Source organism: Pelomonas sp. SE-A7 (genome assembly GCF_030345705.1).
Lineage (GTDB): Bacteria > Pseudomonadota > Gammaproteobacteria > Burkholderiales > Burkholderiaceae_C > JAUASW01.
The window spans coordinates 452,604-510,274 of the sequence record NZ_JAUASW010000002.1; the positions used below are offsets into that span (position 1 = coordinate 452,604).

The window sequence follows — 57,671 nt, forward strand, 5'->3', positions numbered from 1 at the left end:
CGACGGGTTCGTGGGCCAGGTGGCCGGCCACCAGGGTGTAGCGCACCTGGGCCGGCAGCTCGAAGCCGGTGATGGCATAGGCGAACGGCGTGTGCTTGCCCTGGCTCAGCAGCCGCTCGGGCGTGACCGCCCACGAGGCCTCAGGATCGAACACGCAGATGTCGGCCACGCCGCCTTCGACCAGGCGGCCGGCGCTGTCGGCCAGCGAGCCCAGCGAAGCGCCCAGCACCTTGACCGGTGCGGCCGTGATCACCGACAGCGACTTGGCCAGCGTGAGGCCTTCGTCCTTGCCCCAGCGCAGCGCCAGGCTCAGGAGCAGCTCCAGGCCGGTGGCGCCGGGCGTGGCCTCGGCGAACGGCAGGTGCTTCTCGTCGGAAGTGACCGGGTTGTGGTCGCTGACCAGCGCATCCAGCGTGCCGTCGGCCAGGCCGGCGCGCAGCGCGGCGCGGTCGCGGCCCTGGCGCAGGGGCGGGCTGACCCGGAAGGCCGGGTCGAAGTAGCCAATGTCCACGTCGCTGAGGTGCAGGGAGTTGACCGACACGTCGGCCGTTACCGGCAAGCCCTCGAACTTGGCCGCCCGCACCAGCTCGACGCCGGCGCTGCTGGAGATGCGGCACAGGTGGACCCGCGCACCGGTGGCCCGCATCAGCTCGAAGATGGTGTGCAGGGCCACGGTCTCGGCCGTCACCGGCACGCCGGACAGGCCCAGGCGCGTGGCCACCGGGCCGCTGGCGGCCACGCCGCCCGACAGCCAGGGGTCCAGCGGATGCAGCCAGACCGAATAGCCGTAGGTGGCGGCGTACTGCAGGGCGCGCAGCAGGAACTGGGTGTTGCGGATCGGCCGCTCGGCCTGCGAGAAGCCCACGCAGCCGGCCTCGGTCAGCTCGGCCATCTCGGTCAGCTGCTCGCCGTCCAGGTTGCGGGTCAGAGCGCCCAGCGGGAACAGCCGGCAGCGGCTCAGCTTGCGGGCACGCAGCTTGAGCATCTCCACCAGGCCGGGCTCGTCCAGCGCCGGGTCGGTATCGGGCGGGCAGACAAGGCTGGTCACGCCACCGGCCGCGGCCGCGGCCAGTTCGCTTTCCAGCATGCCCTCGTGCTCGTAGCCCGGCTCGCGCAGCCGCGCTGCCAGGTCCACCAGGCCGGGAGCGACCACGAGGCCGTCGGCGGCGATGACGCGCTCGGCCTCGAAGTCCTTGACCTCGCCCAGGCCGACGATGCGGCCGGCCGCGATGGCCAGGTCGCCGACCTGGTCCAGGCCCGAGGCCGGGTCGACCAAACGACCGTTCTTGATGAGGATCTTCATGCTTCGTTCCCTGCCAGGATGGACATCACCGCCATGCGCACGGCGATCCCGAAGGTCACCTGCGGCAGGATCACGCTCTGCGAACCATCGGCCACCTGCGAGTCGATCTCGACGCCGCGGTTGATCGGCCCCGGGTGCATCACGATGGCGTCCGGCTTGGCCAGGGCCAGCTTCTCCGGCGTGAGGCCGAAGTTCTTGAAGAACTCGCCGGCGCTGGGCAGCATGGCGCCGTTCATGCGCTCGTTCTGCAGCCGCAGCATGATGATCACGTCGGCGTCCTTCACGCCCTCGGCCATGTCGTGGCAGACGCGCACGCCCATGTCCTTGAGGTCGCCCGGCACCAGGGTCTTGGGACCGACAGCGCGGATCTCGGGCACGCCCAGGATGCTCAGCGCATGGATGTCGGAACGGGCCACGCGCGAGTGCACGATGTCGCCGACGATGGCCACGGTCAGATTGGTGAAGTCCTTCTTGAAGTGCCGGATCGTGTACATGTCCAGCAGGCCCTGCGTCGGATGCGCATGGCGCCCGTCGCCGGCATTGACCACGTGCACATGCGGTGCGCAATGCTGGGCGATCAGGTAGGGCGCGCCGCTCTCGCTGTGTCGCACCACGAACATGTCGGCATGCATGGCCGAGAGGTTGGCCACGGTGTCGAGCAGGGTCTCGCCCTTGGCGGTGCTGGACCTGGCGATGTCCAGATTGATCACGTCGGCCGAGAGGCGCTTGGCCGCGATCTCGAAGGTGGTGCGGGTGCGGGTGCTGTTCTCGAAGAACAGGTTGAACACCGACTTGCCGCGCAGCAGCGGCACCTTCTTGACGTCGCGGTCGTTGACCGAGAGAAAGGTGCCGGCCGTGTCCAGGATCTGGTGGATCACCGCCGCCGGCAGGCCCTCGGTGGACAGCAGGTGGATCAGCTCGCCATGCTTGTTGAGCTGCGGATTTCTTTTACTCAGCACCAGAGCCTCCCTCGGTGATGTCGAACGTGAAGGCGCCGTCGGCGGTCTTGGCCAGGCGCAGGCGCTGGGCCGATGCCAGGGTCACGCGGGCGGCCGAGAAGGCCGGCTCTATGGGCAGCTGGCGGCCGCCGCGGTCCACCAGCACGGCCAGGCCCACGCTGGCCGGACGGCCGAAATCGAACAGCTCGTTGATCACGGCCCGCGTCGTGCGGCCGGTGTAGAGCACGTCGTCGACCAGCAGGATGTGGCGGCCATCGACCTCGAAGGGCAGGCGCGTGTGGTCGGCGCTCGCGCTCATGCCCTTGGTGCCGAAATCGTCACGGTGCAGCGAGCTGGAAATCACGCCCGAGTCGCTCAAGTTGAGATCGGCAGCCAAGCGCTCGGCCAGCCAGGCGCCGCCGGACCAGATGCCCACCAGGGCAGTGTCCGGTTGAAGCAGCTTCTGCACGCCCTTCTTTAGGTCGGCGTAGAGCGCTTCGGCATCAAGAAGCAGGGTGGTCATCAGGGATGCTCTCTCAGGAATTGTTCGAGGATCAGGGCCGCGGCGGCCGAGTCGAGGTCGCTCGCACCCTGGGATTCGGCCTCGACGCTGGTATAGCGCTCGTCCACCTCGTAGACCGCCAGGCGGAAGCGGCCCTTGAGCTGGCGGCCGAAACGGCGCGCCCGCTGGGTGATCTCATGCTCGGCGCCATCGGGGTGGAAGGGTACGCCTATCACCAGGGCATCGGGCTGCCATTCGCGGATCAGTTTCTCGATCGCGACGAAGCGGGCATCGCCCTCGACATGGATGCTCTTGAGCGGCTGGGCACCCCCGCTGAAGCGGCTGCCCGTGGCCACGCCGACACGCTTGATGCCGAAATCGAAAGCCAGCAGGGAATTGGGGGTCGACGGGGCCATGGCGGAGCTAGAGCTCATGCGTGCCCCGCCTCCTGGCTCAGCATGCGCGGGTCAATGCCCAGCAGGCCCAGGGCGCGCTCGTAGCGCTCCTCGATGGGCGTGTCGAAGATGATCTCGGGCGTGGCATCGACAGTGAGCCAGCCGTTGCGGCCGAGTTCCTCTTCCAGCTGGCCGGCGGCCCAGCCGCTGTAGCCCAGGGTGATCAGCAGCTTCTTGGGGCCGGCGCCGTTGGACAGCGCCTCCAGCACGTCGCGGCTGGTGGTCATCTCCAGGCCGCCGGGCACGGCCAGCGTGGCGTTGTAGTGGCCGCCCTCCTCGTCCAGCGGCTCATGCAGCACGAAGCCGCGCTCGGTCTGCACCGGGCCGCCGTAGAACACCGGACGGGCCGCCAGCTCCTCGCGGTCGAGGCTCAGGTCCACCTTGGCGAACAGATGGCCCAGGGTCAGGGAGATAGGCTTGTTGATCACCAGGCCCAGGGCACCCTTCTCGTTGTGCTCGCAGAGATAGACCACGGTGCCGGCGAACGCATCGTCGGCCATGCCGGGCATGGCGATCAGGAACTGGTTGGTGAGGTCTATGCGTTCTTGGGCCATGGGCCGGCATTTTATTCGTGCGCGACACTGGCCCCATGGAAAAGCGATATTCCCGCGCCCTGGCCTGGTTCCGCCGCGACCTGCGGCTGGACGACCAGGCCGCGCTGTACCAGGCGCTGAAGTCGGCCGACCAGGTGTTCTGCGGCTTCATCCTGGACCGGGACATCCTCGACGCCCTGCCCCGCACCGACCGCCGCGTGGCCTTCATCCTGGAATCTCTGAAAGAGCTGGACCAGGCCCTGCGCCGCCACGGCGGCGGTCTGATCGTGCGCTACGGGGCCGCTGCCGATGAGATCCCCCGCCTGGCTGCCGAGCTGGGCGTGCAGGCCGTGTTCTGCAACCACGACGACGAGCCGGCGGCGCTGGCCCGCGACACGCTGGTCGCCGAGCGACTGACCAGCTTCGGCACGCAGCTGTACAGCTACAAGGACCATGTGGTCTTCGAGCGCCGCGAAGTGATGACGGCCAGCGGCGGGCCCTATGGCGTGTTCACGCCCTACAAGAACGCCTGGCTGAGGAAGCTCGAGCCCTTCTACCTGAAGGCCTATCCGATCGAGCGCTATCTGGAGGCCCTGGCCGCCAGCTCGCTGGCCCAGGGCGTGCCTGGCCTGGAGGCGATCGGATTCGAACCCACGCCCCTGCCGGCCCATCTGGGCACCGGCATGAGCGGTGCGGCCAGCCTGCTGGACGATTTCCTGGACCGCATGGACCGCTACGACCAGGCCCGCGACTTTCCGGCGCTCAAGGGGCCCAGCTACCTCAGCGTGCACCTGCGCTTCGGCACGGTGTCGATACGCCGCCTGGCGCGGCTCGCCCATGAGCGCCTGCAGGCCGGCGACCGCGGCGCTGAAGTCTGGCTGTCGGAGCTGATCTGGCGCGACTTCTATCACCAGGTCATGCATCACCATCCGCATGCGATGACGGCTGCCTTCCGCCCGGAGTACGACGCCATCCAGTGGGAACAGGGCGAGCACGCCGACCGCCTGTTCAATGCCTGGTGTGAAGGCGCGACCGGCTATCCGCTGGTCGATGCCGCCATGCGCCAGCTGAACCGGACTGGCTACATGCACAACCGGCTGCGCATGGTGACGGCCAGCTTTCTCTGCAAGGACCTGGGCCTGGACTGGCGCCGCGGCGAGGCCTATTTCGCCCGGCAGCTGCTGGACTTCGACCTGGCCGCCAACAACGGCGGTTGGCAATGGGCCAGCAGCAGCGGCTGCGATGCCCAGCCCTATTTCCGCATCTTCAATCCACTCAGCCAGAGCGAGAAGTTCGATGCCGACGGCCGCTTCATCCGCCGCTACCTGCCGCAGCTCTCAGGGCTTTCCAACAAGGCGATCCATGCGCCCTGGCTGGCTTCGCCGCTGGAGCTGGAGGCAGCCGGCGTGCGACTGGGCGACAACTACCCAAGTCCCGTCGTCGACCACGCCCTGGCGCGCGAGCGCACGCTGGCGCGCTATGCCGTGGTGAAAAGCCGGGCCCTGCCCTAGGCCAGCTCTTCCTGCAGCGCGCCGAAGGCCGTGGCCTCGGCCAGCGTCAAGAGGCCGCGGGCCGAGACCGCGTCGGCCGGGAACAGGGCCATGCCCAGGCCCAGCGGCAGCTGGTAGCGGCGGCCGTCATGCTCGTAGGGCGCGGCCATCAGCTCGCCCAGCTGCAGGGCAAAGGCCGCGGCATGACCGGGGCCGTCGAGCCGTGTCAGGACCAGGGTAAAGCTGTTCTCGCCGCGCCGGGCCACGATGTCGGCATCGCCGCTGACATGGCGCAGCCGCAGCGCGGCTTCGCGGATCAGGGACTCGGCCAGCACCTGCCCATGCAGGGCGACCAGCTTGTCCAGGCCTTCCATGCGCAGCACGTAGACCGCCAGGTCCTCGCCGTCGCGCTGGGCCTGGCGCACGCTCTGGTCCAGCCGCTCGAACAGGGCCGTGCCGTCGAAAAGGCCGGTCAGGCCGTCGCGCAGCAGGCTGCTGGGATGGCCTTCCGTGCCGCCCCCCATGTCCTGCTCGACCAGCTCGGCCAGGTCGTCGAACAAGGTCTCCAGGCCGCTGGCCTTGTCGTAGAAGGCGTCGGCACCCGCCTGCAGGCAGGCCTGGCGGTAAGCCTCCAGCGCCTGGCTGGTCAGCACGGCGATGCGGCCGCGGAAGCCGCTCTGGCGCAGCGCCCCCAGCACCTGCAGGCCCGAGCCGCTGGCCAGCGACAGGTCCAGCAGCACCAGGTCGGGATGGGTCCATTCGATCAGGGCCAGGGCCTGGGCCTCATGGGCGGCTTCGCCGACCACGCGCATGCCGCTCATGCTGTCCAGGCGGCGCACCAGCAGGCGGCGGATGGACGGTGAATCTTCGACCAGAAAGATGTTCATCATTGACTCCCTGTTTTGGAAGCCATGGTCCTCGCTGGTGCGGCCGGCCGACAGCGGGCGATGCCGCCAATTCGCGTAGGTGGATTGCCTACAGCGGCCGGGTCAGGCCGTGCTGGACGCAGTACTTGGTCAGCTCGGTGTTGTTCTTCCAGCCGGCCTTCTCGAAGATGCGCGCCCGGTAGCTGCCCACGGTCTTCACCGACAGGTGCATGGTCTCGGCGATCTCGGCCGGCGTGTGGCCGGCGGCGATCAGCAGCATCACGCGATGTTCCTGGCTGGACAGCTTCTCATGCGACAGGGCCTTGGGCGCCTTGCCGCTGAGCAGGTCCAGCAAATGGTCGGCCATGGTGGCGCTGACATAGCGCCCGCCCTCCTTCAGCCGGCGCAGCGCCGCGCCGAGCTCCTCGGCCGCCCGGTCCTTGGCCAGATAGCCCGAGGCGCCCATCTGCAGCAGTCGCGCGGCATAGGCCGCTTCGGCGTTGAGGCTGAGCACCAGCAGCGGCACGCCCGGCAAGGCACGCAGCATGCGGCTGGCGCCCTCCAGGCCGTCGGCATCGGGCAGGGACAGGTCCAGCACCACCAGGTCGGGCCGCGCCGCCGCCACACAGCCCAGGGCGGCGGCGATGCTGGCGGCCTCGTCGATCTGCGCGTCCGGCCAGTCCGCCAGGATCAGCTGGCGCACGCCTATGCGCATGATGGGATGGTCATCGACGACCAGCAGCCTCATGACGCCGCCCCCCCGTCGTCGCGCGTCAGGGGCAGGCAGACCCAGACCCGGCTGCCGCCCCCGGGCGCCGGGCCGAACTCGAAGCGGCCGCCGGCCAGCTGGGCTCGCTCGCGCATATTGCGCAAGCCCGAGGCATCGGGCCGCACCGAACCCGGGCCGCGGCCGTTGTCGATCAGCTCCATCTCGTAGCCCTCGGCGACCTGCCGACCGCGCAGCGTCAGCAGCGTGGCCTGGGCATGGCGCAGCACATTGGTGAAGCCTTCCTGCAGGATGCGGAACAGCTGGCTCGCCTGTTCGGTCGACAGCGCCGCCACATCCTGCAAGTCCAGGTGCACGGCCGGGCCGCCCTGCCTTTCCAGGGTCTGCAGATGGTGGCGCAGCGCCGCCTCCAGGCCCAGGTCGTCCAGCAGCGGCGGCCGCAGGCTGGCGCTGATCTGGCGGGCCGAGCGTATGGCCTCGTCGGCCTGGGCCTGCATCTCGTCGAGCAAGGACTCGGGATGCGGATGCAGCTTCTTGCGCAGCGCAATCACCAGCATCTTCAGCGCCGTGCCGACCTGGCCAATCTGGTCATGCACCTCGCGGGCCAGGCGCCGGCGCTCGTCCTCGATGCCGCGGTCCAGTTCGCCGGCAAAGCCCTGGATGCGACGCAGGGCCTCGCTCAGGGCCGCGGTGCGCTCGCCGACCATGCTCTCCAGCCTGCCGTTGACCTCACGCAGCGCCTGCTCGGCGGCATCGCGATGGCGGCGCTCCCACCACAGCAAGGCCAGGGCAATGCCCAGCAGCAGGGCACCGGCCGCGGGCAGCAGGCGGACCCGCTCGCGGCTTTGCTGCTGCAGATCACGGGCCTCCCGCTCGGCCAGGGCGATGTGCCGCTGCTGCTCCTGCTGCAGCAGCCGGACCTGCCGCCGGATCTCGTCCATCAGCTGCTTGCCGGCGACATAGGTGTCCATGTCCTTGAGCACGGCGTCGCCACGGCGCTCGCGCTCGGCAATGTTGGTGACGATCTGCTGCTGGCGCTGGGCGATCAACTCGTCGAGCCGCTTCTGGCCGACCCCGCTGCCCGACTCGTCCAGTTGCTGCCGCAGGCCCGGCAGCATGCTGCGCAGCTCGCGGCTGGCGGCCTCGTAGGGTTGCAGGAACACATACTGGCCGGTGATGATGAAGCCGCGCTGGCCGGTCTCCAGGTCGACCAGCAGGGTCAGCAGGCGCTGCAGCTGAGCCTGGGTCTGCAGTGCATGGGCGCGCTGCTCGCTGCGTTCGACCAGCTCGCCCACGCTCTGGTGCGCCAGCACCGCCGCGCCGACGAAAGCCAGCGAGGCCACGGACAACAGCAACTGGGCCAACCAGGAAATGCGCATGGGCAGAAGGCGAGTCCAAGCATGCGTGCGACGCGTTCAGGCATGACACCAGGGCGCGACGCCGCGCCAAGCCCAACGATTTCTCCAGCGGGGCTACGCCCTCTGCGGATCCAGGGCCAAGGCTAGGGGTCAGCCCCCGGCCAGGCAACACCGGGGCCGTGAACTAGTGCGCATATCGCTCACGGGCGCCTGAAACTGTCGCGTTATTGCCAGCGGGCCAGCAGGGGCTTCCAGCGCTGGTGCCAGCTCTGCAGGCCTTCCTCGCGACCCTCGAAGACGCTGCTGAGGAAGGCCAGGGTCAGCTCGCGTGTGGCGGCCTTGACTTGCGGATTGAGCGTCACGCCGCCGGTGCCGGCGCGGTCGGTGAAGATGCTGTGCGAGCCGCCAGTGAACACCGCGAGGCGCTTGCGCTGGCCGCCGGTGGCCTCGAACACGGACAGCCGGTCGCCCGCCTCGCTGTGATAGCCCGGCACGTTGATCACGTCCTCGGTGGCCGTCACATGCAGCGTGGGCACGCGCACCGGCGCCAGGATGGGCTCTGGCGCGCCCTGGCCGTAGAACGGCGGGGCCGAGATGATGATGGCCGCGCGTATGCGTTCATCCTGCAGGCCGGCCGGTGCATCCGGTGGCCGCGCCCCGGCCAGCAGCAAGGAGGTGGTGGCGCCATAGGAATGGCCGGCCGCAACTATCCGCTGCCGGTCTATGTGCGCGCCCTGCTCCGCCGCGAGCAGCCGGTCCAGGGCAAAACGCATGTCGCGCACCCGGTCCAGCGCCTCGCTCTCCTTGGCCGCGTCCTGCAGACGGCCTATCAGGCTGAAGACGTTGCCGGTCCAGATGCGCCGGTCGCTGCCAACATGCTGGACATGCAGGCTGGCATAGCCCTGCGAGGCCCAGTAGCGCCCCAGATAGCTGTAGCCCTGGCGCGAGCCGCCCAGGCCATGCGAGAACACGACCAGGGGCACGGCGGCCGACGCCGCCTGGGCCGGCCAGTACAGCCGCACCGGCACCTCGCGCTGGCGGCTCTTGTCCTGCCAGTCGAAGTCCAGCACTTGGTAGTCGGCGGCTTCGGCCGGCTGCGCGGAAGCGGCCTGCTGCGGCAGGTCCAGCGGCGCCTGGGCCTGCAGGGCGCCGGCCAGGCTGAGCAAGGGAAGCAACAACCAGAAGCGCCGCCTCATCTCAATCTCCTGCCGCCATCTGCACCGGCTCCTTGGCCTTGAAGCGCCGCGGCCTGAGCAGCTGGACCAGATCATCCACGTAGGTGAACACCAGCGGTATCACCAGCAGGCTCAGGAAGGTCGAGGTGATCAGGCCGCCGATCACGACGATGGCCATGGGTGCGCGGAAGCTGGGGTCCGTGCCCATGCCCAGGGCGATGGGCAGCATGCCGGCGCCCATGGCGATGGTGGTCATCACGATCGGACGGGCGCGCTTGCGGCAGGCATCGACGATGGCCTCGAAGCGCGGCAGGCCGTGGTCGCGGCGGGCCAGGATCACGTAGTCCACCAGCAGGATGGAGTTCTTGGTCGCAATGCCCATCAGCATGATCAGGCCGATCATCGACGGCATCGACAGCGCCGTCTGCGTGACGAACAGGGCGAGGAAGGCGCCCGGGATGGACAGCACCAGGGCCGCCAGGATGGTCACCGGCTGCACGAAGTCGTGGAACAGCAGCACCAGCACGATGTAGATGCACAGCACGCCGGTCAGCATGGCCAGGCCGAAGCTGGCGAACAGCTCGCCCATGGCCTCGGCGTCGCCCACCGTGGTCTGCATCACGCCGGGCGGCAGGCTCTTCAAGCTGGGCAGGGCCAGCGCATGCCGCTCCACATCGCCCAGCGGCTGGCCGTTCAGCTCGATCTCGAAGTTGATGTTGCGCAGCCGGTCGTAGCGGTCGATCTGGGCCGGACCGCTGTCCATGCGCAGCTCGGCCACTTGCGAAAGCGGCACCGGACCCTTGCTGCCCGGCACCGGCAGGCGGCCCAGCAGTTCCAGGTCGGCCCGCGCCTCGGTCGGCAGGCGCACGACGATGGGCACCTGGCGCTGGCTGAGGTTGAGCTTGGGCAGCAGCTGGTCGTAGTCGCCGGCCGTGGCCACGCGCAGCGTGTCCGCAATCGCGGCGGCGCTGACGCCCAGGTCCGCCGCACGCGCGAAGTCGGGGCGGATGACCAGCTCGGGCCGGGTCAGCGTCGAAGTCGAGGTAACCGCGCCAATGCCGGGGATGCTGCGCAGCTCGCGCTCGACCTTCTGCGCATGCTCGGCCAGCACGCGACCGTCCTCGCCGGCCAGCACCAGCACGTACTTCTCGGCCGAGGCACCGAAGCCGACCTTGACGCGGGCGCCGGGCAGCACTTCCAGCTGCTGGCGCAATTCGGCCTCGATCTTCTGCTTGGACAGGCCGGGCCTGTCCTTGCGCGGCGTCAGGTTCAGGGTCAAGGTCGCCTTGCGGACATCGCCACCGCCGCTGATCATGAACGGATCGGCACCGGCATTGCCGCCGCCAATGGCCGTGTAGATCAGCTTCACATGCTTGTTGGCGGCGACGATCTCATGCGCCAGACGGGTCAGCGCCTCGGTCTGCCTGAACGTCGCCCCCGGCGGCAAGGTGACGGTCACCTGGGTCTGCGAGAGGTCGTCCGGCGGCACGAAGCCGGTCGGCAGCAGGCCGGCCAGGAACAGCGAGCCGACCGAGAACACCGTGGCGCCTATCAGGGTCTTGATGCGGTGCTGCAGGCACCAGCGGGCCCAGCCGGTGTAGATCAGCAGCCAGCGCGGCTCCTGGTGCGGCTTCTTGGGCGGCTTCAGGAGGTAGGCCGCCATCATCGGCGTCAGCATGCGCGCCACGACCAGCGAGAAGAACACGGCGATGGCCGCGGTCCAGCCGAACTGCACGAAGAACTTGCCGGGAATGCCGCCCATGAAGGCGGTGGGCAGGAAGACCGCGATCAGGGTGAAGGTGGTGGCGATCACCGCCAGGCCGATCTCGTCGGCCGCCTCCATGGCCGCCTGGTACGGCGTCTTGCCCATGGCCAGGTGGCGCATGATGTTCTCGATCTCGACGATGGCATCGTCCACCAGCACGCCCACCACCAGGGACAGCGACAGCAGGGTCACGATGTTGACCGAGAAGCCCAGCAGGTACATGGCCGCAAAGGTCGGCAGTATGGACAGCGGCAGGGCCGTGGCCGCCACGATGGTGGCGCGCCAGTCGCGCAGGAAGATGAACACCACCACGACGGCCAGCAGGGCACCCTCGTACAGCAGGGTCATCGAGCCCTCATAGTTCTCGAGCACCGGATCCACGAAGTTGAAGGCCTCGTCGAACTTCACCTCGGGATGAGCGCTGCGCAGCGTCTCCAGCGCGGCACGCACGCCGGCCGCCACCTCGACCTCGCCCGCACCCTTGGTGCGGGTGATCTCGAAGCCGACCACGGACTTGCCGTTCAGCCAGGCAGCCGAGCGCTGCTCGCCGACGGTGTCGGTCACCTTCGCGATCTGGCCCAGGCGCAGGCGCCGGCCGTCGGACAGGGTGATGTCCATGGCCGCCAGCTCCTCGGCGCTCTGCACCGTGGCCAGCGTGCGCACCGACTGCTCGGCCCCGCCCACGTCGGCGCGGCCGCCCGAGGCTTCCTGCTGGATCTGGCGCAGCTGGCGCGACACATCGGCCGCGCTGGCATTGAGGGCCAGCAGCTGGGCCGGGTCGAGCTCTATGCGCACCTCGCGCGTGACACCGCCGACGCGGCTGACCGCACCGACGCCGCGCACCGCCAGCATGCGCTTGGCCACCTGGTTGTCGACGAACCAGGACAGGGCCTCGTCGTCCATGCGCGAGCTCGCCACCGTATAGGTGAGGATGGGCGCGCCGCTGAGGTTCATCTTGGTGATGACCGGATCGCGCAGGTCGCTGGGCAGGTCGGAGCGTATGCGCTGCACCGCGTCGCGCACATCGTCCAGTGCTTCCTGGGTGCGCTTCTCGAGCCGGAACTCGACGGTCACGATGGCCGTGCCGTCCTGCACGATGGTGTAGATGTGCTTGACGTCCTGCAGCGTGGCGACCTGGTTCTCGATCTTGCGGGCCACCTGCGATTCCAGCTGCGCCGGCGAGGCGCCCGGCAGGGCCGCGGTGACCGTGATCGTGGGCAGGTCGATGTCCGGGAAGTTCTGGATCTTCATCGCCTTGAAGCCCAGCAGGCCGGCCAGGCTCAGCATGATGAAGAGCAGGATGGCCGGGATCGGATGGCGTATCGACGCCGAGGAGACATTGATCATGTCCTTGTCCTCCCGGCTCAGCGCTTGGCGGCGGCCGGCGCGGCCACGACCTTGAGCAGGTCGCCATCGCTCAGGAAGCCCACGCCGCTGGCCACCACCTTGGCATCGGCCAGCAGCCCGCCGGCGATCTCGACCCGCTCGCCGTTGCGGCGGCCCAGCTGCACCTTGGTCTGCTGGGCCTTCATGTCGCTGCCGACGCGGTAGACATAGGCGAAGCCGTCGCGCAGCTGGACAGCCGCAGTGGGCAGGCTCAGCGCGCCGCTGCGGCCAAGCTGGAATTCGCCACGGGCGAAGCTGCCGGCCCGCAGGCCCTTGTCGGCCGGCAGGTCCACGTAGGCGATGCCCATACGGGTCTGCGGATCGACCGCCGGCGCCAGCATGCGCAGCTTGCCGGTGATCACGCCGCCGGGCGCCTGCAGCTGCACAGTGAGGCCGGGCTGCAGGCGGATCAGTTCGGCCGCAGGCACCTCGGCGCGCCATTCCAGGCGGCCCTTGCGGATCAGGCGGAACAGCTCCTGGCCGGGCTGGGCCACGGCGCCCAGGGCGGCGGTGCGGGCCGAGATCAGGCCGTCGTCCGGCGCCACGATGCGGGTCTGGGCCAGGCGCAGCTCATCGGCCTGAACCCGGGCCTGGGCCGCCTCGACGCGGGCCTGCGCCGACAGGGCCGCGCCCTGGAATTGCTCATGCTGCTGGGCGCTGAGGGCGCCGCTGCCGCTGTCCTTCAATTGGCGGGCGCGGTCGGCATCGGCCGTGGCCAGCGAAGCCGCGGCACGGGCCTCGGCCAGCGCGGCGCGGCTTTGCGCCAGGTCGGCATTGAGGGTGTCGCTGTTCAGGCGGGCCAGCAGCTGGCCGCGCTTGACCGCGTCGCCCACGTTGACCAGCACCTCGGCCAGGCGCAGGCCCGCCAGCTCGGCGCCGATCTGCGCCTCCTGCCAGGCGGCCACGCTGCCGTTGGCGGCCAAGGTCTGCGACCAGTCGCCGCGCTCGGGCGCGACCAGGCTGACGGTCAGCGCCGGCCGGGCCTTGGCGCTGCTACTGGCAGCGGAAGCGGGCGCGTCAGCGGCCATCGTGTTGATGGCGGCGACAGCAGCGGCCAGGGCCAGCAGGCCGGGCAGCAGCTTGGAAGAAGAAATCTTGTTCGTCATGAGGGTGTGCATGTCTTCGTTGTTTCGTCGTCGTGCGCTTCAGCGTGCGGCCTCGGCGCTGCTGCTCCAGCCACCTCCGGCGGCCTTGTAGAGCGCGATCCAGGCGCCGATGCGCTCGCGCTGCACCTGCAGCTCGGCTGCTTGAGCGGCCAGGGCCAGGCGGCGCGCCTCCTCCAGTTCGGCCGCGCCGGCCAGGCCGCCGCGCCAGCGCTGCTCGGTGGCAGTCAGCGAGGCGGCGTAGTTCTCAGCGCTGCGCTTGGCGTGGCTTTCGCGGGCCTGGCTGGCCTCCAGCCGTACCAGGCTTTCCTCGACCTCACGCACCGCATTCAGCACGGTGGCGCGGTAGCCGGCCTGGGCCGCATCGAAGGCCGCACGGGCGGCTTCGGCCTGGGCCTTGCGGGCTCCGCCGTCCAGCAGCGGCAGCGTGAGCACCGGGCCGAGCGACCAGCCATTGCCCTCACCACTGGAACCACCGACCTTCAACTCGGCACGGCTGATGCTGCCGGCCAGCTGCAGCTGCGGATAACGAGCCGCCTGCGCGGCACCGGCCTCGGCCCAGGCTGCGCGCAGTTGCGCCGCGGCCGAAGCCAGGTCGGGCCGCTGGGCCAGGGTCTGGGCCGGCACGGCGTTCAGCGCAAATCGCTGAGGCTCGGGCAGCCTGGCGCGCCGGGGCTCAAGCCGGCCGCGCAGGGCCGACTCCTCACCGAGGCCCAGGGCCACCAGCTGCTTGACCAGGACCTGGCATTCGGCCTGCTGGGCCAGGCTGCGGCTCTGGCCTTCGGCCGCAGCAGCCTGGAACAGCGCATGGCTGCCGGCCGCCTCGAAACCGACCTTGAACCGTTCGGACGACAGCTTCGCCAGCCGGTCGCCCGATTGCGCATCCAGCTCGGCCAGGCGCTGCTGCTGCTCACAGGCGCGCAGCCCCAGATAGGTCTGGGCCACTTCGGCGGCTAGGCTGATCCTGACCGCGGCGGCGTCGAAGCCGCCCGCCTCGGCACGGGCCTGGGCAGCCGCATCCTGCTGGCGGGCGCGGGCGAACAGGTCGATCTCCCAGCGGGCGTCGACGCCGGCCAGGTTGAGGGTCTGCAGCGGCTGGCCCGGCGGCGGCACCGGCTTGCTGCGCTGGCTCGAGAGGCTGGCGCCGACCTGCGGCGAGCTGGCACTGATGCCGGCCAGGGCGCGGGCCTGGGCCAGTCGCGCCAGGGCCTGCTGCAGGCCGGGGTTGGCGGCCTGGGCTTCGGCAATCAGCTGGGCCAGCAGGGGGTCGTCGAAGCGTGCCCACCAGTCGGCGGATGCACCCGGTCCGGCCGGCAGGCTGGCCTGCCAGGCGGCGGGCGGCTGCTGCGGTGGCTGCGACGGCTGCACCGTGGCGCAGGCGGCCAGGGCCAGCGTGGTGACGGCCAGGCCGGCGTTCTTGATGAACCATGTCATCGCTTCGTTCCTCCCTTGGATTCCTTGGTCTTGGCTTCGGCGGCGCGCAGGCCGCGTTCGTGTTCGATCATGGCCAGGCCGTAGCCGACCAGGCGGTCCAGCACTCGCAGATAGCTGCCGCGCCCGCTCAAGAGGCCGGGCGCCAGGGCCTGCATGTGCTCGGCCGACATCCAGTAGTCGTAGACCAGGGCCACCAGGGCGAAGACCAGCTGGTGGATCTGCTCGTCGACCTCGGCCGCACCGACGCGCACGGCCAGCATGGTGGCCAGGGCCTGGTGCTGGGGCACGATGTACTGGGCACAGGCCTCGTCGAAGGCAGCCGTGGCCTCGCCGCTCATCTCGCGGCCGTAGATGCGCATCAGCTCGGCCAGGCCGGCGTCGTCACTGACCAAGGGCGCCAGGAAGGCTTCGTAATAGCCTCGCAGCCATTGCTCCAGCGGCTCCTGCACGTCGGGCCGGGGCAGGCTGTCCATCAGCTCGGCCAGCGGCTGGACCAGCACCTCGCGGTACAGGCCGGCCTTGTCGCCGAAGTAGTAGGAGATCAGGCCGATGTTGGCCTCGGCCGCCAGGCAGATCTCGCGGGTGCTGGCCTTGGCAAAGCCCTTGGCCGCAAAGGCGCGCCGGGCCTCGGTCAGCAGGCGCTGCCGGGTATCCGGTTGATCGGCGGATGGGGAAGACATGCCGGCATCCTAGCCGGCTTAATCAATCGTTTGATTAACCCCTGAATTTGCTCGGGATTGACCCGAGTCAGAACAGCTCTACCGCGCTTTGTTTGGTCGATTCCTGGAACCGCCCCTGCTCGACCAGTTGCGCATAGCTCTGCACCTGATTGCGGCCATTGCCCTTGGCAAAGTAGACCGCTCGGTCGGCCCGCTCGAAGGCGGCAGCCGGCGAGTCGCCGGCCCTTACCTCGGTGAAGCCAATGCTGACCGAGATGTGGCCGACCTGCGGGAAGGCGAACTGCTCGGCGTTGTGACGCAGCCGCTCGAAGGCATGCTCGGCATCCAGCTCACCATCGCAGCGCATCAGCACGACGAACTCCTCGCCGCCGAAGCGGTACAGCAGGTCGTGGAAGCGGAAGCTGTTGCGCATCAGGCGCGACAGCAGCAGCAGCACCTCGTCGCCTATCAGGTGGCCGAAGCCGTCGTTGACCTTCTTGAAATGGTCGATGTCGATCACGCCCAGCCAGGCGCTGGGACGGGCGCCGGCATGGCGACGGTCGTCCTCGGTGTGCGCCTGCTCGGAGTGCTGGGCAGACAGCTCACCCAGGGTCTTGAGAAAGCTCTCGTCGAAGGTCTTGCGGTTGAGCAGGCCGGTCAGCGTGTCGCGCTCGCTGTAGTCCAGCAGGCCCTGGAAGTTGTGATAGATCCGCAGGATGCTGGTGACCGTCCGCTGCTCGCTGACCTTCAGCGGCGCCAGCGACTCCAGCTCCATCACGCCCAGCACCTCGCGCTCGGTGGCCAGCGGGAACAGGGTCAGCCAGTGCTCGCCGCGGCGGGTCTGCAGCACGCCGCGGTGGCTCATGCATTCAAGGCGCAGCGGATATTCACCGGCCAGCGGCAGCGACTCGGGCTCGGCCCACAGGGAATCGGCACTGGCCACCAGCTCGCCGGCCTTGAGCCGGGCGCGGGTCAGCCAGCGTTCCTGGCCGGGCTCGCCCACGCAGCGGTAGATGGCTGCCGACAGCGGCTCCAGCAGATCACGCAGGGCCGAGACCAGGGTGACGTCCATGACGTCGCGGTCCCTGAAACGGGTCATCTCGGCGAGATGGTCAACAACTTCGGACATGGCTTGAACCTGGGGCTCCCGTCAGGGGAGCCCGGGGTCTTCCTCCCTGGGCTGGGTTGGTGCCGGAACCGTTCTCTCGATGAGGATGCCCAGGCAATCAGGCAGTGTAGCGGCCGATCAGCTCCAGCAGCTGCTCTTCGTCATAGGGCTTGCCCAGATAGTGGTCGACTCCCAATTCCTGCGCATAGTCGCGATGCTTCTGCGCAATCCGCGAGGTGATCATGATCACCGGCAGCTTGGCCAGCCGCTCCTCGTTCCGCAGGTTGCGGACCAGGTCGAAGCCGTCCATGCGCGGCATCTCGATGTCGGACAGCACGACCGAAGGCAGCTCGTCGCCGGCCAGCTTCTCCAGCGCCTCCAGGCCGTCCTTGGCCAGCTCGACACGATAGCCCTCGCGCTCCAGCAGACGCTGGGTGACGCGGCGCACGGTCAGCGAATCGTCAACCACCAGCACCAGCGGCGCCAGCGTCTCCTCCACGACCGCCGTTGGCGCGGCGTGCTCCGGCAGCTGGCGAGCCAGCTCCTGGGCCGCGTGGCCGTAGCGGTTGGCCAGGGCCACCGGGTTGTAGATCAGGGCCACCTCGCCCGAGGCCAGCAGGCTGATGCCGGCCAGGCCGGGCACGCTGCGCAGCTGCGGGCCCAGGTTCTTGATCACCACTTCCTGCTTGCCCAGCACCTCGTCCACATGAAGGGCCAGGCGCTGGTGGGCGCTGTGGACCACCACGATGGACGCATGCTTGCCATGCAGGTGGCCGCGGGCGCCATGGCCCATCAGGCCGCCCAGCCAGTACATGGGCAGGGTTTCGTTGCCCAGTTCGATCTGGCCGCTGGCATAGGCCTGCTCGACCTTGTCCAGGTCCACGCGACGCAGGCCTTCCATCAGCACGGCCGGCACCGACACCGTGTCCTCGCCATGGCGCAGCAGCACGATCTGGCTGACCGCCGTGGTCAGAGGCAGGCGCACATCGAAATGCGCGCCCTGGCCCGGCGTGGACGTGATGTCCACATAGCCGCCCAGGGTGTTGACCTCGGCGCGCACCACGTCCATGCCTATGCCGCGGCCCGACAGCTCGGTCACCGACGCGGCGGTGGAGAAGCCGGGCGCGAAGATCAGCTCCATCAGCTCCTGTTCGCTGACCGCCTGGTCGGCCTGGATCAGGCCCTGCTGCAGGCCGCGCTCACGGATGCGGGGCAGGTTCAGGCCGGCGCCGTCGTCGGCGAAGTCGACCAGGATCTCGTTGCCTTCCTGGCGCACGCTGACACGCAGCGTGCCGGTGGAATCCTTGCCGGCTGCGGCACGCGCCTCGGGCATTTCGATGCCGTGGCTGACGCTGTTGCGCAGCAGATGCTCGAAGGGGCCGACCATGCGCTCCAGCACCGAACGGTCCAGTTCGGTGTGGCCGCCGACGATCTCCAGCCGCGCCTGCTTGCCGGCATCGCGCGCCGCCTGGCGGACCACGCGGTGCAGGCGCTCGGCCAGGCTGTCGAACTCGACCAGGCGGGTGCGCAGCAGGTCGTCCTGCAGCTCGCGGGTCAGGCGCGATTGGGCCGCCAGCTCGTCTTCGCCCAGCTGCACGTTTTTCTGCAGGCTGCGCTGGACCGTGGCCACGTCGTTGACCGCTTCGGCCATCATCCGGGTCAGTTCCTGGAAGCGGGTGTAGCGGTCGAATTCCAGCGGATCGAAGTCGCGGCTGGCGACCCGGGCCGCTTCCTGGCGCGATTCGATCTGGGCCTCGGCCTGCACTTCCAGCTCGCGCAGCCGGCCGCGCAGCCGCTCGAGGTTGTCCTCGAGGTCCAGCAGGCCGGACTTCATCTGCGACAGCTCGGACTCCATGCGGGCGCGGCGGATGCTGACCTCGCCGGCCTGGGCGGCCATGCGCTCCAGCACCGGTCCGCGCACCCGCACCAGCGCTTGCGCCTGGGCCATGGCCTCGATGCCGGCCTCGACCTCGGCCTCGGGCAGGCCCGACCAGTCGATGGCCGCAGAACCCGGGGCATCGGCCGCGGCTTCGAGGACCGCCGGTGCGGTCTCGCCCACGACAGGCTCGGGCGCCGGAGGCGGAGCCGAAGGAGGAGAAGACGGTGGCGGAGCCACCACGGCCACGGGCGCAGGCGCCGCAAGGCGGGCCAGCAGCTGCTCGAAGCCATGCTCCAGCGCGTCGCCGCGGTGCTGCAGCTCCTGCACGTCGGCGGCTGTGATGCCGCCGCGCGAGAGCAGATGCTCGACCGCCGATTCCATCAGGTGGGCCTGCTCGCCCAATTGCATGGCGCCGCACAGGCGGGCGCCGCCCTTGAAGGTGTGCAGCGCGCGCATGGTGGCGCCGGCGCGGCCGGCGTCGCCCGGATGGCTCAGCCAGTCGCGCATGCCGGCATGCAGCTGGCGCAGCAGGTCCTGGGCCTCTTCCTCGAAGATAGGGAACAGCTCGGGATCGATCTGGTCGGACTCGCCGAGCGGGAACTCCTCGACCATGGGCACGGCCACGGTGGCCACCGGCTCGACCGGGGCCGCAGCGACAGCCGGCGCGTCGCCCTCGTCGTCGTCAAGCAGTTCGTCGGCCACGCCGTTCTGGCGCACGTCGGCCGGCTGGTAGGCATTCAGGGCCTGCAGCAGCTCCGCATCGGCGGGCTTGAGGAAGCCGGCGGCGAACTGGTGCAGCAGGCGGCGGATTTCTTCGGCGCTGCGCACGAAGGCGCTGGCCACTTCTCCCTCCACCTTGCCCGCATGCTGCGACCGGCCCAGCGCATGTTCCAGCGCCCGCGCCAGGTGGGACAGCTCGTCGTAGCCCACGGTGGCGGCATTGCCAGCCAGCTTGTGCGACAGCGCTTCGGTGTCCTGCGGCGGCGGACCTGCCATCAGCACGGCCCATTCGGCCAGCTCGGTCGAGAGCCTGCGCGATGCCTCGTCGGCCTCGTTCAGGAAGATGTTGAACAGCGTGATGCTGATGCGCAGCGGGCCGATGACCTTGACGCTGTCTTCCTCATCCTCGGCCGCGGCCTCCGCCACGGCACTCGGCTCGGGCCCGGCCGGTGGCGGCACCAGGGCCAGCGTGCGTTCCGGGATCGGCTCGGTTGCGACCACCGGCTCGGCCAGGTCCGGCGCCGGCAATGCATCGGGCAGCTCGGAAAGGTCCAGCAACTCGGTGACGGCCGCGGCTGCGGGCTCCATCGTCGCCACGACGACCTCGGGCTCGGCGGGCGTCACCACCTCGCCCAACTGCAGATCCAGCGCAAAGTCGGGCAAGGGCTCGGCTTCGGGCTTGGGCGGCTGGGCCTCCACCGGCGCAGCGGCGCTCAGCAGATCCAGCTCGACGGCTTCGCCTTCGGCCAGCGCGGGTTCGGGTGCCGGCTCGGCAACCGGTTCGGGCGCCAGGTCCAGCACCACCATGTCCAGGGCCAGGTCGGGCCCCGGTTCCAGCAGCAGGTCCGGTTCCAGCTTGGGTGCCAGATCGGGCAGCGCCTCCATGGGCAGGGTCTGGCCCCACTGGCTGTCGGTGATGGGGGCGGTCTCGGTGACCAGGGGCGGCTCTGCCGGCACCACGACCTCGATCTCCTCGATGGCCTCCACCGCCTCGACCGGCTCGACCGGCTCGCCCACGTCGATCACCTCCGGCAGGGCCGGCATCTCGATGACCTCGACCTCGGGAACCTCGATGAGCTCGACGACTTCGATGCCCTCGGGCACGTCGACCGGCTCGGGCAGCAGCTCGGCCACCGGCTCGGCAACGGCCTCGACGATCACTTCCTCGATCACCGGCGCTGCCGCGGCGGCGCCCGGCGCGGCTATGCCAAGCAGGCGACCTTCCAGACGCAGCGCGTCAGCCGCGACACGCACGGCCGCATGAGCATGGCCGCGGGATTCGCCTGCCTGGATCGCCTCGGCCCAGCCGGCGAAATAGTCCAGCGCCTCGCGGCTGAAGGCCTGGAGTGCGTGGTCGGCCGGCTTCTCGTCGGTCAGCCACTGGTTGTAGAGCTGCTCGCAGGCCCAGCCCGCCTCGCCGAAGTTGGCCAGGCCGACCATGCGCGAACTGCCCTTGAGCGTGTGGAAGGCGCGGCGCACCGTGGTGAGTTGCTCGCGGTCCTGCGGCTCCTTTTCCAGCTTGGCCAGGGCGCGGCGGGCCGTGCCCACCACCTCGCTCGCTTCTTCCAGGAAGATGCCCAGCATCTCCTCGTCCATCGGTTCGTCGATGAACTGGGCGGGCGCGGCCGGTGGCGTGGGAGCCGGCGGCGGCGCCACGACTTGCGGTGCCGGCGCCACGCCCTCGGGGGCCGGGAAGTCCAGCACGATTTCCGGCGTCTCGAAACGCGGCAGGATCTCGGTGGTCTCGCCGGTGATCGTCAGCTCGGGCAGCGAGACCGAGGGCGCCACGTCGCTGGACCGACCCATCACGGGGGCCAGCACACCGCTTTCCTCGTCGAAGCCGAACATGCGCTTGGCCAGCTGCGGCTGCACGCTCAGCATGTCGATCAGGAAGCCCAGCGCGCCCAGGTTGTTGGCAATGCCTTCGAAGCGGGCGCGCGCGGCCGGCGAGGCGGCATCGACCTCGGTATTGGCCAGCTCGTCGACCACATCGCGCATGCGCAGGCAGCATTGCGCTGCCTGGTCCAGGCCCAGCACCTTGAGCACGCCACGCATGGAGCCCAGCAGGCCCGGCACCGGGATCAGCAGCTCGCGCTGCGCCGGGTCGCGGAAATAGTCGTCGACCCGCTTCTCCACGTCTGACAGGCTGTGGCGCAGCTCGTGCACCACGCTGCCCAGGGTCTGGCGGTCGGAGACGCGGCGGTACAGCTCCTCCATCCAGGCTTCCAGCGGCTGGGGCGCGTCGCCATGGGCCACGGCCTCGATGCGGCTGGCCAGGCGCTTGACGCGCGCGGCCTGGTCGGGCGAATCGAAGGCAGCATCATCCAGCGCCGCCTCCAAATAAAGAATCGCCGTGGCGATTTCCATCGCCAGCGCCGGCGTGGGCGGCTTGCCCGAACGCAGGGTGGCCACGACGGCGCGCTGCAGCGTCTCGCCCAGCACCTCGCCGCTGGGGAACAGCCGGCCCAGAGAATCCGAGACGGCGGCGAACTGCTCATCCAGGCCGGCCAGCCGGTGGCTCTCGCCCTCGGCCGTGACCGACCAGCTCTCCTTGGCCACGCCGACTCGGCGACGTGCCTGCGCCACCCAGGCCGGGTCGATACGACCCAGGCTTTCGTCCTCGTAGTCACCGAGGATCTCATCGCCGAGCTGGTAGGCCTGGCGTACGGCCTGCAGGCGCGGCGCCTGGCCGGCCTCGGGTGCCCTGGCCATGGCGCAGAAGAACAGCAGATCACGCGCCAGCTGGGCAGACTGCGCGTCGGGCGCCATGCCACTGCTGGCCTGGCGCAGCTGCGCCAGCAGGCGCGAGCCCAGGCGCTTGACGTAGGCATCCTGGCCCAACAGCCCCAGGGACTCGGCCTCGAACATCGCGGCCGCGACCATCCACAGTCCGCGGGGCTCGCGCGCACCGGCGCCAGCGGCCAGGCCGGCGCAGAGCTCGCTCAGCTGGCCAGCATTGCCAGCGCTGGGCTGACGCATGTGCTTGAGCAGCGCCGCCTCGAAGTTGGGACGCGCAATCGCCGCGCCCACCGGCGGCGCGTCGGCGCGCAGATCGCGCCAGTCCCAGTCGAACTGCCAGAGATCGGCCGGGTGGATGCGCTCCACATTGTTGAAGTCCTGCAACGCACGGTAGGACGGGAACAGCGACAGCGACGAAGGCTTGCCACCGGCCAGCATCTTGGCGATCAGCGAGAGCAGTGCGAAGTTGGCGCGCTCGATCGTCTCGACCGCCATCAAGTCGACCGCAATCGGATTGGCCGCCAGGAACGAAACCGCCTTCTCGGCAGCGCGCAACATGGTGGCGCCGGCCGGCAGGCCGACCAGGGTCAGCACGCCGGCCACCTGGTGCAGCTGGGCCGCCGCATGGGTCAGCGACTGGCTGGGCGTGGCCTTGGCGTCGAAGCCGACGGTGGAGATCCGGGTGTCGCCATCGCGCAGCAGGCGGCGCAGGCTCTTGTGCACCCCCTCCAGCGAGCGGCGCAACTCCTCCTGCACCCAGGCCAGAGGACTCAGGTCGGCCGGAAATTCTGATTCGCGCGCGAGGTCCATGCCTTGCCTTTATTCGCGTTGTGTTCTGTGCAGTGCGGCGATCAGCCGACCTTGAAACGGGACACCGACTGGCGCAGCGCCTCGGCGGATCGGGACAGCTCATGCACCATCGATGCCGTCGAGCGCGTGCCTTCGCCGGTCTGCTCGGTCACCGCAAAGATGTGCTGGATGTTCTCGGCCACCTCGTTGGCCGAACGGGCCTCGCCCTGAGCCTGGCTCGAGATCTGGGCGATCAGCTCGTCCAGACGGCGCGACACGTTGTCGATGTCTTCCAGTGCATTACCGGCCGCGTCGGACAGCTTGGTACCTTCCACCACACCGACCGTGGACCGCTCCATGGCGGCCACCGCATCGTGGGTGTCGGTCTGAATGGTCTTGACCAGGGCAGCGATTCGCCGCGTGGCGTCGCCCGAGCGTTCGGCCAGACGCTGCACTTCCTCCGCCACCACCGAGAAGCCGCGGCCGGCTTCACCGGCGGACGCGGCCTGGATGGCGGCGTTCAGGGCCAGCACGTTGGTCTGCTCGGTAATGTCCGAGATCAGCTCGGTGATCTCGCCGATTTCCTGCGAGCTCTCGCCCAGGCGCTTAATGCGCTTGGAGGTTTCCTGGATGTGGTCGCGGATCTGGTTCATACCGGCGATGTTGTTCTGCATCGCCTGCAGGCCCTGCTCGGCGGCTTCACGCGACTGGCGTGCCACCTGGGACACGTGCTGGGCCTGGCCCGACACGTCGTTGATTCGGCCCGCCATCTGCAGCACGGCCTCGCCGGTGGCGCGGATCTCGTGCAGCTGTTCGGTCGAGGCGGCCAGCAGCTCGGTCGAGGTCTGGTCCACCTGGCTGGTGGTCTCGGTCACGCGGGCGGCCGTGCCCTGCACCTGGGTCACCAGGTTGCGCAGCTCTTCCACCGTGTAGTTCACCGAGTCGGCGATGGCACCGGTGATGTCTTCCGTCACCGTGGCCTGCTGCGTCAGGTCGCCTTCAGCGACCGCCTGCAGTTCGTTCATCAAGCGAAGAATGGCGGCCTGGTTGGCGTCGTTGACGCGCTTGGCCTCCTGCTCCTGGGCCTCGGCCTCGCGCTTCTGCTCCTCGGCCATGGCGGCACGGGCCTTCTGGTCGGCGATGTAGAGGCGCAGAAAACCGAGGGCACCGACCACCAGGGCGGTCAGCGAACCCAGCAAGAGGGCCAGGTGCCACAGCTTGACGCCGCCGCTGGACTCGATCTGCTGGGCGATGCCGTCCAGGCCTTTGCGCAGCGGTTCGCTGTCGGCCAGGATGGCGGTCTGCGCATCGCGCGCCGACACCAGGCCCTGCAGGTTGGACAGGATGGCCGCGGCCTGCACTCGCGTGTCTTCGTACTGCTTCAGCAACGTGTTCAAGCGCTCCTTCAGCTGGCCGTCGCGGGCGCCGGGCAGGCGCAGCGAGGGGCTGCCCTGGATCAGGCCCTGGGTGATCTCGCGGAACGAGTTCAAGTCCTTGCCAAGCAGGAACACGGCCTCGGGGCTGACACCCTCAGGCGTCAGGAATTCGTTGGCGCTCTTGCCGATGCGCTGGGTCAGCATCACCAGCTGGCCGACGGCCGAGATCTCGGCCGGCGAGGCACCCGCCTGCAGGGCCTGCGAGGCGGCGGCCTCGGCACTTTCCAGCAGGTCGGAGGACTGGCGGTTGATCGCGCGCAGCGCCGTGCCCACCTGGGTCAGCACCTTCTCCTGGTCGATCACCAGGCGGCCGCTCTTCTCGGCGCGGGTGACCAGGGGCTTGAGCTTTTCGAGGTCCAGCTGGACCGAGTAGGGCGCGGCGGAAATATCGCCCTCGCCGTTCTGCAGGCCGTTGACCACGCTGCTGATGGTCTGCACCGACTCGCGCAGCTCGGCGAAGGCGCCGGGACTGCCGATGATGGCCGACGAAACGGCCTTGGCCAGGCGTTGCGACTGCATCATGGCCTGGCCGGTGGCGCGCACCTGGGTGGCCGTGCGGTTGCCGCTGACCACGATGGCCGTCACGCCGGCCGTCGTGCCTATCAGGCCCAGGGCCACGGCCGCGGTCAGGATGCGCTGGCGCCGGCTGTTGTCCTGCTTGGGGCGCTCGGCCGGATCGGCCATGGTTGAGTCCACGGCCGAGGTGGTGGCAAAGGTGCCGGTCTCGTTGAACTCCGGCGGCAGCTGCTGCTCGGACGGCACGGCCTCCGAGATGATCGACGACTCGGAGCGGGACCCACTGTCCAGCGGCATCGCACCCGAGGGGCTGAGCGTGTGCAGCTCATCGCCCTGGTCGGCCTGCTGGTCGGCCTTGCCGAGGTTCTTGATCTTGTCCAGAAAGCTCATCACACCCTCTTGTTCAGCTTGGCGACTCGTTTCCCGAGCCGCCGTTCAGACCACGATTCGTACGAAGCGCTCGTTTCTTGCCAGCGCCTCCAGATCCAGCACCTGCCAGCGCCGCCCTTCGGCGTCGCGCATCAGGGCACCGGCATAGCGCGGACGCTGGGCCGGCAGCTCGCCGCCGTCCGGCTGCAGCTGCTCGTTGCCGCGCAGGCCCAGCAGGCGGTCCACCTGCAGGGCGCAATTCATGTGCAGGTCGGGGTTCAGTGTCACCAGGCGGCTGCCGCTGCCGGCCTGGCCGGCGGGCCTGAGACCCAGGAAGGCCGCCAGGTCGACGATGGTGAACAGCCCGCCGCGCAGATTGGCCACGCCGGCCAGCCAGGGCTCGGAATAGGCCACCTGCTTGAGCGGCACCGGCGTGAAGATCTCGGCCGCTTGGCCCAGCGAGAACAGCAGACCCACGCCCGCCACCTCGACGGCCAGCCAGCTGGCGGCGGTCGCCTGCTCGCGCGCCGCCTGCATGCGCTCGGCGAGCCGGTGCTGGAGTTCCCTCAGCGCTTCCTTGTTCGCCACGGTGCTCAGCCCAGGGCCTTGATCTTGGCGAGGAGTTCCTCCGCCTTGACCGGCTTGACCACGTAATCACGGGCGCCCTGGCGGGTGGCCCAGACCCTGTCTGTCTCCTGGTTCTTGCTGGTGCACATGATCACCGGCACATCGGCGAAGCGCTCGTCGCGGGTGATGGAACGGGTCAGCTGGAAGCCGTTCTGGCCGGGCATCACCACGTCCATCAGGATCAGGTCGGGCTTGTCCTCGGCGAGCCGGGCCATGGCTTCCTCGCCGTTCTCGGCGGTGCGCACGCTGAAGCCGCGCTTGAGCAGCATCTCGCTCAGGTGGTGCAGCTCGGTCTTGGAATCGTCGACGAGCAGAATCTTCTGGATGGGCATCGGGCTCTCCTCGGTCCTGCGGCGCGGCTCAGGCCGCAGGGCGGTGCTGCTGCACGGCCTGCAGCAGCTGGTCTTTGGTGAAGGGCTTGGTCAGGTAGTCCTGAGAGCCCACCATGCGGCCGCGCGCCTTGTCGAACAGGCCGTCCTTGCTGGACAGCATGATCACGGGCACGGTCGCGAAATGGGGGTTGCGCTTGATGATGGCGCAGGTCTGGTAGCCGTCCAGGCGCGGCATCAGGATGTCGCAGAACACCAGGTCGGGGTGGTAGTCGCTCAGCTTGGACAAGGCGTCAAAGCCGTCTTCGGCCAGCACGACCTCGTGGCCACCTTGCTTGAGAAAGATCTCGGCGCTGCGGCGAATCGTGTTGCTGTCGTCGATGACCAGCACTTTCACGCTGGCCGGCGCGCCTTCGGGAGCAGAGACATCCAAACTCGTTCTCCTCGACATGCTGCGGGCCGCGGCCCGGGAATGGGGCTCAGAATCGCCGCTCGGCGATCAGATGCGCACCATCTCGAAGTCTTCCTTGCGGGCGCCGCATTCGGGACAGGTCCAGTTCATGTCCACGTCGGCCCAGGCGGTACCCGGAGCAATGCCATGTTCGGGATCGCCGGCCGCCTCGTCATAGATCCAGCCGCAGATCAGGCACATCCAGGTACTCGGTTCGCTCACGATGGGTTCGTCACTCAGATCACTACAATGCCAAAGATTGTAGCCACGCCCATCCGGCCTCTTATAGAGAGAGAAAGCCCGCATGTGACGAGCTGTGAGGCCGTGCATTTTTACCGGCAGGCGTGGCGTTTTCGCCGCTTGCGGCCAGCTGCACTACAGTCAGGCAAAACCAGCGCCGCACCATGAGCAAATCCGAGATCCCCGCCGGCGCCGAAATCGCGCCGCAGGACGAGCAGGAACCGCAATCGCCGGCCTGCGTGATGTCCTTCAACGCCAGCGAACCCAGCGGAGCCAGCGGCCTCGCCGGCGACATCGCCACCATAGCTGCCATGGGCGCGCATTGCCTGCCCGTGGTCACGGCCGTGCTGCTGCGCGACACGGCCGAGGTGTTCGACCAGCATGTACTGGACAGCGACACCGTGGTCGAGCAGGCCCGCAGCATCCTCGAGGACGTGACCATCACGGCCTGGAAGGTCGGCTTCCTGGGCAGCGCCGAGGGCGTCAGCGCCGTGGCCGAGGTGCTCAGCGACTACCCCGACGTGCCCCTGGTGGCCTACATGCCCTCCATTTCCTGGCTGGACGAGGAACAGCAGCAGAGCTACCTGGACGCGTTCCGCGAGCTGGTGCTGCCGCAAACCTCGATCCTGGTCGGCAACCACAAGACCCTCAGCGACTTCCTGCTGCCCGACTGGGACAGCGAGCGCCCGGCCTCGGCCCGGGAGCTGGCCGTGGCGGCCGGCCAGCATGGCACGGCCGTGGTGCTGGTGACCGGCATCAGCCTGCCCAACCAGTTCATCGACAACGTGCTGGCCAGCCCGCAGGGGCCGATCACCGGCGAGAAATTCGAGCGCTTCGAGACCAGCTTCATTGGCGCTGGCGACACCCTGTCGGCCTCGCTGGCCTCGCTGCTGGCCGTGGGCGTCGAAGCCCATGAGGCGGTGGCCGAGGCCCTGGCCTTCCTGGATCAGTCGCTGGACGCCGGCTTCCGGCCCGGCATGGGCAATGTCGTGCCGGATCGCTTCTTCTGGGCCCTGCCGCCCGAGGGCGAGGACGCCGAGCAGCTGGCGGCCGAGAACCCGCTGGCCTTTGCGGCCGCCGAGACCGACGATGAAGAAGAAGAGGACGAGGCACCGGCCGAAGCACCGGCCCGCAGCCCTCGTCGAATGCACTAGAAGATCCCCTCCCCATGAGCAACCAGAGCCTGTTTGAACGCGCCCAGCGCGTCATCCCCGGCGGCGTCAACTCGCCGGTGCGCGCCTTTCGCGCCGTCGGCGGCACGCCGCGTTTCATCACCCGTGGCGAAGGCGCCTACATCGTCGATGCCGAGGGCAAGCGCTACATAGACTACATAGGCTCCTGGGGTCCGATGATCCTGGGCCACGGCCATCCGGCCGTGCTGGAAGCCGTGCTGTCGGCCGCCCGCGAGGGCTTCAGCTATGGCGCGCCGACCGAGCGCGAAATCGAGCTGGCCGAGGAAATCATCAAGCTGGTGCCCAGCATCGAGCAGGTGCGCCTGGTCAGCTCGGGCACCGAGGCGACCATGAGCGCGATCCGTCTGGCGCGCGGTGCCACCGGCCGCAGCAAGTTCATCAAGTTCGAGGGCTGCTACCACGGCCACACCGACTCGCTGCTGGTCAAGGCCGGCTCGGGCCTGGCCACCTTCGGCCACCCGACCAGCGCCGGCGTGCCGGCCGAAGTGGCCCAGCACACACTGGTGCTCGAGTACAACAACTTGCAGCAACTGGAAGAGGCCTTCCAGCTGCACGGCAGGGAACTGGCCTGCGTGATCATCGAGCCGATTGCCGGCAACATGAACTTCGTGCGCGCCGCCCTGCCCTTCATGAAGCGGCTGCGCGAGCTGTGCACCGAGCACGGCGCCCTGCTGGTGTTCGACGAGGTGATGACCGGCTTCCGCGTCGGCCTGCATTCGGCCCAGGGCCACTACGCCTCGCTGCTGCCCGGCTTCAAGCCCGATGTCTCGGTGTTCGGCAAGGTGATAGGCGGCGGCATGCCGCTGGCGGCCTTCGGCGCGAGCCGCGAGATCATGGCCAATCTGGCGCCGCTGGGCGGCGTCTACCAGGCCGGCACGCTGAGCGGCAACCCGGTCGCCACCGCCTGCGGCCTGGCCACGCTGCGCGAGATCCAGAAGCCCGGCTTCTTCGAATCGCTGTCCAGCAAGACGCAAACCCTGGTCGACGGCCTCAGGCAGGTGGCCGCGGACAACGGCGTGCCCTTCAGCGCCGACTGCCAGGGCGGCATGTTCGGCTTCTTCCTGATGGACCCGCTGCCGCAGAACTACCAGACGGTGATGACGACGGACAAGGAGCGCTTCAACCGCTTCTTCCACGCCATGCTGGACGCCGGCGTCTACCTGGCCCCGGCGCTGTACGAGGCGGGCTTCGTCTCGTCTGCCCACAGCGAGGCCGACATCGCCGCCACGCTGGCCGCCGCCCGCCAGGCCCTGAAGTGACCACCGCGCTGGACAACCGCCGCTTCGCCGCGGTGGTGTTCGACATGGACGGCCTGCTGCTCGATTCCGAGCGGCCCATCCGCGAGGTCTGGCTGCGCCTGGCCGCGGCCGACGGCATCGCCATGAGCGAGGCCGACTATGCCCTGACCGTGGGCCGCAACCGCCAGGACACGATACAGCTGGTGACCCAGCGCTTCGGCTCGGTGGCCGCGGCCGAGGCCATGTTCGAACGCGTCGACGCCGAGCTGGCGAAGCGCGAGGAACGCTTCGAGCTGATGCCCGGCGCCCTGGCCCTGCTGCAGGCCCTGGCCGAGCGCCGCGTGCCGCTGGCCCTGGCCTCCTCGACCCACCACGCCAAGGTGCTGGAGCGGCTCCGCGCCGCCGGCCTGATCGACTTCTTCGCGGCCATCCACGGCGGCGACCAGGTGCTGCGCGGCAAGCCGCATCCCGACCTGTTCCTGCTGGCGGCCCAGAGCCTGGGCCTGGCGCCCGAGAGCTGCCTGGTCTTCGAAGACTCGGCCTATGGCGCCCAGGGCGCGCTGGCCGCCGGCATGGGCGTGGGCCTGGTGCCCGACCTGAAGCAGCCTGATGCCGAGATCGCCGCACAATGCCTGGTGCTGGGCTCGCTGGACCAAGCCCTGCCCCGACTCCCTGCCTGGTTCGACTGACTGACATGCATATCCATATCCTCGGCATCTGCGGCACCTTCATGGGCGGCCTCGCCGCGCTGGCCCGCGAGGCCGGCCACCGCGTCACCGGCTGCGATGCCAACGTCTACCCGCCCATGTCCACCCAGCTGGAGCAGCTGGGCATAGAGCTGATCACCGGCTTCGGCGCCGAGCAGCTGGAGCTCAAGCCCGACCTGTTCGTGATCGGCAATGTGGTGACCCGCTCCAGCGAAGGCCGCTTCCCGCTGATGGAAGCCATCCTGGACCGCGGCCTGCCCTACACCAGCGGCCCGCAGTGGCTGGCCCAGAACCTCCTGCAGGGCCGCCATGTGCTGGCCGTGGCCGGCACCCATGGCAAGACCACGACCACCTCGATGCTGGCCTGGATCCTCGAACACGCCGGCCTGCAGCCGGGCTTCCTGGTCGGCGGCGTGCCGGAGAACTTCGGCGTCTCCGCAAGGCTCGGCGCTGGCGCGCCTTTCGTGATCGAAGCGGATGAGTACGACACTGCCTTCTTCGACAAGCGCAGCAAGTTCGTCCACTACCGGCCGCGCACCGCCATCCTGAACAACCTCGAGTTCGACCACGCCGACATCTTTGCCGACCTGGCCGCCATCGAGACCCAGTTCCACCACCTGGTCCGCACCGTGCCGGCGAGCGGCCGCATCGTCGTCAATGCCCGCGAGGAGTCGCTGCAGCGCGTGCTGAACCGCGGCTGCTGGAGCGAAGTGCAGCGCTTCGGCGCCCGCAAGGAAGAGCCCGGCGCCCTGCGTGCCCGCGGCGAGCCCCAGGCCTTCGACGTGCTGCGCGGCAGCCTGAAGGTCGCGCGGGTCGAATGGGAACTGGCCGGCGAGCACAACCAGCTGAACGCGCTGGCCGCCATTGCCGCGGCCGAGCACCTGGGCGTCACGCCCGAGCAGTCGGCCGCCGCGCTGCGCGAGTTCCGCAACGTCAAGCGCCGACTGGAGCTGCGCGGCGAGGCCGCGGGCGTCAAGGTCTACGACGACTTCGCCCATCACCCCACGGCCATACGCACCACGGTCAACGGCCTGCGCCGCCGCATCGAGCCGGCCGAGCGCATCCTGGCCGTGTTCGAGCCCCGCTCCAACACCATGAAGCTGGGCACGATGAAGGCGCAGCTGCCCTGGGCCCTGGAAGAGGCCGACCTGAGTTTCTGCAACCAGGATGGCCTGACTTGGGACGCCACCGAAGCCCTGCTGCCGTTGGGCGCGCAAGGCCTGGTCGGCGCCAATGCCGATGCCCTGGTGGCCATGGTCGTCAAGGCTGCCAAGCCCGGCGACCACATCCTGTGCATGAGCAATGGCGGCTTCGGTGGCATCCACCAGAAGCTGCTCGACGCGCTGAGCAAGAAAGGCTGAGCCCGCCATGATCCGTAGCAAACGAGTCGGCCTGCGCCACGCCACCGAAGCCGACCTGCCCTTGCTGATCCAGGCCTCGGCCGACCCGGCCGCGCGGGGCGACTTCCTGCCGGACCGCATGCGCAGCCCGGGCGATGTGGCCAAGCAGTTCGCCGAGAACGGCTTCTCGTCGGACGAGTACGAGATGCTGGTGATCTGTGATGAGCAAGGTCGCGTCATCGGCAACGTGGTGCATTTCCGCGCCCGCAGCCGCTACACCACGGCCCGCGAGATCGGTTGGACCATCTTCGATCCCGCGCTGCGCGGCCAGGGCTATGCCAGCGAGGCGGCCGGCCTGCTGGTCGACTACCTGTTCAACAACTTCCAGCAGGTCTACCGGCTGGAATGCACGGTCTCCGTGCTCAACCAGCCTTCGCGCGGCGTGGCCGAGAAGATCGGCTTCAAGCACGAGGCCCTGGCCCGCGGACTTCTGTACGTGAAGGGCCAGCCGGTGGATGCGCATACCTTCGGGCTGATCAGGCCGGATTGGGAAGCCAGGCGCGGCGGGTGAGGCGGTAGAGCACCTGGCGGTCTGCGGAGGCTGTGCGGGCTCAGCCGTGGCCAGGCTTGCCGGCGGGCCCGGAGGCGGCGGTCGGCCCAAGGGCCGACTCCCTTGCGATGCTCGGAGCCCGGGACGGGCGCGAAACTCACTACGCTCCCTTCGGTGCGCTCCGTTCAGACAGTCGCGCCCAGTCAGTTGAACGAGGCGCGCAAGCGCGCGTCCCGGACTCCTGTGCTTCTCAGCACCGCCAAAGGGCCCGCCGGCAAGCCAGGCCACAGCCGAGCGAACCGAAGTGGTCAGCTGAGACGCGCATGCCACGACGGTGCCAGAGGCCCGGCCCTGCCCACTCGGCGGCGCATGCGGGCAGCCGAGAGCGCAGCAGCCCGGGTCGGCGCGCGAATGCGCGCTTCAACTTCTGACTTGGCGCACCTTGTCTGAACGGAGCGCACCGAAGGGAGCGAAGTGAGTTGTGCGCCACGACCCGGGCTGCGAGCACCGAGGGCAGTCGGCCCTTGGGCCGACCTGCACGCCTGCGCCGCCGAGTGGGCAGGGCCGGGCCTCCCCGACGAACCATGAGCGCAAACAAAAAAGGCCCGCCGAAGCGGGCCTTCACATTTCCAACACCGAAAGATCAGCTGCGGCTCATCGTCGCCCGCAGTGCTTCCGTCAGGCCATTCAGGCTCTCGGCCAGATGGGCGCGGCTCTCGACCGACAGGCCGCCCTTGGCCACCGCCGCCCGCAGATCGCTCTGCAGTTGCGTGGCATGCAGGCGCATCAGGCTCAAGGCGTCCGGCGGCAGCGTGGCCGAGCCGCGCGTCAGCAGGGTCTGCACGCGGCGCAGATGCTCGCGCTGCAGGTTGCGGCGCATGCGCTCGATCTCGGCACCGCTCTTGAGCTCGGACCAGACCGAGTTCTGCAGCGTGCTGTAGACCTCGCTCAGCGAGATCAGTCCGCGGCGCTTGGCTTCGGGCACATAGCCGGGCAGGTCCAGCAGGCGCGTGGCCGTGTTGGCGGTCAGCAGACGGTCCATGGCGCCGGCCTGGATGCGGGCCACGGCAGCCGGGATGTTCAGCGGCACGCCGCGGTCACCCTCGTTGTAGTCCAGCGTCAGCGAGGACAGGAACTCGGGGCGGAACTTGAACGAATCCACGCTGAACAGGCTGCTGCCCAGGAACTGCAGGGCTTCGCGCTGCTTGGCCGGATCGACCGGCGTGAAGCTGGCGCGGCCGGTGCTGCCGGGCAGGTCGCGCACGGCGTGCATGCCGCCGACATACTTGCCCACCAGGTCCGCTGCGCGGGCCAGTTGCGAGAAGCCGGACATCAGCGAACGGCGCTGGCGCAGCGGGTCGTCGCCGGCCTGCGGCTTGCGGTCCTGCACGCGCGCCCACAGCTCCTGCGAGAGCTTGAAGCGCTTCTTGTAGTAGGCCAGCGGGTCGTCGCCCAGGTCGAAGCGGTTGGCCAGCGGATCCATGCCGTCGTACATGCCGAAGCCGCCGGCGTCCTGGTCGTCGGCATAGGCCAGCTGCGGCTCGGTGCTGCGGCCGGCAATCTTGGCCAGCTCGGCGGCTTCCTGGGCCTTGTCGATGGGCTTGTAGGCGTACTCGATGGCCCAGTAGTCGTAGGGACCCAGCGTGTGCGGGTTGTAGGCGGCCTGGCCTTCGCCCTTGAGCGCGAGGTTGACGGCGTTGTAGTCCATCACCGAACCCGAGATCGGGTTCTTGTCGGTCCAGGCCTTGTCCTTCAGCTGCGCCTGCGTGACCGTGGTCGAGGCCTTGAAGTTGTGCTTGAGGCCCAGCGTGTGGCCGACCTCATGCATGATCGTGTCCTTGATCACGGCCTGCACATAGGCCTCGGCCTCGGGGCTGTCCGGGGCGATCTCGCCTCGGGATTCCAGCACGTCCAGTGCAAAGCTCATGTCGGCGGCGGCCTCATGGGCATAACTGCAGTGGGCATGGTCGTGGCGGCCCAGCGGGCCGTTCGCCATTTCCTGCGCGGGGCGGCCGATGTCCTCGACGAAGGTCCGGCGCGAGCCGCGCGAGAACACGTCGCTCATGCCGATGTCGGCATCGAGGATTTCGCCGGTGCGCGGGTCGACATTGCTCGGGCCAATGGCGAAGCCCACGTCGGCGCCGACGAACCAGCGGATCGAGGCGTGGCCGGCGTCCATGTTGTCCCAGTCGGCGTCGTCCGGCTGCTGCTTGGCGAGCACGGCGTTCTTGAAGCCGATCTTCTCGAAGGCCTTGTTCCACTCCAGGATGCCGGCCTCGACCGAGGCGCGGTAGCGGGTCGGGATGTTCTTGTCCATCCAGTAGACGATGGGCTTGACCGGCTCCGACAGCGCGGCCGCCGGGTCCTTCTTCTCCAGGCGCCAGCGGTGGATGTAGTGGACGCGGTTGGCGGCCTTCATGTCGCCGCCCAGGTCGGTGAAGCTCTCGCTGAAATGGCCCAGGCGCGGGTCGGCCGCACGCGTCGCCATCAGCTGCTCGGGCAGGGCCGCGAAGCTGTAGACGAAGCTGACGAACATGCTGCGCGGATCCGGCGTGGCGCGCGGCGGCGTGGGCGTGGGAATGGGCGAAGGCACCAGCGGCGGCGCCGGGATGCGCGCTGTGGCGAAGTGCATGCGCGTGGTCAGCGTCGAGAGCTCCTTCTCGGCGCGGGTGCTTTCGAACGAGGAGTTGGCACGGTCCAGCGCGAACGGCAGGCGGTAGGCCATCTCCAGGTTGGTGGAATAGGCGGCGATGTCGCTGAACAGGAAGCCGGCATCGATCAGCACCGACTTGCGCTCGGGATGCTCGGCGCTGGCCACGGCGGCCGAGGCGATCAGGCTGGGCGAGAAGGCCTGCTCGATGGCGCGGGCCGAACCCTGGTCGGCCACGGCGCGGAACTTGGTGTTGGGTGCGATCAGCTGGATCTGGTTGCCGACGCGGCGGAACTCGATCATCCAGTCGTTGCCCATCTGGCTGGCGTAGAGGCCGCGCTCGCCGACGGCATTGGCGATGTTGACCGTGAACAGCACCGGCTTGCCCAGCATGGCCTTGGGCACTTCGAGCCAGACCTTGTCGTCCTTGCGCCAGATCGGGAACAGGCCGTCCTGCTGCTTGGCGTCCTTGATGACGTCGGCAAAGGGCTTGGGCGCGGTCGGGTCGGCGGGCGGACGGGCGGCAGCGGCCGGTGCGGCCGCGGGGGCAGCGCCCGAGGCCGGCTTGGCGGCGGCCACGGCGGCGGCCGGGGTCGATGCAGCGGCAGCCGGTGCAGCGGCGGCAGCGGCTGGCGCTGCCGATTCAGAGGTGGCGGCGCAGGCGCCGAGCAGGGCCACGGCGGCGGCCACGGCCGACAGGTTCAGCACGCGGCGCGAAGAAGTCGAAAGCTCCATCGAGGAATCCTTTTGATCGGGATCGAAACAAAAAAACGAAGCCGCAACTCTCGCCGTGACCAGGGCCGCCGTCAATCGAGGACAACGCGGTCCGCGTCCCGCATTCCGGCTTTCGTCGCATAGACTCGCCGGCGATGTCCAGCACCCATCTGCTCTACCTGCACGGCTTCCGTTCCTCGCCGGCCTCGGCCAAGGCGCTGCGCATGGCGCGCTGGGTCAAGGAGCAGCGCCCGGACCTGGTGTTCGCCGCCCCTCAGCTGCCGCCCTCGCCCCGCGAAGCCATGGCCCGGGTGGCCGCGCTGACCGGCGACTGGCCGGCCGCGACCATGGCCGTGATGGGCAGCTCGCTGGGCGGCTTCTATGCCACCTTTGTCGCCCAGCAGCGCGGCTGCCGCGCCGTGCTCTTGAACCCGGCCGTCGATCCGGCCCGCGACCTGGCCGCCTACATAGGCGAGCAGACCTGCTGGCAGAACCCCGACGAGCATTTCTTCTTCCGCGCCGAATTCGTCGACGAGCTGCGCCAGCTGGCCGTCGGACCGCTGGCCCATCCCGAGCGCCTCATGGCCGTGATCGCCAAGGGCGACGAGGTGCTGGACTGGCACGAGATGCACGCCCGCTACGCCCAGTGCCGCATCAAGCTGCTGGAAGGCAGCGACCATGGGCTCTCGGACTTCGACGACTACCTCAACGAACTGACGGACTTTCTACAGCTATGAGACTCCAGAACAAGGTCTGCATCATCACCGGCGCCGCCCAGGGCATTGGCCTGGCCACCGCGCTGAAGTTCGCCCAGGAGGGTGCCAGCGTGGTCGTCTGCGACCTGCGTCCCGAGGGCGTGGAAGCCGCGGTCGAGGCCTGCCAGAAGCTGGGCGCCACCGCCCAGGGCCACACGGTCGACGTGACCGACCGGGTGTCGGTGGACCTGATGGTCGCCGCCGTGCTGGAGGAGTTCGGCCGCATCGACGTGCTGGTCAACAACGCCGGCATCACCAAGGACGCGCGGCTGCAGAAGATGACGCTGGCCCAGTTCGACGCGGTGATCGACGTCAACCTGCGCGGCGTCTTCCACTGCGCCCAGGCCGTGGCCGACACCATGGTGGCTCAAGGAGCCGGCGTGATCCTCAATGCCTCGTCCGTGGTTGGCATCTACGGCAACTTCGGCCAGACCAATTACGCCGCCGCCAAGTTCGGCGTGATCGGCTTCACCAAGACCTGGAGCCGCGAACTGGGGCCCAAGGGCGTGCGCGTCAATGCCGTGGCGCCGGGCTTCATAGAGACGCCCATCCTCGGCACCATCCCGCAGAAGGTGATCGACGAGATGCAGGCCCATGTGCCGCTGCGCCGGCTGGGCAAGCCGGAAGAGATCGCCAGCGTCTACGCCTTCCTGGCCAGCGACGAAGCCAGCTACGTCAACGGCGCGGTGCTGGAGGTGTCGGGCGGGATGACGGTCTGAGCGCCGGCCGGGCCGGGCAGACGGCCTCGTAGGTCGTCGCCGGGCTGCCCAGGAAGGCCTGCACCGGTCGCGGCCGCTCGACAAAGCCGGGCGACGCAAAGCTGCTGCCGGCGGCCTCGCCGCTCCAGCGCACGCCGGCCAGGTCCAGCGTGGTAGCGAACAGGTCCTGGTGGCTGATGCGCTTGTCGACATGGGCCCGCAGCGCGGCCACGGCCTCGCCGCGCTGCCGGCGGTAGGCCTCGTTGGACCAGATGATCAAGGGCACGTCCAGGTCCATGCAGCTGGGCACGGGCCGGCCGTGCATGAACAGCTTGCCGCCTTCGCCCTCGAACAAGGCCTCGCCATGGTCCGAGGTGTAGATCAGCAGGGCCGGGCCGGCTTGCGTGCGCAGTGAATCGATCAGGCGAGCCAGGAACTGATCCAGGGCGACCAGGGTGTTGTCGTAGGAATTGATCGTCTCCAGCCGGTGCGAGACCTGCGGCTGGCCCGAGATGCCTGCATCGGTCAGCGTGGGCCGGAACTGCCGGGCATCGGCCGCATAGCGGTCTTCGTAGGGGAAGTGGCTGCCCATCATGTGCAGCACCACGAACCGCCGGTCGCCACCCTGACGGACGAAGGATTCGAAGGGCGGCAGCAGGCTGATGTCCTTGCGGAAGTAGAGCTCGGCAGCGCTGGTGGAATGATCCAGCACGTCGGCCTGGCGGCTCAGGTCGGACACCTCCTGGTTGGAGAGCCAGGCGGTCTTGAAGCCGGCCTCGCGGAAGGTCTGCACCAGCGAGGCGCGGCCCTCAGGGGCCTCCCAGCTGACCAGGCGGGGCACGGCGCCGGCCGTCCATTGCGCGGTGGACACGGCGTCGCTGAACGAGACCAGCTCCTGCCTGCGACTGTCCAGGCGCGGCGTGGTGGGCCGGGCATAGCCGTTGAGGCTCAGGTGGTCGCGCCGGACGCTCTCGCCGATCACCAGGACCACCAGCATCGGTTCCGTGCTTTCGCTGCGGCCCTGCACGCTGGCCATGGCCCGGTCCTGCCGGTCGCGTTCCAGGCTGCGCTGCACCGACAGCACCAGGTTCAGCGGGAACACCAGGCTGGCCGCCTGGTTGTCGAACAGCGGCGGCAGCTTGACGTAATGCGCCAGGTCCTGGCGACCCAGCATCCCGACCATGGCATAGAGCAGCACGCCGGCCAGCGTGGCCCGGCGCCAGCGCCAGCGTGCCTCGGAACCCAGGCCGACGAGCAGCACCAGATAGACGACGACACAGGCCGGCACCCACAGCAGCATCCAGCCGAACGAGGCCACCATGGTCCAGGCGTCGCGCAGGCTGCTGTGCAGGGCCGCCGACACCAGCACGTCGCCCGGCACGCTGCGGTAGTAGGCGCACAGGAAGACATAGACCGGAATCAGCGGGATCAGCGGCAGCCACAGCAGGAAGTAGAGCTTGAGCCGCTGCAGCAGGCACAAAGGCACCGCCAGCACGAACAGGCTCAGGAGCAGCACGGCCAGCGATTCACCGAGGTCCAGGCCCTCGGCCAGCAGCGGCGTGGCCAGACCCGGCAGCCACAGCAAGAGGCCCAGCAGCAAGGCCCGGAGTCGATCGGCTGGTCTCATCGTGATGGCGGTGGCGACGGGGGCTTGGACGGGGTCCGCATGATAGCCACGGCACCCGGCCGCGTCGGCCGCGGCAGCGCCTACGGCGGACGGATCAGGCGCCGCCGCAGACCCGCGTCGCCAGCCGTTGCTCGTCGCGCGCCAGGGCCTGGGTCCGGGCTGCCTGGCGCAGGCCGGCGCAGGCCTCGCCGCGCCACCCGGCTTCGGCACCAGGCAGCTCGGCAAGCGAGCCGGTCAGGCGGCTGAGCACCACGCGCGCATCGCGATCCTGCGGCTGGCGCTGCACGAAGTCCTGCAACAAGGCCAGCTGTTCTCGGCCCAGCGCCAGGGCCCGGGCCGGCTGGCCGGTCTGGGCCAGCGCGCCCGCCAGGTCGGCCGTCAGCCAGCTGCGCCGCAGCAGGACCGACTTCCACATCGCCGGCGCCGCCTTGCCGGCATCGGGCTGGGGCGAGGCGGCCAGCGCGATCTCCAGCGGCTGCACCGCCGCTTCCGGCTTGCCCTGGGCCAGCAGGGCCCGCCCCAGGTGGGCGCCCAGCAGCTTGCGCGTCTGCACCCATTTACTCTGCGGCCCCTCGGTCTGGATGATGCTGTCCAGCAGCGCCAGACTGCGCCGGCTGCTGGCCTCGGCAGCCGAGGCGTCACCGCGCCGCCAGGCGGTGAAAGCCAGGTGCGACAGTTCCACCGCGAGGCTGCTCCGCGCGCCCAGGTTGTGCGACTCCTCCCTCAGCTCCGCCTCATGGTTCGCCACTGCCTTCTGTTCGAACTCGTATGCCTCGTCCAGCCGGCCCAGATTGACCAGGCTGCGCGAGCGGGCGCCGGCCAGCGTGCCCAGTTCGTGGACGATCTCGCGGTGGTGCTGCTCCGCCTCCATGGCCTCGAAGGCCGCGCTGGCCCGCTGGAACCATTCCAGGGCCACGGCCGGCTTGTTGAGACTGGGCCGGCCGCTGGCATCGTGGAACTGGCCGATGTAGAGCCAGGTCTGGGCCAGCGGCCCCTGGAGCTCACGCTCCTTGGGAAAGCGTTTGAGGCCGGTCTGCAGGATGTCCTCGCTTTGCCGGGCCAGGCCCAGGGCATCGTCCATGCGGCCATCGGCGCGCGCCTGCAAGGCCCGGATGATGTGCATGTTGGCGTAGCTCTGGATGAACTCGAGGTCGCCCTGCTTGGCCGGCCAGGCGCGGCGCGCATAGTCGATCGCGCGGCTGGCATTGCGCTCGGCCTCGCGGCCCTTGCCGAGGCTGAGGCCGGTGTCGTTGCCCTGGATCTCGGCAATGCTCTCGTAGACGATGGCCAGGTCGCCCAGCAGGTCCAGATCGCTCTCGGCCTGGGCCACCAGGGTTTCCAGGCTGTCCAAGGTGTCCCGCAGCATAGCCTCCTTGGCCTGCATGCCGCCAGGCAGGTTGCTCAAGGCCTGGCCCATGCGCCGCACCACGCCGCGGTTGAACTGCTTGACTGCGGCCAGCCGCGACTCGGCCAGTTCACGGGCATGCAGGGTCTCGCGCCATTGCCAGGCTGCGGCACTGCCACCCGCGAGCAGCCCGAACAGACCCACGACCAGAGCCGCCACGGCGGCACGGTGGCGGCGCATCAGCTTGCCGAGCACATAACGCCAGTCCTGGGCTCGCGCACTGACCGGCAGGCCGTCCAGCCAGGCGCGCAGGTCGTCATGCAGGGCCTGCACCGTGGGATAGCGCCGCGCCGGCTCTTTCTCCAGCGCCTTCATGACGATGTTGTCCAGGTCGCCGCGCAGCTCGGGGCGCTGCGCCACCAGGCTGGGTGGTTGGGGCTGCTCGTCGAGCACGGCGCGGGCCTGCTCGGCCGGGGTCGTGGCCTCGCGGCCGTAAGGGGACAAGCCGGCCAGCAGCTGGTAGAGCAGCACGCCCAGCGAATAGATGTCGGTGGCGGTGGAGACCGGCTCGCCGCGCACCTGCTCCGGGCTGGCATAGGCCGGGGTGAACGGCCGCTGGCCGTTCAGCGTCAAGGGTTCGGCCCCGGCTTCGAGGCGCATCTCCAGCGGATCCAGGGCCTTGGCGATGCCGAAGTCCAGCAGCTTGACCCGGCCCTCGCGATCCACCAGTGCATTGCCGGGCTTGAGGTCGCGATGCACCAGCAGCTGGCCATGGGCATGGGCCACGGCCTCACAGAGCTGCAGCATCAGGCCCACCCGTTCGCGCAGCGGCAGCGACCTGGCCGCCTGGTCCAGCGGCTGGCCTTGTATCCGCTCCATCACGAAGTAAGGCCGTCCGTCCTCGCTGAGGCCGGCATCGAACAGCTGGGCGATATGCGGGTGGTGCAAGCGCGCCAGCGCCTGCTGCTCCTGGGCGAAACGGCGCTGCACGGCGGCGCCGTCCAGGCCCTGGCGCAGGAGCTTGATTGCTGCCTCGCCTTCGAAGCGCCCGTCGACCCGGCGCGCCGCCCAGACCTCGCCCATGCCGCCCAGGCCGAGCAGCTCGGTCAGGGCCCAGCCACCCAGCCGCAGGCCGGGCCGGCCGCCGGGCGCCTGCGCCGGCAGCAGTGGATCGAGCAGCAGGCGGCCGGCTCCGGCATCGGTCTGCTGCGCGAGCAGCGACAACAGCTCGCCGCGCACCGCCGCGTCCAGCCCGGCCTGGTCGGCCAGTGCCGCCCTTTGCTCCGGCGGCAGGGCAAGCGCCTGCTCGAACAAACGGCGCAGCTCGGCCCATTGCTCGGGGCTCAGGGGCGAGGATCCGGTGGCGGCAGTGCTCACAGGGCGGTCCGTCAGGCGTGGGGGTGCATGGATTCTGCGGGTCGCCCAGCCGCCGACTACTTAGCGCTTGCCCGCATCGGCAGCGCTTCGGCCAGCATGCGGGCCACCAGCTTGAGGCCGGCCGCCATCTGCTCGGCATAGTCGTCGGCCGGCGTGACCTTGTAGCGGGCGCCCTTGCTGCCGCCGCCGGCCAGGGCCTTGAGGAAGCCGATGGCCGCCTCGCTGGTGCTCTCGCCCATGGCGGTGACGGACTTGGCGATGGGCTGCTCAAGATAGATGGTTCGCATCAGCGGCACCGGCACACCGCCCAGGGAAGTGAACATGTGCAGCTGGCTGGGGCTGTTGCCGGCCGGCTCGGTGGCAATGGCCAGGCCGACCTTGGCCTTGACGCCGGCATCGGCGCCGGCGCTGATGCGCTCGCCCAGGCCCATCTCCTGCAGCGAGGCGAAGTCCACGACCAGGATGATCTTGAGGAAGCCGACATCGGGGCCCAGGCGCTCGGCCCGCTTGATGTCGGACATGCCCATCATGAAGCGGCCCCCGTCGACGGTGCCGCTGCCGAAGGTCAGTACCTCGCCGCTCTTGCTGAAGAAGCCCGGCTCGCGCTGCGCGGCCCGCGGCGTGGCGGCGACCTGGGCGGCGAATTCGGCATCGGCCAGCATCTCTTCGTTGCTGAGCAGCTGATAGCCGCGCGCCGTCAGCAGCTCGCGCAGCTGGGCCTGCATGCCGTCGGTGAGCGCCTGGTAGACATCGGGGCCGGGTGCCTCCAGCTGGTACTGGACGCTGGCACGGGCCTCGCGGGTCTGGCCTATGCCGATGCTTCGCTTGGTCTGGGAGACGCTGTTGTCGGTGATGTAGCGCACTTCGAAGCTGCTGATGCCCAGGCGCGGCGGCGTCTTGTCGCGGAGGGTCAGCTGGGGCACGGGCTTCTGGGCCGTCTGGCTCATGGCCGCGGCGAAGTCGCTCTGCTCGGTCAGCACCAAGGGCTTCTCGGTGGGCTTGAGCAGGTCGAACAGGCCGGCATGGGCGGGAGTGGAGCCGATGGCCAGGGCCAGCGTCAGCAAAGTGGCTTGGGCCAGAATCCGGAAATCGGCGGCGAAGGCTTGCATGGGGTTCTCCAAACGGGGCTGTACTGGCCTACGCGGGAAAGGCCGGCCGCGCGGCTCACACAGGAGAAATGCTTGAGCGATAGGGCGCCAGTTCAACCGGCAGGCACGCAGACGCTGTTCGTCGAGCTCTATGCCGAGCTGCGTCGGCTGGCGCACGGGCGCTTGCGGCATGAGAGGCCGCAGCACACCTTGTCGGCCACGGCCCTGACCCACGAGGCCTATCTGCGCCTGGACGGCCAGAACAAGCCCTGGGAGAACCGCGAGCAGTTCATGGCCATCGCCGCCACGATGATGCGCCGTGTGCTGGTGGACCATGCCCTGGCCCGCCAGGCCGACAAGCGCAGCGCCGAGTTGGTGACCCTGAGCGCCGCCGAGCTGGAAGCCGCCACCGAGGCCGCGCCGGTCGAGGTGCTGGACCTGCATCGCGCGCTGGAACAGCTGGAGCAGCAGGACGTGCGGGCCGCCCGGGTGGTGGAGCTGCGCTACTTCGGCGGCCTGGAGCTGGAAGAGATCGCGGCGGTGATGGACATCTCGCTGGCCACGGTCAAGCGCGACTGGACGCTGGCGCGCAGCTGGCTGAAAAGCCGGCTCGGCAGCGGGTCCGGCTGATCGCTGAGCTGTTTGGCGGCGCTTTCCCGCGTAGACCCGTTGAGCCCGGTGACGGCCTTGGTCGGCCACCGCCCTTGACTCGACGGAGACCGCCATGCGCCTACTCGCCACCGCAGCCGCCCTGCTGCTGCTAGCCCTGCCCGCCCGGGCCTCGCTGCTGAACCAGCATTTCGACGCCCGCATCGACTACGCCGCCTACTACGGCTGGCAGCTCTATGACAGCGGCCTGCAGACCCGCAGCGGCACGGTCGGCGCCGGCTACGAGCTGGCCGGCGTGGGCTATGGCAGTGCGCCGCTGTACCTGAACATCGACCCGGCCAGCGGCCGCATCTTCATCGACATCTACACCGACAAATACGGCTACAGCTATGCGCCGCTGACCCTGGACCTCAAGTTCGACGACCTGGTCGGCGAGCGCTTCAGCGGCCTTGCCGTCAGCTACGACTCGGCCGCCTATGCCGATGCGGTGGCCAGCTTCACGGACAAGGCGTTGCATATCGAGCTGGCCGGTGCCTATCCCGGCTACTCCAGCGCGCTCTACCAGTTCGTCCTCGACTACCAGCTGAGCGCCCGCGAAGACGGCGGCGGCGTTGGCAGCAGCGTGCCGGAGCCGGGCTCGCTGGCCCTGACACTGGCCGGGCTGGCCGGCCTGGGCCTGTGGCGCCGCAGGATCGCCGGCCGCTGAGCGCTGAGCGGCCGGGCCGGGCGCGAGGATCGGCGACAATCGCCGACCTATGTTCGCCCTGTTCGATGAAGCCGGAAAATTCCTGGCCGGCCGCGTGATGTCCGAAGCAGAAAGCTCGATGCAGATCGAGCTGGAATCGGGCAAGCGCGTCAAAGTGAAGGCAGCCAATGTGCTGCTCAAGTTCGACAAGCCCAGCCCCGCCGAGCTGATCGCCGAGGGCCAGCGTCTGGCCCTGGAGATCGACCTGGACCTGGCCTGGGAGTTCGCCCCCGAATCCGAATTCGGCTTTGCCGACCTGGCGCGCGACTATTTCGACGCCAAGGCCAGCACCGCCCACCAGGTGGCGGCCTTGTTCCGGCTGTTCGAGGCACCGCACTACTTCCGCCGCGCCGGCAAGGGCCAGTTCAAGAAGGCGCCCGAGGACATCGTCAAGGCCGCCCTGCTCGGTATCGAGCGCAAGAAGCAGCAGGCCCTGCAGATCGAGGCCTGGGCCGAAGAGCTGGCCGGCGGCAGCTGTCCGGCCGCCATCAAGGAACAGATCTACAAGATCCTGTTCAAGCCGGACAAGAACGGCCCCGAGTACAAGGCCGTGGTCGAGGCCAGCAAGCGCTCGCACAAGGCGCCGCTGGACCTGCTCAAGGACGCCGGCGCGATCACCAGCGCCTACCAGTTCCACTGGAAGCGCTTCCTGTTCGAGAACTTCCCCAAGGGCACGGGCTTCCCGGCCCTCACGGCCCCCGAGATCAAGGACGAGCTGCCGCTGGCCGGCGTCGCCGCTTTCTCCATCGACGACTCGGCCACGACCGAGATCGACGATGCGCTGTCGGTCCAGGGCCTGGGCACGGGCACCGTGGTGTTCGGCGTCCATATCGCCGCGCCGGGCCTGGCAATACAGCCGGACTCGGCCGTGGACAAGGTGGCGCGCGACCGCTATTCCACCGTCTACATGCCGGGCTGGAAGCTGACCATGCTGCCGGACGAGGTGGTGCAGGCCTACACGCTGATCGAGGGCCGCGACTGCCCGGCAGTGTCGCTCTACGTCACCCTGGACGAAGCGACGCTGGCCGTGAAGGGCAGCGAGACCAGGCTGGAGCGCGTGCCCATCAAGAGCAATCTGCGCCACGACAAGCTGGACGGCGTGATCACCGAGGCCACGCTGAGCGGCGCCGAGCCGGCGAGCTACGAGTTTGCCGACGAGCTGGCCTTCACCTTCCGCCTGGCCAAGCATCTGAAGGCCCAGCGCGAAGTGGTGCGCGGCAAGCCCGAGACCTTCAACCGGCCCGACTACAACTTCCGCCTCGACAGCAACGGCGAGCGCGAGCCCGACGGCACGGAGCAGGTCACCATCTCGACCCGCGCCCGCGGCACGGCCCTGGACCTGATCGTGGCCGAGGCCATGATCCTGGCCAACTCGACCTGGGGCGGCTGGCTGAACGAGCTGGGCCTGCCCGGCATCTACCGCAGCCAGGCCAGCCTGGCGCCCGGCATCAAGGTGCGCATGGGCACCAAGGCCCTGCCGCACGCCGGCATGGGCGTGGCCCAGTACACCTGGGCCACCTCGCCGCTGCGCCGCTACGTGGACCTGGTCAACCAGTGGCAGATCATTGCCTGCGCCCGCCACGGCCGCACGGCCGCCCTGGTGGCGCCGTTCAAGCCCAAGGACGCGGCCCTGTTCTCCATCATCTCGGGCTTCGATGCCGCCTACTCGGCCTACAACGGCTACCAGTCGGCCATCGAGCGCTACTGGACCTTGCGCCACCTGGCGCAGAACGGCATCACCGAGCTGACGGCCACCGTGATGAAGGACGGCCTGGTGCGCGCCGACGCCCTGCCCCTGGTCTTCCGCGCCCTGGGCTGCGAAGGCCTGGACCGCGGCAGCCACGTCAAGGTCCGCATCACCGGCCTGGACGAGATGACGCTGGACGTCCATGCCTCGCTGGTCGAGCGCCTGGACGAGGCTGCTGGAGCAACTGGTGAAGAGGGCGAGGATGACGAAGCCGAGGTGAGCGGACCGCTGACCCTGGCCATCGACGTCAACGCCGAAGAATCACCAAGCACGACAGAAGGCAGCAGCGCCTGACGATGACGGCCAAGAAGCTCTCGACCCTGCACCTGGCCCTGCTGATTTCGGCAGCCGTGCATGCCGCGCTGCTGGCCCTGCGCATCGTCGATCCCGAGAGCTTCAACCGCATCTTCCAGGACACGCCGCTGGAGGTGGTCCTGGTCAACACCCAGGCCAACGAGGCGTCCGAGAAGCCCCAGGTGCTGGCCCAGGCCAACCTGGCCGGCGGTGGCAACACCGACGTGGGCCGCGCCACCTCGCCGCTGCCGCCCTCCAAGGTGCTGGAGATAGGCGAGGCCACGCAAGTCCAGCGCGCCCGCATCGATGACCTGCAGGTGCAACAGCAACAGCTGCTGGCCCAGCTGCGCCGCGACCTGGCCCTGCTGCCGGCGCCCGACCCCAAGCGCGACAAGGGCTCGGCTGAGGCCAGGGAGCAGGCCGAGAAGCGCCGCCAGCTGGTGCAGATCCTGGCCACCATAGAGAAGCGGGTGAACGAGGAAAACGCCCGGCCGCGCAAGCGCTACATCAGCCCGGCCACGCGCGAGGTGGTCTATGCCCAGTACTACGACGCCTTGCGCCGCCGCATCGAGGAGCGCGGCACCCGCGACTTCCCCGAGTTCCAGGGCCGCAAGCTCTATGGCGAGCTGACCATGAACATCCATGTGGACCAGCGCGGCCGGGTCATAGAAACCGACATCGTGTCCTCGTCCGGCAACGCCAACCTGGACCGGCGGGCCGAGGCCATCGTCAGCGCGGCCGCACCTTTCGGCAATTTCACCAATGCCATGCGGCGCGGCGCCGAGGTGCTGGTGATCACCTCGCGCTTCAAGTTCACCCGGGACGAAGGCCTGGAGACTTCGCTGTCGGGCCGCTAGGAAAGAACCCATGGATCGCTACGTCGTGGCCGGCAACCCGGTCGAACACAGCCAGTCTCCGCGCATCCACGCGGCCTTCGCAGCCCAGACCGGCCAGCTGCTGGACTACGGCCGACTGCTCTGCCCGCTCGAGGGCTTCGCCGCCACGCTGAAGCAGTTCGCCGCCGAGGGCGGCAAGGGCTGCAGCGTGACCGTGCCCTTCAAGTTCGAGGCCTTCGAGCTGGCGCCGCGGCGCAGCGAGCGCGCTCTGCTGGCCGGCGCGGCCAATACCTTGCGTTTCGACGCCGAGGGTTGGCTGGCCGACAACACCGACGGCATCGGCCTGCTGCGCGACATCGAGATCAATGCCAAGCGGCCGCTGGCCGGCAAGCGCGTGCTGCTGATAGGCGCGGGCGGCGCCTCGGCCGGCGTGCTGGGCCCGCTGCTGGCCGCGCGGCCGTCGGAACTGGTGCTGGCCAATCGCAGCGTGGACAAGGCCGAAGCCCTGGTCGCCTCGCATTCAAGCTGGGCTTCGATCCATGGCGTGCAGCTGAAGTCGGCTTCGCTGGCGGACTGCGGCCGCGGCTTTGACGTGATCATCAATGCCACGGCGGCCAGCCTGGCCGGCGCCGGTGTACCGGTCGGCCCCGATGTGCTGGTGCCCGGCGCCCTGGCGCTCGACATGATGTACGGCCCCAAGGCTCGGCCCTTCCTCGATTGGGCGGCAGCCCACGGCGCCGAGGGCCGCGACGGCCTGGGCATGCTGGTCGAGCAGGCGGGCGAAGCCTTCCAGCTGTGGCGGGGCGTGCGGCCCGAAACCGCTCCGGTGCTGGCGCAACTGCGCGCCGGACTGGGCGCCTGAGGCCGCCCCAATGCTGAAGCAAGCCCTGCGTCTGCTGATCCTGCTGCTGCTGGGCGTGCTGTCGCTGCAGCTGTATTTCGCCGGCCGCATCGCCCTGATGCGGGTACTGGGGCCGGAATCGACCAGCTTCCAGCGCTCCGAGATGTGGCGCCTGGCGGTCGAGAAGCACCAGCTGCTGTGGAGCCAGCAATGGGTGGACAAGGCCGAAATCTCGCCGCAGTTGCGCCGGGCGGTCATCGCCAGCGAGGACGCCGGCTTTGCCGACCATGGCGGGGTCGATTGGGACGCGATGGAAAAGGCCTGGGAGAAGAACCAGCGGGAACAGGCCCGGGCCGACAAGCGATCCGCCCGCAACCCGGTCGCCGCCGCCAAGCCGGCAGCCAAGGTGGTAGGCGGCTCCACCATCACCCAGCAACTGGCCAAGAACCTGTTCCTGTCCAGCGAACGCAACCTCGCGCGCAAGGGCCAGGAGTTCGCGATCACGCTGATGCTGGAGGCGCTGCTGGACAAGCAGCGCATCCTGGAGATCTATCTGAACAATGTGGAATGGGGCGAAGGCCTGTTCGGCGCCCAGGCGGCGGCCCGTCACTACTTCCATATTGATGCCCGCCAGCTGAGCCCCAACCAGGCTGCCCGGCTGGCGGTGATGCTGCCGGCGCCCAAGCGCTTCGAGAAGCGGCCTTCCTCGCCCTATGTGCTGGGCCGTGCCGCGACCATAGAGGCGCGGATGCCGGCGGTCGAGTTACCCTGAGCGCCGTCATGAGCAGCCAGCAGAGCCAGGAGATCGCCGCCACCGCCGCGCGGCTGGTGGTGGAGGAAGGTCTGGAATACGGACCGGCCAAGCAGCGCGCCGTCCGCCAGCTGGGCCTGGGCCGCCAGGCCGATCTGCCTGACAACGACGAGCTGGAAGACCAGGTGCGCGACTACCTGGCCCTGTTCTGCGCCGACACCCAGCCGGCCGAGCTGGCTGCGCTGCGCTCGCTGGCCGCGGTCTGGATGGAGCGGCTGGCCGAGTTCCGGCCCCATCTGACCGGCGCCGTCTGGCGCGGCACGGCCACGCGGCTGTCCAACATTCACCTGCAGCTGTTCTGCGACGACAGCAAGTCGGCCGAGATCGGCCTGATCAACCAGGGCGTGGACTACGAGGTTGGCAGCGCCACGGTCCGCGGCAAGCAGATCGACGTGCTGGGCCTGTCCGTGCTTTGCCGGGAACTGGGCGAACCGGTCATCCTGCAGCTGAGCATCCTGGACCACGACGACCTGCGCGGTGCGCTCAAGCCCGACTCGCGCGGCCGCAGCGAGCGCGGCGACCTGGCGGCGCTGCGCCAGCTGATCAAGAAGGAAGAAGAGCATGAGCAGCCCTGAATCCGGCCCCGGCCGGCGCAAGCTGGTGATAGGCGTAGGCTTGGCCGCCGCCGCTGCCGGCATCGCGGTCGCCTGGCGTCAGCAGGCCAAGCCGGCCCAGCCCGACCCGGCGCTGGAAGCCTTCTGGTCGTCCAGCTTCGACCAGCCCGGCGGCGGCAAGCTGGCCCTGGCCGGCCTGCGCGGCCAGCCGGTGCTGGTCAACTTCTGGGCCACCTGGTGCCCGCCCTGCGTCAAGGAGCTGCCGGAGCTGGACCGCTTCCACCAGGCCTGGGGTCCCAAGGGCTGGCGGGTGGTCGGCCTGGCCATCGACCAGGTCGAGGCGGTGCAGAAATTCCTGGCCAAGCTGCCCCTGGGTTTCGACCTGGGAGTCACCGGATTGACCGGTGCCGAGCTGGCGCGCACACTCGGCAACCCCAGCGGCGGCCTGCCGTTCAGCGTGGCTTTCGGCACGGACGGCCGGGTGTTTTGGCGCAAGCTCGGGCCCACCACGCTCGAAGAGCTGGCCAACATGGCCAGCTCAAAGGCCTGAACGCGTCAAGCGATATATTTCTGCCTAGTTGGCGGAAATGGCGTCTAAAAAGCGTAAAGTCCGGCCCTTCTCGCTTCTAGTGTCCACGCTCTAATGAGTCAGGACGCGTCGCTGATGCAAATTCTGGTACTTCACGGACCCAATCTGAACCTCCTTGGCAACAGGGAGCCGCAGATCTATGGTTCGCGAACTTTGGCTGAAATCGATGCCGATCTCGTGGAGATCGCAGCGAAAGCTGGAGTCCAGCTGGAATGCTTCCAGAGCAACCATGAAGGTGCCCTGGTCGACCGCATCCAGGCGGCGGGTCGGGACGGATGCCGCTTCGTGATCATCAATCCGGCCGCCTACACCCACACAAGCGTCGCGATCCGCGATGCGCTGGCCGGGGTGGCGCTGCCCTTCGTCGAAGTCCATCTGTCCAATATCCACAAGCGCGAGCCCTTCCGGCAGCACAGCTATTTCTCCGACCAGGCCGACGGTGTGATCTGCGGCCTCGGGGCGCTGGGCTACCGGCTGGCACTGCAGTACGCGCTCGAGAAGCTGGCCCGACCGGCCTAGGCCACAAGCCTGGTCTCGGGCTCGCCCGGCACTGGAAAACCAATACAACCTATCCCGTTGGAGATGACCTCATGGACCTGCGCAAGCTCAAGACCCTGATCGACCTGGTGTCCGAGTCGAATATTTCGGAACTCGAGATCACCGAGGCCGATGGCAAGGTGCGCATCGTCAAATCGGATGGCACGGTGATGGTGCCCATGGCCCAGGCCATGCCGGCCGCGATGGCCGCCCCCGCCATGGTCGCGCCGCCGCCCGCCGCGCCCGCGGCCGCTCCGGTGGCCGCAGCTCCGGCCGCCGAGACCGGCCACCAGGTCAAATCGCCCATGGTCGGCACCTTCTATCGCTCCAGCAGCCCCAATGCCAAGCCCTTCGTCGAGGTCGGCCAGCAGATCAAGGAAGGCGAGCCGATCTGCATCATCGAAGCGATGAAGATCATGAACGAGATCGAGTCCGACAAGACCGGCACGGTCACCAAGATCCTGGTCGAGAACGGTCAGCCGGTGGAATTCGGCCAGCCGCTGTTCATCGTCGAGTAAACGCGACGGACGATCGATCATGTTCAAGAAGATTCTGATTGCGAACCGGGGGGAGATTGCCCTCCGGATCCAGCGCGCCTGCCGCGAGCTCGGCGTCAAGTCCGTCGTCGTCTATTCGGAAGCCGACCGCGACGCCAAGTACGTGAAGCTGGCCGACGAGGCCGTCTGCATTGGCCCGGCGCCATCGGCCCAGAGCTACCTCAGCATGCCTGCCATCATTGCCACGGCCGAGGTGACGGATGCCGAAGCCATCCACCCGGGCTACGGCTTCCTGTCGGAGAACGCCGACTTTGCCGAGCGCGTCGAGCGCAGCGGCTTCACCTTCATAGGCCCGACCTCGGACAACATCCGCATGATGGGCGACAAGGTCTCGGCCAAGCAGGCCATGATCCGCGCCGGCGTGCCCTGCGTGCCCGGCTCGGAAGGCGCCCTGCCCGAGGATCCGAAGGAGATCATCAAGATCGCCCGCTCCGTCGGCTACCCGGTGATCATCAAGGCCGCCGGCGGCGGCGGTGGTCGCGGCATGCGCGTGGTCCACACCGAGGCAGCCCTGGTCAACGCGGTGCAGATGACCCGCGCCGAAGCCGGAGCGGCCTTTGGCAATCCGCAGGTCTACATGGAGAAGTTCCTGGAGAACCCGCGCCACGTGGAAATCCAGGTCCTGGCCGACAGCCACAAGAACGCGGTCTGGCTGGGTGAGCGCGACTGCTCCATGCAGCGCCGCCACCAGAAGATCATCGAGGAAGCACCGGCCCCCGGCATTCCGCGCCGGACCATAGAGAAGGTGGGCGACCGCTGCGCCGCCGCCTGCAAGAAGATGGGCTACCGCGGTGCCGGCACCTTCGAGTTCCTGTACGAGAACGGCGAGTTCTACTTCATCGAGATGAACACCCGCGTGCAGGTCGAGCATCCGGTCACCGAGATGGTCACCGGCATCGACATCGTGCAGATGCAGATCCGCATCGCCGCCGGCGAGAAGCTGCCCTTCACCCAGCGCAACATCGAGATGCGCGGCCATGCCATCGAGTGCCGCATCAACGCGGAAGATCCGGTCAAGTTCGTGCCCTCGCCCGGTCGGATCACGACCTGGCATGCGCCGGGCGGCCCCGGCGTGCGCGTGGACTCGCATGCGTACACGAACTACTTCGTGCCGCCCAACTACGACTCGATGATCGGCAAGATCATCTGCCACGGCGACACCCGCGAGCAGGCCATGGCCCGCATGCGCATCGCTCTGTCGGAGACCGTGGTCGAAGGCATCCAGACCAATATCCCGCTGCACCGCGAACTGATGGCCGATGCCAAGTTCATGGAAGGTGGCACCAGCATTCACTATCTTGAAAGCTGGATGAGCGAGCACAAACGCTGATGAGTGAACAGCAAGCCCTGCACGAACTGGTGCTGATCTGCTCGGAAGATTCGGTCGAGACGGTCAGCGATGCCTTGATGGAGGTCGACGCCCTGTCGGTCTCGGTCGAGGATGCCGATGCCGACACCGACGCCGAGAAGGCGCTGTTCGGCGAACCGGGCATGCCGGTCGCGCGCAGCGGCTGGCAGCGCTCGGTCGTGCGGGCGCTGTTCGCCAGCGAGGCCGAGGCCACCGAATGCGCCACGCTGCTGCTGGCCCAGGACTGGGCCACGGACGTGCATGTGCAGACCATCCAGCAGGTGCCCGAGCAGGACTGGGTGCGCCTGACCCAGTCGCAGTTCGCGCCGGTCGAGATCACGCCCGAGTTCTGGATCGTGCCTTCGTGGCACGAGGCACCGGCCCAGGCCGTCAAGGTGATGCGCCTGGATCCGGGCCTGGCCTTCGGCACCGGCACGCACCCGACCACGCGCATGTGCCTGCGCTGGATCGCCGGCCATGGCGACAACAACCAGCCCTGGAAGCGCGTGCTCGACTACGGCTGCGGCTCGGGCATCCTCGCCATCGGCGCGGCCCTGCATGGCGCACAGAACATTGACGCCGTCGACATCGATCCGGCCGCCGTCATCTCCAGCGAGGCCAATGCGGCCGCCAACAAGGTGTCGCTCAAAGCGGCACTGCCCGATGCTGCACAAGGCGAGTACCCGCTGGTGCTGGCCAACATCCTGGCCACGCCGCTGAAGCTGCTGGCACCGCTGCTCTGCGCCCATGTCGCGCCCGGCGGCCATCTGGTGCTGGCCGGCATCCTCGAGCGCCAGGCCGACGAGCTGAAGCAGGCCTATGCGCCCTGGCTGCAGCTCGAGGTCAGCGACAGCGAGGACGGCTGGATCCTGATGACCGCCCGTCGTCCGGGCTGAGCCTCGATGAGAGGACGGCTTGAGGGTCGCCCTGGGGTCTGGTCTTGCCAACCCCATGGCATGATTCGATCCCGATGAACCTTGCCACCCGTTGCACTGCCTGCGGCACCATCTTCCGCGTGGTGCAGGACCAGCTGCGTGTCTCCGACGGCTGGGTTCGCTGCGGCCGCTGCGCCGAGGTCTTCGACGCCCGCGAGCAGCTGTTCGACATGGACCGCGAGCCGCCGCCCCCCTGGCCGGCCACGCCGGCCGCCGCACCGGCTGCAACCCGGCGCGAGTCCGAGGCCCTCGAGCCTGAGGCACCACCGCCGGCACCACCACCTCAGCCCGCTTGGACCGAGGACGATTCGCACTACGAAGAGCCCGTCGAAGAGCCGGAAGCGCCGCCTCCTGCAGCGCCTGTGACTGCGCCTGCACCTGAGCCCATGACGGCAGGTCCGCGAGAACCGCATTTCGATGCGGACCCGGTGTTCGCCGATGATCCCGAGCCGTCGATGGATGCGCCGGTGATCGCCATCGATCCCAGGCCGGACGTGGTGCTGGATCCTCGGCTGAATGAGATCGCCGCCGAACCTGCGGTCACGACCTCGCCTGCCACCACGGCAACGGCTGCCGCGGCGCCAACGCCGGAATTCCTGCGCAAGGCCCAGGCCCAGGAGCGCTGGCAGCGACCGGGCGTGCGGATCTCGCTCGGGCTCGGTTGCCTGCTGATGCTGGGCCTGCTCGCAGCCCAGTTCACCTGGCAGTTCCGCGACATGCTGGCCAGCCAATATCCAGCCCTGGCGCCCACGCTGCGCACGGCCTGCGAAAGCCTGGGGTGCAAGATCCAGCCCTGGCGCCACATCGAATCGCTGTCGGTCGAGCAGAGCTCGCTCACGCAGGCCGGCTCCGGCAATCACTACAAGCTGGGCCTGAGCCTGCGCAACAAGTCGGACAGCGAGCTGGCCCTGCCCTGGGTCGAGCTGAATCTCACCGACGCCGGCGGCCAGTTGGTGGCGCGGCGCATGATCTCGCCGGCAGATTTCAATCTGAAGGCCGACCGCATCGCGGCCCGCGGTGAACAACCGCTGCAGCTGGTGTTCGGCAGCAGCCAGCGGGTCAGTGGCTACACGGTCGAGATCTTCTACCCCTGATCGTGAGCGGGAGGTCGGCGCCATGCCGGCCCGCCATCGCCACAGATCCAAGCGCCCATAAAAAAACCCGGCCGAGGCCGGGTTTCACAAGCGCCTAGCGGCGCTCCATTCAGGGCTTGTTGCCCGTCGGGAACGGCCATGCGGCTTGCGGGCTCAGTGCCGTCTTGGCAGCAGGAGCGGGCGCAGCAGCGGCAGGCTTGGCGGCCGGGGCAGCCTTCTTGGCAGCGGGCTTCGCAGCAGGCTTAGCAGCGGCAGGCTTCGCAGCGGCAGGCTTGGCAGCAGCCTTCTTAGGAGCAGCGGCCTTCTTGGCAGCAGGCTTCTTAGGAGCAGCGGCCTTCTTGGCAGCAGGCTTCTTGGCAGCGGCGGCCTTCTTGGGAGCAGCAGCCTTCTTGGCCGGTGCAGCCTTCTTGGCAGCGGGCTTCTTGGCCGGAGCAGCCTTCTTAGGAGCAGCAGCCTTCTTGGCCGGTGCAGCCTTCTTGGCAGCGGGCTTCTTGGCCGGAGCAGCCTTCTTGGGAGCTGCAGCCTTCTTGGCCGGAGCAGCCTTCTTGGCAGCGGGCTTCTTAGCCGGAGCAGCCTTCTTGGCCGGAGCGGCCTTCTTTGCCGGAGCAGCCTTCTTGGCCGCGGGCTTCTTGGCCGGAGCGGCCTTCTTGGCGGGAGCGGCCTTCTTGGCCGGTGCCTTCTTTGCAGTTGCCATCACAGTTCTCCTTGATCAAGGTAAGAAACACTGCCCGCTGCCGACGACGTCGGTGCTCGAACAGTCATCCACCACCCGAAGGTCGCCCAGGAGGAGCGCCCCGGTGCGGTGAATTGGTTTGCGTCCCGCCTTGCCCCGGCTTCTATCTAGGTGGCCGGAGTCTGGGGCGAATCGCCAATCTCAAGAATTCATTCGGAATGAGCGATGCAAGGGCACTGGCCTCGCTTCAACTCAATCCCAGGACAGTGCGCCACCGGATTGGTATTCGATGACGCGCGTCTCGAAGAAATTACGTTCCTTCTTCAGGTCGATCATTTCGCTCATCCACGGGAACGGGTTTTCCTCGTTCGGGAAGAGCTCCTCAAGGCCGATCTGCACCGCACGACGGTTGGCGATGAAGCGCAGATAGCCCTTGAACATGGAAGCATTGAGGCCCAGCACGCCGCGCGGCATGGTGTCCTCGGCATAGCGGTACTCGAGCTCGACGGCCTTCAGGAACAGGGCCTTGATCTCAGCCTTGAACTGGGCGTTCCAGAGCTGCGGGTTCTCGAGCTTGATCTGGTTGATCAGGTCGATGCCGAAATTGCAGTGCATGGACTCGTCGCGCAGGATGTACTGGTACTGCTCGGCAGCGCCGGTCATCTTGTTCTGGCGACCCATGGCCAGGATCTGGGTGAAGCCCACGTAGAAGAACAGGCCTTCCATCAGGCAGGCGAAAACGATCAGCGACTTCAGCAGCGTCTGGTCGTTCTCCAACGTGCCGGTCTTGAAGTCCGGATTCATGATCGCGTCGATGAACGGGATCAAGAACTCGTCCTTGTCGCGGATCGACTTCACCTCGTTGTAGGCGTTGAAGATCTCGCTCTCGTCCAGGCCGAGCGACTCGACGATGTATTGGTAGGCGTGGGTGTGAATCGCTTCCTCGAAGGCCTGGCGCAGCAGGAACTGGCGGCATTCGGGCGCGGTAATGTGCCGGTAGGTGCCCAGCACGATGTTGTTGGCGGCCAGCGAATCGGCGGTGACGAAGAAGCCGAGGTTGCGCTTGATGATGCGGCGCTCATCTTCGGTCAGACCGTTCGGGTCCTTCCAGAGCGCGATGTCGCGCGACATGTTCACTTCCTGCGGCATCCAGTGGTTGGCGCAGGTGGCGAGGTATTTTTCCCAGGCCCACTTGTACTTGAACGGCACCAGCTGGTTGACGTCAGTGGCGCCGTTGATGATGCGCTTGTCAGCGGCCTTCACGCGGCGCTCGGTGTGAGCGACGGGAGCCGAAACAGCGGGGGCGGAATGCGAGGGGGAGACTGAGGCGCTCGCGACCTGAGCAAGGCTCGGTGCGACATTCGGAGTGACTCTTGGAGCGGGCTTCAGTTCTTCTTCCCAATCAAGCATGGTGGGCTTCCTATCGAGGCGAATTATCAGAGTGTTGTGTTCAAACACCAAGGACTTCTTGACATCAATTCCGCTTCGCTGTTGCTCGAGTGCATCGACTTCTGATGCAGCTCGCGCCTCGCGCCGCGCTTCGAATCAAGCGTTCATCGATGCATCCACAAAAAGGGCCGTCGCCGTTTTGCATCGATGAACACTGGGTTCTCTCGCGATGAGGGAAAAACGTGGCCGCCCTTGCGGCCACGTTTCATCTCACCGATTTACTGGCAAGCCTCGCAGTCCGGGTTATCAATCGAGCAGAACTTGATATCGGTTGCAGGTGTGGCGTCTTGCGCAACAGAGGCCGTCTCGACAGCAGCCGGAGCCGCATGGATTGCGCCGCTTGAGCTCGACACCGAGTTGAGCTGACCCGACTTCGTGACCGTGCTCTTCTCGATCGAAGAGGCGCTGATGGTGCGCAGGTAGTAGGTCGTCTTCAGGCCGCGCAACCAGGCGAGCTTGTAGGTCTCGTCCAGCTTCTTGCCCGAAGCGCCGGCCATGTAGATGTTCAGGCTCTGCGCCTGGTCGATCCACTTCTGGCGACGCGCTGCGGCTTCCACCAGCCACTCGGTCTCGACCTCGAAGGCCGTGGCGTACAGGTTCTTCAGCTCTTCAGGCACGCGGTCGATGCGACGCAGCGAACCATCGAAGTGCTTCAGGTCCATCACCATCACGTCGTCCCACAGGCCCAGCTTCTTCAAGTCGCGGACCAGGGCTTCGTTGATGACGGTGAACTCGCCCGACAGGTTGGACTTGACCGAGAGATTGCCGAAGCAAGGCTCGATCGAGGCATCCACGCCGATGATGTTGGAGATGGTCGCGGTCGGAGCGATGGCGACGCAGTTGCTGTTGCGCATGCCGTGCTCGGCGATGCGGCCGCGCAGCGAGTTCCAGTCCATGGTCTGGCTGCGGTCCACCTCGACGTAGCCACCGCGGGCTTCGGCCAGCAGGTCCAGCGAATCGATCGGCAGGATGCCGCGGTCCCACAGCGAGCCGCGATAGCTGGAATAGCGACCACGCTCTTGCGCCAGCTCGGTCGAAGCCCAGTAGGCGTAGTAGCAGACGGCTTCCATCGAACGGTCGGCGAACTCCACCGCCTCTTGCGAGGCATAGGGCGTGCGCAGCGCGTACAGCGCGTCCTGGAAGCCCATGATGCCCAGGCCGACCGGACGGTGACGCAGGTTGGAATCGCGGGCCTTCTTGACGGCGTAGTAGTTGATGTCGATGACGTTGTCGAGCATGCGCATCGCCGTCGCCACCGTCTTCTTCAGCTTGGCATGGTCGATGCCGCCATCCTTCAGATGCTGCTTCAGGTTGACCGAGCCCAGATTGCAGACCGCGATTTCGCTGTCATTGGTGTTCAGCGTGATCTCGGTGCACAGATTCGACGAGTGCACCACGCCCACGTGCTGCTGCGGCGAACGCACATTGCAGGCGTCCTTGAAGGTGATCCAGGGATGGCCGGTCTCGAACAGCATCGAGAGCATCTTGCGCCACAGGTCCTTGGCCGGCATGCGCTTGAACAGCTTCAGCTCGCCACGGTCGGCCTTGGCTTCATAGGCGGTGTAGGCGGCTTCGAATTCCTTGCCGAACAGGTCGTGCAAGTCCGGGCAGGTGGACGGCGAGAAAAGCGTCCAGTCGCCACCGTCCATCACGCGGCGCATGAACAGGTCGGGAATCCAGTTCGCCGTGTTCATGTCGTGGGTGCGGCGGCGGTCGTCGCCGGTGTTTTTGCGCAGTTCCAGGAACTCTTCGATGTCCAGGTGCCAGGACTCCAGATAGGCGCAGACGGCGCCCTTGCGCTTGCCGCCCTGGTTCACGGCCACGGCCGTGTCGTTCACCACCTTCAGGAACGGCACCACGCCTTGCGACTTGC

At 68.5% G+C, this 57,671-nt stretch carries 48 protein-coding genes (2 of these 48 cut by a window edge); 21 read left to right on the forward strand and 27 right to left on the reverse strand.

Annotation, left to right across the window (positions count from 1 at the left end):
• The 5 genes in view from QT382_RS16155 to QT382_RS16175 are tightly spaced (each overlapping or abutting the next) and all read right to left on the reverse strand, a layout consistent with a single transcriptional unit that may run on beyond the window.
• Positions 1-1,303 carry the 5' portion of a dihydroorotase gene (locus QT382_RS16155; RefSeq protein ID WP_289255117.1) on the reverse strand. It extends 11 nt beyond the left edge of the window, so 1,303 of the gene's 1,314 nt are visible here — the first part of the coding sequence; the start codon lies at positions 1,301-1,303; its stop codon lies beyond the left edge, outside the window.
• On the reverse strand, positions 1,300-2,262 hold the full coding sequence (locus QT382_RS16160; RefSeq protein WP_289255118.1) for an aspartate carbamoyltransferase catalytic subunit: 963 nt from the start codon (positions 2,260-2,262) through the stop codon (positions 1,300-1,302). The genes QT382_RS16155 and QT382_RS16160 overlap by 4 nt, the downstream gene beginning before the upstream one ends.
• Positions 2,252-2,764: a bifunctional pyr operon transcriptional regulator/uracil phosphoribosyltransferase PyrR gene (gene pyrR, locus QT382_RS16165; protein ID WP_289255119.1), complete on the reverse strand. Its 513-nt coding sequence runs from the start codon at positions 2,762-2,764 to the stop codon at positions 2,252-2,254. Before pyrR ends, QT382_RS16160 begins: the two co-directional genes overlap by 11 nt.
• Entirely contained in the window at positions 2,764-3,177 is a 414-nt protein-coding gene (gene ruvX, locus QT382_RS16170) for a Holliday junction resolvase RuvX (RefSeq protein ID WP_289255120.1), read from the reverse strand. The genes pyrR and ruvX overlap by 1 nt, the downstream gene beginning before the upstream one ends.
• Positions 3,174-3,752 (reverse strand): YqgE/AlgH family protein, encoded by a 579-nt coding sequence (locus tag QT382_RS16175; RefSeq protein ID WP_289255121.1) that lies wholly within the window; start codon positions 3,750-3,752, stop codon positions 3,174-3,176. Before QT382_RS16175 ends, ruvX begins: the two co-directional genes overlap by 4 nt.
• Positions 3,753-3,787: 35 nt before the next feature.
• Between QT382_RS16175 and QT382_RS16180 the strand changes: the two genes are divergently transcribed.
• A complete protein-coding gene (locus QT382_RS16180) occupies positions 3,788-5,242 on the forward strand; it encodes a cryptochrome/photolyase family protein (RefSeq protein ID WP_289255122.1) in 1,455 nt (484 codons plus the stop codon).
• Here QT382_RS16180 and QT382_RS16185 read toward each other — a convergent pair.
• The 15 genes from QT382_RS16185 to QT382_RS16255 all read right to left on the reverse strand — a co-directional run bounded on the left by QT382_RS16185 (position 5,239) and on the right by QT382_RS16255 (position 26,858).
• On the reverse strand, positions 5,239-6,108 hold the full coding sequence (locus QT382_RS16185) for a response regulator (RefSeq protein ID WP_289255123.1): 870 nt from the start codon (positions 6,106-6,108) through the stop codon (positions 5,239-5,241). The two genes, QT382_RS16180 and QT382_RS16185, sit on opposite strands and share 4 nt — an antisense overlap.
• Positions 6,109-6,196: 88 nt before the next feature.
• A complete protein-coding gene (locus tag QT382_RS16190) occupies positions 6,197-6,835 on the reverse strand; it encodes a response regulator (RefSeq protein ID WP_289255124.1) in 639 nt (212 codons plus the stop codon).
• Positions 6,832-8,193 carry a CHASE3 domain-containing protein gene (locus QT382_RS16195; protein ID WP_289255125.1) on the reverse strand — a complete coding sequence of 454 codons (1,362 nt, stop codon included), beginning with the start codon at positions 8,191-8,193 and terminating at the stop codon, positions 6,832-6,834. The genes QT382_RS16190 and QT382_RS16195 overlap by 4 nt, the downstream gene beginning before the upstream one ends.
• Positions 8,194-8,396: 203 nt before the next feature.
• Positions 8,397-9,368 carry an alpha/beta hydrolase family protein gene (locus QT382_RS16200; protein WP_289255126.1) on the reverse strand — a complete coding sequence of 324 codons (972 nt, stop codon included), beginning with the start codon at positions 9,366-9,368 and terminating at the stop codon, positions 8,397-8,399.
• Position 9,369: 1 nt separating this feature from the next.
• Positions 9,370-12,459: an efflux RND transporter permease subunit gene (locus QT382_RS16205; protein ID WP_289255127.1), complete on the reverse strand. Its 3,090-nt coding sequence runs from the start codon at positions 12,457-12,459 to the stop codon at positions 9,370-9,372.
• A 17-nt stretch (positions 12,460-12,476) separates the two neighbouring features.
• Entirely contained in the window at positions 12,477-13,604 is a 1,128-nt protein-coding gene (locus QT382_RS16210; protein ID WP_289255128.1) for an efflux RND transporter periplasmic adaptor subunit, read from the reverse strand.
• Between the two features lie 39 nt (positions 13,605-13,643).
• Entirely contained in the window at positions 13,644-15,035 is a 1,392-nt protein-coding gene (locus QT382_RS16215; protein WP_289255129.1) for an efflux transporter outer membrane subunit, read from the reverse strand.
• Positions 15,032-15,715, reverse strand: a complete 684-nt coding sequence (locus QT382_RS16220) for a TetR/AcrR family transcriptional regulator (protein ID WP_289255130.1) — start codon at positions 15,713-15,715, stop codon at positions 15,032-15,034. Before QT382_RS16220 ends, QT382_RS16215 begins: the two co-directional genes overlap by 4 nt.
• 67 nt (positions 15,716-15,782) lie before the next feature.
• Complete coding sequence (locus QT382_RS16225; protein ID WP_289255131.1) at positions 15,783-16,823, reverse strand: GGDEF domain-containing protein; 1,041 nt, start codon at positions 16,821-16,823, stop codon at positions 15,783-15,785.
• A 97-nt stretch (positions 16,824-16,920) separates the two neighbouring features.
• On the reverse strand, positions 16,921-22,950 hold the full coding sequence (locus tag QT382_RS16230) for a hybrid sensor histidine kinase/response regulator (RefSeq protein ID WP_289255132.1): 6,030 nt from the start codon (positions 22,948-22,950) through the stop codon (positions 16,921-16,923).
• A 41-nt stretch (positions 22,951-22,991) separates the two neighbouring features.
• Positions 22,992-25,271, reverse strand: coding sequence for a methyl-accepting chemotaxis protein (locus QT382_RS16235; protein WP_289255133.1), 2,280 nt, complete (start codon positions 25,269-25,271; stop codon positions 22,992-22,994).
• Positions 25,272-25,316: 45 nt separating this feature from the next.
• Complete coding sequence (locus QT382_RS16240) at positions 25,317-25,838, reverse strand: chemotaxis protein CheW (protein ID WP_289255134.1); 522 nt, start codon at positions 25,836-25,838, stop codon at positions 25,317-25,319.
• A gap of 5 nt (positions 25,839-25,843) precedes the next feature.
• On the reverse strand, positions 25,844-26,209 hold the full coding sequence (locus QT382_RS16245) for a response regulator (protein ID WP_289255135.1): 366 nt from the start codon (positions 26,207-26,209) through the stop codon (positions 25,844-25,846).
• A 28-nt stretch (positions 26,210-26,237) separates the two neighbouring features.
• Entirely contained in the window at positions 26,238-26,639 is a 402-nt protein-coding gene (locus tag QT382_RS16250; RefSeq protein ID WP_289255136.1) for a response regulator, read from the reverse strand.
• A 66-nt stretch (positions 26,640-26,705) separates the two neighbouring features.
• A complete protein-coding gene (locus QT382_RS16255; protein WP_133604594.1) occupies positions 26,706-26,858 on the reverse strand; it encodes a rubredoxin in 153 nt (50 codons plus the stop codon).
• A gap of 203 nt (positions 26,859-27,061) precedes the next feature.
• Between QT382_RS16255 and thiD the strand changes: the two genes are divergently transcribed.
• Genes thiD through QT382_RS16280 form a run of 5 tightly spaced genes read left to right on the forward strand, consistent with a single transcriptional unit; the run spans position 27,062 to position 31,946 of the window.
• On the forward strand, positions 27,062-28,051 hold the full coding sequence (gene thiD, locus QT382_RS16260) for a bifunctional hydroxymethylpyrimidine kinase/phosphomethylpyrimidine kinase (RefSeq protein WP_289255137.1): 990 nt from the start codon (positions 27,062-27,064) through the stop codon (positions 28,049-28,051).
• A gap of 14 nt (positions 28,052-28,065) precedes the next feature.
• Complete coding sequence (gene hemL / locus QT382_RS16265; RefSeq protein ID WP_289255138.1) at positions 28,066-29,349, forward strand: glutamate-1-semialdehyde 2,1-aminomutase; 1,284 nt, start codon at positions 28,066-28,068, stop codon at positions 29,347-29,349.
• On the forward strand, positions 29,346-30,017 hold the full coding sequence (locus tag QT382_RS16270; RefSeq protein WP_289255139.1) for an HAD family hydrolase: 672 nt from the start codon (positions 29,346-29,348) through the stop codon (positions 30,015-30,017). The genes hemL and QT382_RS16270 overlap by 4 nt, the downstream gene beginning before the upstream one ends.
• A 5-nt stretch (positions 30,018-30,022) precedes the next feature.
• Positions 30,023-31,396, forward strand: a complete 1,374-nt coding sequence (mpl, locus tag QT382_RS16275; protein WP_289255140.1) for a UDP-N-acetylmuramate:L-alanyl-gamma-D-glutamyl-meso-diaminopimelate ligase — start codon at positions 30,023-30,025, stop codon at positions 31,394-31,396.
• A 7-nt stretch (positions 31,397-31,403) separates the two neighbouring features.
• Positions 31,404-31,946: a GNAT family N-acetyltransferase gene (locus tag QT382_RS16280; RefSeq protein ID WP_289255141.1), complete on the forward strand. Its 543-nt coding sequence runs from the start codon at positions 31,404-31,406 to the stop codon at positions 31,944-31,946.
• Positions 31,947-32,568: 622 nt separating this feature from the next.
• Here the strand turns inward: QT382_RS16280 and QT382_RS16285 are convergent.
• Positions 32,569-35,310 (reverse strand): zinc-dependent metalloprotease, encoded by a 2,742-nt coding sequence (locus QT382_RS16285; protein ID WP_289255142.1) that lies wholly within the window; start codon positions 35,308-35,310, stop codon positions 32,569-32,571.
• Between the two features lie 134 nt (positions 35,311-35,444).
• On the opposite strand from QT382_RS16285, the gene QT382_RS16290 reads away from it, so the two are divergent.
• Together QT382_RS16290 and fabG are read left to right on the forward strand one after the other, a co-directional pair.
• Positions 35,445-36,026 (forward strand): YqiA/YcfP family alpha/beta fold hydrolase, encoded by a 582-nt coding sequence (locus tag QT382_RS16290; RefSeq protein WP_289255143.1) that lies wholly within the window; start codon positions 35,445-35,447, stop codon positions 36,024-36,026.
• Positions 36,023-36,763: a 3-oxoacyl-ACP reductase FabG gene (fabG, locus tag QT382_RS16295; RefSeq protein ID WP_289255144.1), complete on the forward strand. Its 741-nt coding sequence runs from the start codon at positions 36,023-36,025 to the stop codon at positions 36,761-36,763. The genes QT382_RS16290 and fabG overlap by 4 nt, the downstream gene beginning before the upstream one ends.
• Here fabG and QT382_RS16300 read toward each other — a convergent pair.
• From QT382_RS16300 to QT382_RS16310, 3 genes are all read right to left on the reverse strand, one after another.
• Positions 36,720-38,369, reverse strand: a complete 1,650-nt coding sequence (locus QT382_RS16300; protein ID WP_289255145.1) for a phosphoethanolamine transferase — start codon at positions 38,367-38,369, stop codon at positions 36,720-36,722. The two genes, fabG and QT382_RS16300, sit on opposite strands and share 44 nt — an antisense overlap.
• A 94-nt stretch (positions 38,370-38,463) precedes the next feature.
• Positions 38,464-41,091, reverse strand: a complete 2,628-nt coding sequence (locus tag QT382_RS16305) for a serine/threonine-protein kinase (protein WP_289255146.1) — start codon at positions 41,089-41,091, stop codon at positions 38,464-38,466.
• Positions 41,092-41,147: 56 nt separating this feature from the next.
• Positions 41,148-42,200: a hypothetical protein gene (locus QT382_RS16310; protein ID WP_289255147.1), complete on the reverse strand. Its 1,053-nt coding sequence runs from the start codon at positions 42,198-42,200 to the stop codon at positions 41,148-41,150.
• 72 nt (positions 42,201-42,272) lie between these two features.
• Between QT382_RS16310 and QT382_RS16315 the strand changes: the two genes are divergently transcribed.
• The 13 genes from QT382_RS16315 to QT382_RS16375 all read left to right on the forward strand — a co-directional run bounded on the left by QT382_RS16315 (position 42,273) and on the right by QT382_RS16375 (position 53,676).
• Complete coding sequence (locus QT382_RS16315; protein ID WP_289255148.1) at positions 42,273-42,809, forward strand: ECF-type sigma factor; 537 nt, start codon at positions 42,273-42,275, stop codon at positions 42,807-42,809.
• Between the two features lie 94 nt (positions 42,810-42,903).
• A complete protein-coding gene (locus QT382_RS16320; RefSeq protein WP_289255149.1) occupies positions 42,904-43,494 on the forward strand; it encodes a PEP-CTERM sorting domain-containing protein in 591 nt (196 codons plus the stop codon).
• Positions 43,495-43,543: 49 nt separating this feature from the next.
• Positions 43,544-45,574: a ribonuclease catalytic domain-containing protein gene (locus QT382_RS16325; protein WP_289255150.1), complete on the forward strand. Its 2,031-nt coding sequence runs from the start codon at positions 43,544-43,546 to the stop codon at positions 45,572-45,574.
• A gap of 2 nt (positions 45,575-45,576) precedes the next feature.
• Positions 45,577-46,431 carry a cell envelope integrity TolA family protein gene (locus tag QT382_RS16330; protein WP_289255151.1) on the forward strand — a complete coding sequence of 285 codons (855 nt, stop codon included), beginning with the start codon at positions 45,577-45,579 and terminating at the stop codon, positions 46,429-46,431.
• Between the two features lie 10 nt (positions 46,432-46,441).
• Complete coding sequence (gene aroE / locus QT382_RS16335; RefSeq protein ID WP_289255152.1) at positions 46,442-47,272, forward strand: shikimate dehydrogenase; 831 nt, start codon at positions 46,442-46,444, stop codon at positions 47,270-47,272.
• Between the two features lie 10 nt (positions 47,273-47,282).
• Complete coding sequence (mtgA, locus tag QT382_RS16340) at positions 47,283-48,023, forward strand: monofunctional biosynthetic peptidoglycan transglycosylase (protein WP_289255153.1); 741 nt, start codon at positions 47,283-47,285, stop codon at positions 48,021-48,023.
• Between the two features lie 8 nt (positions 48,024-48,031).
• Positions 48,032-48,637: a hypothetical protein gene (locus QT382_RS16345; protein ID WP_289255154.1), complete on the forward strand. Its 606-nt coding sequence runs from the start codon at positions 48,032-48,034 to the stop codon at positions 48,635-48,637.
• Positions 48,624-49,166 carry a TlpA disulfide reductase family protein gene (locus QT382_RS16350; protein WP_289255155.1) on the forward strand — a complete coding sequence of 181 codons (543 nt, stop codon included), beginning with the start codon at positions 48,624-48,626 and terminating at the stop codon, positions 49,164-49,166. Before QT382_RS16345 ends, QT382_RS16350 begins: the two co-directional genes overlap by 14 nt.
• A gap of 111 nt (positions 49,167-49,277) precedes the next feature.
• Positions 49,278-49,724 (forward strand): type II 3-dehydroquinate dehydratase, encoded by a 447-nt coding sequence (gene aroQ / locus QT382_RS16355; RefSeq protein WP_289255478.1) that lies wholly within the window; start codon positions 49,278-49,280, stop codon positions 49,722-49,724.
• A gap of 71 nt (positions 49,725-49,795) precedes the next feature.
• A complete protein-coding gene (accB, locus tag QT382_RS16360; RefSeq protein ID WP_289255156.1) occupies positions 49,796-50,260 on the forward strand; it encodes an acetyl-CoA carboxylase biotin carboxyl carrier protein in 465 nt (154 codons plus the stop codon).
• A gap of 19 nt (positions 50,261-50,279) precedes the next feature.
• A complete protein-coding gene (accC, locus tag QT382_RS16365) occupies positions 50,280-51,629 on the forward strand; it encodes an acetyl-CoA carboxylase biotin carboxylase subunit (RefSeq protein WP_289255157.1) in 1,350 nt (449 codons plus the stop codon).
• 17 nt (positions 51,630-51,646) lie between these two features.
• On the forward strand, positions 51,647-52,543 hold the full coding sequence (gene prmA / locus QT382_RS16370) for a 50S ribosomal protein L11 methyltransferase (RefSeq protein ID WP_289255479.1): 897 nt from the start codon (positions 51,647-51,649) through the stop codon (positions 52,541-52,543).
• Positions 52,544-52,617: 74 nt separating this feature from the next.
• Positions 52,618-53,676, forward strand: a complete 1,059-nt coding sequence (locus QT382_RS16375; RefSeq protein WP_289255158.1) for a zinc-ribbon and DUF3426 domain-containing protein — start codon at positions 52,618-52,620, stop codon at positions 53,674-53,676.
• Positions 53,677-53,785: 109 nt separating this feature from the next.
• Here the strand turns inward: QT382_RS16375 and QT382_RS16380 are convergent, their stop codons facing one another.
• The 3 genes from QT382_RS16380 to QT382_RS16390 form a co-directional block, all read right to left on the reverse strand.
• Positions 53,786-54,370 carry a histone gene (locus tag QT382_RS16380; RefSeq protein WP_289255159.1) on the reverse strand — a complete coding sequence of 195 codons (585 nt, stop codon included), beginning with the start codon at positions 54,368-54,370 and terminating at the stop codon, positions 53,786-53,788.
• Positions 54,371-54,601: 231 nt separating this feature from the next.
• Positions 54,602-55,759: a ribonucleotide-diphosphate reductase subunit beta gene (locus QT382_RS16385; protein WP_289255160.1), complete on the reverse strand. Its 1,158-nt coding sequence runs from the start codon at positions 55,757-55,759 to the stop codon at positions 54,602-54,604.
• 257 nt (positions 55,760-56,016) lie between these two features.
• Positions 56,017-57,671 carry the 3' portion of a ribonucleoside-diphosphate reductase subunit alpha gene (locus QT382_RS16390; RefSeq protein WP_289255480.1) on the reverse strand. It continues 1,201 nt past the right edge of the window, so the window shows 1,655 of its 2,856 coding nt (coding positions 1,202-2,856); its start codon lies beyond the right edge, outside the window; the stop codon is at positions 56,017-56,019.

Coding starts and splice junctions, on each gene's coding strand:
- QT382_RS16230 (WP_289255132.1), bottom strand. CDS start 22,950: ATGGACCTCGCGCGCGAATCAGAATTTCCGGCCGACCTGAGTCCTCTG.
- QT382_RS16195 (WP_289255125.1), bottom strand. CDS start 8,193: ATGCGCATTTCCTGGTTGGCCCAGTTGCTGTTGTCCGTGGCCTCGCTG.
- QT382_RS16255 (WP_133604594.1), bottom strand. CDS start 26,858: ATGTGCCTGATCTGCGGCTGGATCTATGACGAGGCGGCCGGCGATCCC.
- fabG (WP_289255144.1), top strand. CDS start 36,023: ATGAGACTCCAGAACAAGGTCTGCATCATCACCGGCGCCGCCCAGGGC.
- QT382_RS16380 (WP_289255159.1), bottom strand. CDS start 54,370: ATGGCAACTGCAAAGAAGGCACCGGCCAAGAAGGCCGCTCCCGCCAAG.
- pyrR (WP_289255119.1), bottom strand. CDS start 2,764: ATGACCACCCTGCTTCTTGATGCCGAAGCGCTCTACGCCGACCTAAAG.
- mpl (WP_289255140.1), top strand. CDS start 30,023: ATGCATATCCATATCCTCGGCATCTGCGGCACCTTCATGGGCGGCCTC.
- QT382_RS16285 (WP_289255142.1), bottom strand. CDS start 35,310: ATGGAGCTTTCGACTTCTTCGCGCCGCGTGCTGAACCTGTCGGCCGTG.
- QT382_RS16320 (WP_289255149.1), top strand. CDS start 42,904: ATGCGCCTACTCGCCACCGCAGCCGCCCTGCTGCTGCTAGCCCTGCCC.
- QT382_RS16175 (WP_289255121.1), bottom strand. CDS start 3,752: ATGGCCCAAGAACGCATAGACCTCACCAACCAGTTCCTGATCGCCATG.
- QT382_RS16235 (WP_289255133.1), bottom strand. CDS start 25,271: ATGAGCTTTCTGGACAAGATCAAGAACCTCGGCAAGGCCGACCAGCAG.
- QT382_RS16215 (WP_289255129.1), bottom strand. CDS start 15,035: ATGACATGGTTCATCAAGAACGCCGGCCTGGCCGTCACCACGCTGGCC.
- aroE (WP_289255152.1), top strand. CDS start 46,442: ATGGATCGCTACGTCGTGGCCGGCAACCCGGTCGAACACAGCCAGTCT.
- QT382_RS16325 (WP_289255150.1), top strand. CDS start 43,544: ATGTTCGCCCTGTTCGATGAAGCCGGAAAATTCCTGGCCGGCCGCGTG.
- QT382_RS16330 (WP_289255151.1), top strand. CDS start 45,577: ATGACGGCCAAGAAGCTCTCGACCCTGCACCTGGCCCTGCTGATTTCG.
- QT382_RS16385 (WP_289255160.1), bottom strand. CDS start 55,759: ATGCTTGATTGGGAAGAAGAACTGAAGCCCGCTCCAAGAGTCACTCCG.
- QT382_RS16225 (WP_289255131.1), bottom strand. CDS start 16,823: ATGTCCGAAGTTGTTGACCATCTCGCCGAGATGACCCGTTTCAGGGAC.
- QT382_RS16375 (WP_289255158.1), top strand. CDS start 52,618: ATGAACCTTGCCACCCGTTGCACTGCCTGCGGCACCATCTTCCGCGTG.
- QT382_RS16185 (WP_289255123.1), bottom strand. CDS start 6,108: ATGAACATCTTTCTGGTCGAAGATTCACCGTCCATCCGCCGCCTGCTG.
- QT382_RS16210 (WP_289255128.1), bottom strand. CDS start 13,604: ATGACGAACAAGATTTCTTCTTCCAAGCTGCTGCCCGGCCTGCTGGCC.
- thiD (WP_289255137.1), top strand. CDS start 27,062: ATGAGCAAATCCGAGATCCCCGCCGGCGCCGAAATCGCGCCGCAGGAC.
- accC (WP_289255157.1), top strand. CDS start 50,280: ATGTTCAAGAAGATTCTGATTGCGAACCGGGGGGAGATTGCCCTCCGG.
- QT382_RS16280 (WP_289255141.1), top strand. CDS start 31,404: ATGATCCGTAGCAAACGAGTCGGCCTGCGCCACGCCACCGAAGCCGAC.
- hemL (WP_289255138.1), top strand. CDS start 28,066: ATGAGCAACCAGAGCCTGTTTGAACGCGCCCAGCGCGTCATCCCCGGC.
- ruvX (WP_289255120.1), bottom strand. CDS start 3,177: ATGAGCTCTAGCTCCGCCATGGCCCCGTCGACCCCCAATTCCCTGCTG.
- mtgA (WP_289255153.1), top strand. CDS start 47,283: ATGCTGAAGCAAGCCCTGCGTCTGCTGATCCTGCTGCTGCTGGGCGTG.
- QT382_RS16205 (WP_289255127.1), bottom strand. CDS start 12,459: ATGATCAATGTCTCCTCGGCGTCGATACGCCATCCGATCCCGGCCATC.
- QT382_RS16290 (WP_289255143.1), top strand. CDS start 35,445: ATGTCCAGCACCCATCTGCTCTACCTGCACGGCTTCCGTTCCTCGCCG.
- QT382_RS16200 (WP_289255126.1), bottom strand. CDS start 9,368: ATGAGGCGGCGCTTCTGGTTGTTGCTTCCCTTGCTCAGCCTGGCCGGC.
- QT382_RS16345 (WP_289255154.1), top strand. CDS start 48,032: ATGAGCAGCCAGCAGAGCCAGGAGATCGCCGCCACCGCCGCGCGGCTG.
- QT382_RS16220 (WP_289255130.1), bottom strand. CDS start 15,715: ATGTCTTCCCCATCCGCCGATCAACCGGATACCCGGCAGCGCCTGCTG.
- QT382_RS16180 (WP_289255122.1), top strand. CDS start 3,788: ATGGAAAAGCGATATTCCCGCGCCCTGGCCTGGTTCCGCCGCGACCTG.
- QT382_RS16350 (WP_289255155.1), top strand. CDS start 48,624: ATGAGCAGCCCTGAATCCGGCCCCGGCCGGCGCAAGCTGGTGATAGGC.
- QT382_RS16245 (WP_289255135.1), bottom strand. CDS start 26,209: ATGCCCATCCAGAAGATTCTGCTCGTCGACGATTCCAAGACCGAGCTG.
- accB (WP_289255156.1), top strand. CDS start 49,796: ATGGACCTGCGCAAGCTCAAGACCCTGATCGACCTGGTGTCCGAGTCG.
- QT382_RS16310 (WP_289255147.1), bottom strand. CDS start 42,200: ATGCAAGCCTTCGCCGCCGATTTCCGGATTCTGGCCCAAGCCACTTTG.
- QT382_RS16190 (WP_289255124.1), bottom strand. CDS start 6,835: ATGAGGCTGCTGGTCGTCGATGACCATCCCATCATGCGCATAGGCGTG.
- QT382_RS16300 (WP_289255145.1), bottom strand. CDS start 38,369: ATGAGACCAGCCGATCGACTCCGGGCCTTGCTGCTGGGCCTCTTGCTG.